Origin of the sequence: Actinoplanes sp. DH11 (assembly GCF_020873875.1) — a bacterium.
GTDB lineage: Bacteria > Actinomycetota > Actinomycetes > Mycobacteriales > Micromonosporaceae > Actinoplanes.
On record NZ_JAHWGU010000019.1, the window covers coordinates 56,019 to 109,849 of the forward strand.

Consider the following 53,831-nt stretch of genomic DNA (forward strand, 5'->3'; position numbering starts at 1 on the left):
GCCGCTGATGCCGGCCGTCGACCCGGTCGCGTTCCCGGCCAACGCCGCGGCGGCCCTGGTGCAGAGCGCCAGCGCGATGGTCACCGCCCGGCAGTTGCCGGCCGAGCCGCCGCTGCGCTGCTACGCCGACCGGGCCTGCGTGCGCGACCGGTGACCGCGGCGGCGGGCTGCACGGTCAGGGTTCCGGCTGCGGCGTCCAGGCAGGCGGGGACGCCGAGGCCGACGGCGACCTGCCGGCGGCCGTGACCGATCGGCAGACCCCGGAGCAGCGGTACGCCTGACGCGCCCAGATGTTCGTCGATCACCCGCCGCGGTTCGGCAGGGGAGAACTGGCCCACCGCGAACCCGGCGACACCGTCCAGCACCCCCGAACGCCGCAGCTGCACGAGCATCCGGTCGACCTTGTAGGCCGGCTCGCCGACGTCCTCGACCAGCAGGATCGCGCCGCGCAGGTCCAGCGCGCCCGGGGTGCCGGCGTCGGCGGCCAGCATGGTCAGGTTGCCGCCCAGCAGGACACCGGTGGCGCGGCCCCGGCCCGGTCTGCCGCGCACCACGACCGGGTCGGTGGTCATCAGGGCGGTCCGGGCCGCGGCCTCGGAGAGCGGCAGGCTCGCGCCGGTCGGGCCGTGCACGGTCGCCAGCCCGGTCCGGCGCCACAGCGCGGCGTGCAGGGCGGTGATGTCGGAGAACCCCATGACCAGCTTTGGATCCCGGCGGACCGCGTCGTAGTCGACGGCGTCCACGATGCGCTGCACCCCGTACCCGCCGCGCAGGCAGATTATCCCGCGCACGTCCCGGTCGGCGAACGCGGCGTTCAGGTCGGCGAGCCGCTCCTCGTCGGTGCCGGCCAGATAGCCGTCGCGACGCAGCGCGTGCGCACCCACCCGGACCGTGAGACCCCAGCGCCGGGTGAGGACCCGGGCGGCCGCGGCGACCCGGTGGCCGCGGACCGGCCCGGCCGGCGCCACCAATGCGACGACGTCGCCGTGGCGCAGCGGTTCCGGTCTCATCCAGCCCTTCCTTACCCCATGTCGCGCTTCGTACCCGGTGTCGCCGAGGCGGCGCTCCGGGGGATTAGTGAGGTACTTATCATGGCCATCGTCCGCTGAACGCCTTATAGGGTGTGTGGATCACAAGCGCGTACCCACACTGTTAACAGGGAGATGCTCATGGCCGAGCCGATCAACGTAACCGTCACTGGGGCCGCAGGCCAGATCGGGTACGCGTTGCTGTTCCGGATCGCCTCCGGCCAGCTGCTCGGAGCGGACAAAAAGGTCAAGCTGCGTCTCCTGGAGATCCCGGCCGCCACCAAAGCCGCCGAGGGCACCGCTCTGGAGCTCGAGGACGGCGCGTTCCCCGCCCTCGCCGGTGTGGACGTCTTCGACAACCCGAAGCAGGCGTTCGAGGGCACCAACGTGGCCCTGCTCGTCGGCGCCCGTCCCCGCACCAAGGGCATGGAGCGCGGCGACCTGCTCGAGGCCAACGGCGGCATCTTCAAGCCGCAGGGTGAGGCCATCAACGCCGGTGCCGCCGCCGACATCAAGGTGCTCGTCGTGGGCAACCCGGCCAACACCAACGCCCTGATCGCGCAGCAGCACGCGCCCGACGTGCCGGCCGACCGCTTCACCGCGATGACCCGGCTCGACCACAACCGCGCGCTGGCCCAACTGGCCCGCAAGCTCGGCGTCTCGGTCGCGGACCTGACGAAGGTCACCATCTGGGGCAACCACTCCGCCACGCAGTACCCGGACGTCTCGCACGCCCTGGTCAACGGCAACAGCGTCCGCGACGCCATCAACGACCAGGCCTGGCTCGCCGACGAGTTCATCCCGCGGGTCGCCAAGCGCGGCGCCGAGATCATCGAGGTCCGGGGCGCGTCCTCGGCCGCGTCGGCCGCGTCCGCCGCGATCGACCACGTCTACACCTGGGTCAACGGCACCCGCGAGAACGACTGGACGTCGGCGGCGGTCGTGTCCGACGGCTCCTACGGCGTACCGGCGGGCCTGATCTCCTCGTTCCCGGTCACGGCGAAGGACGGCAAGTTCGAGATCGTCCAGGGCTTGGAGATCGACGAGTTCTCCCGCGGCCGGATCGACGCCTCGGTGAACGAGCTCGTCGAGGAGCGCGAGGCCGTCCGCAAGCTCGGCCTGATCTGACCTGATCACTGAGAAGGGCGACCCGGCCGGGTCGCCCTTTGCGGTCTCCGGGCCTGGTCGCCGGTCACCCGTACCTGCACCGTCACGGTTCCGTTCGAGGAGGCCGTAGCCCCGGACACCGCCCTGACCTGCCGGACCGGCTGACGGGTTTGTCGCGCACCGCCCGCCGTGCCAGCATCGGCTCGTGCGCAACGAGCAACGCCTACGGACCCGGACACCCGAGTCACGAGCCTTCGCGGACCGCGTCCAGCTCGCCATGACCTTGAGCGCCCGCCTCAACGCGCTGCCGTTCGACGACCTCGACGCCCGCCGGGCCCTGCTCACCGAGATCTTCGGCGGCCCGATCCCCGGCTCGCTGACCGTCCTGCCGCCGTTCCACTGCGACTACGGGCTCGGCGCCTCCTTCGGCGACCGCGTCTTCATCAACCAGGGCTGCTTCTTCCTCGACTACGGCGGCATCACCATCGGCGACCGCGTCCTGATCGGCCCCCGGGTCACACTGAGCACGTCCGGCCACCCGGTCGAGGTCGGCGAACGGTTCGACTACATCACGCACGCCCCGATCGTCATCGAGGACGACGTGTGGCTCGGCGCCGCCGTCACCGTCACACCGGGCGTGACCATCGGCCACGGCTCCGTCGTCGGCGCGGGCGCCGTCGTGGCCAAGGACGTGCCGCCGCTGAGCGTGGTGACGGCAACCAGCCACGTCGAACGCAAACGCCTCACACCCGGCCCGGCCTGATGCCGCGCGCGCAGGAGCATGTCGACGCTCCCGGCTGCACCGATGATTTCCGGGGGGATCCGTGGTCCATACCTTGACCGCGGGCGCAGATGATCTCGCCCGACCGCAGAGGGGATCCCAGGCATGACGAGACCGCTTCGCTTCGGGGTCGTGGCCCCGCTCAACACTGACCTGCCGACGTGGCTGGCCCAGGTGCGCCGCATCGACGACAGCGGCTACTCGACGTTGCTGATGCCGGATTTCCCGTTGCTGCAACCGGCGCCGGGTCCCACGTTGGCCACCGCCGCGGCCCTGACCGGCCTGCGAGTGGGCACCTGGGTGTACGCCTCCCCGCTACGCCCGGCCTGGCTGACGGCGTGGGAGGCGCACTCGCTGTCTCAGCTCACCGACGGACGCTTCGAGCTGGGCATCGGCACCGGCCGGCCAGGAATCGACGACGAGCTCCGCGACAAGGGAATGCCTGCCGTCCCGCCGCACGAGCGGCTGGCCCGGATACGCGAGACCGTGCGGAGGCTACGAGATTTCGACGGCCCCGAGCGGCACACGCCGGTGGCGATGGCCGTCCGCGGCCCGAAGGCTCGGGCGCTGGCGGCCGAGGCCGCCGACACGGTCACCTTCGTGCAAGCGCCGGACGAGTCCCGGACCGAGGTCACGCGACTGGCACGCGACCTGCGCGCCGCCCGCGACGTAGAGCTCGCGAATGCCGTGTCGGTCATCGGCGACCGGGTGGCGTCGCACATGGCGCCTCCCGGCACCGACACTGCCGCAGCTCGCGCGGCGGACTCGCTGGTCACGCTCCCGGAGGATCCGGCGGCCGCCGCCGAGGAGATCCAGCGGCGACGGGAAGAGATCGGCTTCTCCTACTTCGTCATCGGCGCCGACTTCGCCGACACGTTCGCTCCGGTCGTGGCCAAGCTGGGCGGACGGTAGTTCGCCGCCGAGCAATGGTGGCGGCGAATACGCCGGCCGCCCTCGTCAGTCCTTCCGCCCGTCAGTCCGGCTGCTGCTCCGTGCGAGGTCGTGGCGTCGCGGCGGGCTCGGGCGGCGCTGGACGGGACGTGTGCGCCGGTCCGGCGTACGGGTGCAGTTTGAGCTTCTCGTGGATGGCGGCCGGCGGTTTGCGGGTGGTACGGTACGCCAGATCCTCCAGATAGATCCACAGGTTGCTGTTGCGCTTGTCGCGTTCGGCGCGCACGAACGGCTCGATCGCCTCCCAGATGCGTCGGGCCTGTGAGCCGTTCGAGCCGATGATCAGTTCCTCCTTGACGATGCCGTGCGCGACGAGTTTGCCGAGGTCGTCGTAGAGACCGCCCACCATGCGCAATTGGGCCCGGACCTCCAGCGGCAGGTCCGTGTACGGCTGGACCGGTTGCCGGGGAAGTTTGTCGAAGATGAACTGCTGAGCGTCGAAGAACTCCTGGGTTCGGAACCGGCTGAAGACCTGGAGCACGACCGGCAGGGCGTAGCCGTCCATCGTGGTCCGCGTCTGCCGGAGCGCGAGCGTCCCGGAGACGATCAGCGAGACGACGGAGATGGCGATGGAGATGAGGGTTATCGCTGTCCTGGCGTCCACGCATCCAACGTAATCGATCCGCAGCTCGTAGTCGGGCTGTTCACCACCGGTTGCTCGGTGCCGGCTGCTCGGCGCCGGCTGTTTCGTTGTCGCGGGCCAGCCGGTACGCCGTGACCACCAGCATCAGCGCCACCACCCCGACCGTCACATCACTGGCGACCGCCATCGCCGCCGACATCGGCTGATAGGCGGGGCTCAACCCGGCCCCGGCCGCCGCCGCGAGAAGCCCCGCCGACCAGCCGGCGACCACGTGACGCTGCGTCCACCCGGACCGCCGCGACCAGACACCCACCACCGCCACCACGGCGACGACGGCCAGCACCCGCGCGCCGACGCCGGGCCAGCCGGCGACGAACCAGAGGCCTAAATGGACGGCGAGTGCGAGAGACCCGAACACCAGCGGATGCGGTACGCGGCCCGCGCGCCCGCGGTGCACCCCCCGCCACCGTGGCAGCAGGGCGGTGGCCACAAGCACGACCACCACCAGGACCGCGAGTCCGGCCTGGGCGGGGGAGAGCAGGAAACCCTTCCGCCCGTCCTCGCCGTCCGCGAAAATCATCAAACTGCCGAGCACGTACAGCACACCGATGCCGACAGCCCGCGCCGCCGCAGCCACGGCCGCCGCCGCTCCGCCGGCCGCAGAGCCGACTCCACCAGCATGATCGGTGCGCAGATGCTCAGCAGGACGTGGTTGCCGATGAAGGTGACGGCCTGGTCGGCACTGAACCCGAACACCGGCACCAGGGTCGCGGCCGCGGCCTGCGCCTGATCGGCGAATTCGGTGTCGTCGAGGAACCCGGGGTTGAACAACGACTGGTCGACCAGGGCGGCCTGCACGATGCCGAACGCGCCGGCCAGCAGCACCATCGCCGGCCAGCCACCGCCGGTGCGCCGGGCGACCTCGCGGACGAGGACGGCGGCACCGCCGTACAGCGGCGCCAGGAACAGGATCACCACCGGGAAATCGGTGACGGCGAAACCACCCCAGGAGCACTCGGCCGCCCACGGGGCGAGCACCAGCAGCGCCACCACCGGCTTCCAGGGCCGCAGCCGTCCCCGTTCTGGTCCTGCCACGTCCGCACTCTTCACCCGATCGCCTCCCCGCCGGCACCGCCTCTGTCGGGTTCCACCCTCGCGCCCCCGGCAGCCGGCCGCTGCGGCCATCGGTCGGTCCCGCGCCGACGAAGGTCGATGACGAAAGTCGGTCAGCGCGGCCAGGCACGCCGCAGGTCGCGCGCACTGTCCACCACGAGACACGACGGGTCACCCCGGCATCGAGCGCGGCCGTCGGCGGTGGGCCGCGTGGCGTGTTGATCTGCTAGCGCTACGAAATCGCGGTTTCAGCCCCTTGATCACAGCGATTTCGTAGCGCTAGCAGATCAACATCTCGCCATGGACGGCGTGGCACGTCGGCTGCGGCTGAAACGGCGATCGGGGACGATGGAAGCACGCTGACCGACGCTGACGGAGGACGCGTGAGCCCCGAACGGCCTCGACGCTCGCCCCGGCCGATGCTGTGGACGGCCATCTCCGCACTGTGCGTCTTCGGGGCGCGCCTTCTCAGCGGCCCGGACGACAGCTTCGGCGGGCCGGTCCTGCACTACGTGGTGCTGGGTGCTTCCGGCGCGGTCCTGGCAACGTCGATCGTGCTGCTGGTGCGCCAAGGCAGACGCGGCCGCGAGGAGCGATAGGCCCGGCCCGGTGGCGTGCGCGTAGCAGGCGGGACTTGACCTTGCGCCTTCCGGACGGGAACCGTAGGGGCCATGGCTGACCACGTTGTCGCGCGTGTTCTGCTCCGGGCCGGCCGGTGGGACGAGGCGCTTGCCGCGCTGCCGCCGGATGCCCTCGCCGCGCGGGCCGAGATCCTGGTGGACCGTCACTGGTGGCGGCTGGACGCCGCGGGGGCCGCCGCGGAGGCGGTCGCGGCGCTGCGGCCCGGCGACCCGGAGTCCTATGCGGTACGGCACATCGGCGACCACCTGCTGCAGCGTTCCCGGGAGGAGGGGATCGACCTGTTGCGCCGGTCGTACCATCTCCGCGCCTGCCTGGGTGCCCGGCCGCAGACCGCGGCGGCGGCGGCCACTCTCGCCGCCGGGCTCGGCGCCGGAGCGCAAGCCGACCAGCTCCGCGAGGCCGCCGGGCTCACCGCTCGCGAGCTGGGGCTCACCTGGCTGCTGCCGGCCGTGCGGGCCGGCTGACGCGTCACGGGCGGCGGCCGACCTCGTCGACGACCGCCTGCACGGTGGTCTCCGACTGCATGCCGAGGTAGGCGTACTCCTTCTCGTCGAAGATCCACATGTTCGTGTGGCCGCTGAACGTCCACGCCACCCCGGTGCCCGCCCGGCCCGCCGCGTCGACGGCGTCCTCCAGCACGGTGACGCCGGGGATGCGGGCCGCCGCCCGGTACAGCGCCGCCCGCTGCGCCGGCCGCAGGTAGTGCGTCCCCGCCAGGTCCATCACGGTCTTCGCCTGGCCGTTCGTCATGTTCTGCGCCGGGTCGTCGGTGTGTTGGCGGTTGGCGTCGGCCAGGTGGCGGGCCATGGCGACCGAGTCGGTGGGCAGGTCCGGCTGGTACGCGGGGTCCGGCGTACAGGAATCGCCCTGCCGGGTCCCGGAGACGTATTCGCCGTTGCGGCAGCCGGGCAGCAACGAGCGCACCAGGCCGGCGGACTCCCGGTTGAAGATCAGGCCGTCGCGGGTGCCGTCGATGGAGTGCCAGGCCTCGTTCAGGATGAGCCCGTCGCGGTTCACCGACCGCACGTAGAAAAACTGGTCGCCGCGCGGCAGCACGTCGGGTTGCCGCGCGGCTTGCGCGGCGGCCGCGCCGAGGACCTGCGCGGCGGGCCGGATCGACAGCCGGGTGCCGGGCCCGTACCCGGGTGTCGCGGACAGCGTTCCCGGTGCCCGCACCGGTCCCGCCGGTGGGCTTGCCACCTGCGGGAACGGGTTCGGGTCCGGCTGCGCGGGTGTCGCCCACCACCCGGCGGCGACCAGGGTCAGCGCCGCCAGGCCGCCGGTGAGCGCGAACCGCCGCCTGCGGCGCGTCCGCTGCTTGGCGCGCAGCCGCGACAGCACGGCGTCCGGGTCGGCGGAATGCTGCAGGAGAGCGTCGCGCAGGCTTGCGGGATTCATCGGATCAGCCTCGTTCGGTGAGGGCGGGCGCCAGGCGCAGGGCAGCCCGGGCATGGGAGAGATGCGACCGTACGGTGGCCGGCGAGCAATCCAGCGCCACGGCGATGTCGTCGTCGCTCTGGTCGAAGAGGTACCGCAGCACCACGGCCGCGCGTTGCCGGTCCGGCAACCGGGCGAGCAGCCGCTCGACCAGGTCACGGTCGTCGACGGCACCGTGCGGGTCGTGACGCTGCCGATCGAAGACTTCGGGGTCGGCGCTGACCTCGGTACGGCGGCGTCGAGCCGTGCGCTGCTCGGACAGGAACGTGGAGGTCACCACCCGGCGGACGTACGCGAGCGGGTGCGCCATCCGGCCGATCCGCCACCACCGCGTCGACACGATCAGCAGCGCGTCGGACAGCACATCCTCGGCCTGATGATGGTTTCCGGTCAGGGCGCCCGCGTACCGCGCCAATCCCGCCATCTCGGCGTGAAGGAACTCCTCGAACGTCACGACAACCCCAACTCGTCCGGGCGCCGCTGCGGCAATGAGCGGCTCTGCGGTTAGGGAACGTCACGACCCCGCCCCATTGTGGAGCGCTCCCGTGCTACGCGCGGGTGAACCGGTTCTGACCGTGTGATGGAACTCAGAACAAGGGGGTCGTCAGAAGAGCCACCGGTCGAGCACTCCGGGCCAGAATTGTTCCTCGTGATCGCCGTTGTCGGCGGCGGCCGGGTCGATGACCGCGATCCGGCGTACCAGGTCGGCGAGTTCGGCGAGTGCCTGCGCCTCCGCGTCGGCGCTCGTGTCCCAGTTCTCGAGGGCGGCCGACGAGGCGAAGCAGCTGCCGACCAGGTGCAGTGAGCACAACCATTGGCTGATCGAGGAGTTCACGAAGGCACTGTCCCCACGCCCGCCCGCCGGCCACAGCCGGACCTCGCCGGTTTCCGGTACGGCACCGTACTCCCAGGCGGGTTCGTCGGCGGACTCGAATGCCAGCCGGTACATCGTCGGTGCGGCGCGGAAAGAAACGTTCTCGACCAGTCCGTCGAGCAAGGGCACGCCGCTGGACATCAGCGCGGCCTTCCCGGGTTGCGGGATTCGCCAGGCCGCCACCTCAGTCTCGGTCGCGCGCCGGACACGCCCTCGGCCGGCCCAGGACTTCAGCTGTTCCGACGACGGAGGCATCGGCGGTTGGTCAGACACTGTTCCGCGCCGCGTCAGCGGTCTGTCAAGACGTCTGACCCGAGCCGCACGTCGTAGTCGGCACGCGCCGCACCGATGGCGTCCTGGTGGGCCTCGGTCCAGTCGACCAGGGCCTGAATGGTCTTGTGCAGGGTCACCCCCATCGGGGTCAGCTCGTAGTCGACCCGCGGCGGCACGACGGGATGGACCGTGCGTTTGACGATCCCGTCGCGTTCCAGGTGGCGCAGCGTCACCGTCAGCATCCGCTGGCTGATCCCGCCGATCGCGCGGCTCAGCTCCGAGAACCTCAGAACCCGGTGCTCGAGCAGAGCGATCACCAGCAGGGACCACTTGTCCGCGACGCGGTCCAGGATCTGCCGCACCTCGCAGCCGGCCCTGCTGTCCCACTGCCGGATCCCGTAGTCCTCGGTTACTTCGCAGTGACTCGGTGACTTCACAGTGCCTTCTTCCATGGACTTCGATGGTGACTGATCATTCGGTTACTCACAAGAAGTAACCGACGCAGCAGAAGTAACCATCGGCTTCGGCCCCCATCGCAAGGAGTGATCCGTCGTGTCGACGACACCGCTGAGCCGGCCGGACATCGGTGGCCTCCACCGCATGGACGGCCGGGCGCGCGCCCTGCTCTTCGTGCTCTGTGGCTCGATCTTCCTGGAGGGCGTCGACATCTCGATGCTCGGCGTCGCTCTGCCGTCCATCAAGGCGGACCTGGGACTGTCCACCGGCGAACTGCAATGGGTCGTCAGCGCCTACGTGCTCGCGTACGGCGGCTTCATGCTGCTCGGTGGCCGCGCGGCCGACCTGCTCGGACGCCGCCGGATGTTCATCCTCTGGCTCACCGTCTTCGTGCTCTTCTCGGGCCTGGGCGGGTTCGCCACCGAGGGCTGGATGCTGATCACCGCTCGAGCGATCACCGGTCTGGCCGCGGCGTTCATGACTCCGGCCGGCTTGTCGCTGATCACGACCAGCTTTCCGGAAGGCCCGCTGCGCAACCGCGCTCTGCTCTGGTACGCGGGCACGGCAGCGGGCGGCTTCTCCCTCGGCCTGGTGGTCGGTGGTCTGCTGACCGCGATCGGCTGGCGGTGGGTGTTCTTCGCCCCGGTCATCCTCGCCGCGATCATCCTGGTGATGGCCGTCAAGCTGATCGAGGATCGGGAGGTTCCCGACCGTACCGGTGGAAGGTTCGACGTCGTCGGCGCCCTCACCGTCACGCTCGGCGCGGCGGGCGTCGTTCTCACGGTCGTCCGCTCGCCGGAGGTGCCCGCCGGTGAGACGGTCCTGACGGCGTTCCTGAGTGCCGGGCTGCTCATCGCCTTCGTGCTCACCGAACGCAGGTCCGCCGTACCGTTGATCCGGCTCGGAATCTTCCGGAGCGCCAACCTGGTACGCGCCAACATCGCCACCGTGCTGTTCGCGGGTTCCTTCTTCGGCTTCCAGTTCATCGCCGTGCTCTACCTGCAGGACCTCCGGGGCTGGTCACCGCTGCAGACCGGTGTCGCGCTTCTGGTGGTCGGCATCGACGCGGTACTCGCGCCGACGCTGACACCGAAACTGGTGGAACGCTTCGGCAACTACCGGGTGATGGTCGTCGGCGTCGCCTTCTCCGCCGTCGGCTACGCGCTGTTCCTCGACATCCCGGCCACCGCCGGCTACTGGACCGGCATGTTCCCGACCATGATCCTGCTCGGACTGTCGTTCACCCTGGTCTACGGACCCTTGACGATCGTCGCGGTGCAGGGCGTCGCCGACGAGGAACAGGGCTTGGCCGGCGGGATCTGGAACACCTCGTTCCAGTTCGGTGCGGCCCTGGGCCTGGCGGCGGCCACGTCCCTGAGCGGGGTGGACACCGCGGACGACGGCGCCATGCTGGCGGGCTTCCACACCGCCTTCATCCTGCCCGTGGCAGGCAGCCTTCTCGGTCTTCTGGTCATCGCCACCGGTCTCACGAGACCGTCCACCATGGCCGGAGCCGGAGCCGGAGCCGGAGCCGGAGCCGCCAAAGACTGAGTGAGGGCTAGGTTGGGGCCATGCGAGAGACCGTCAGCACGGCCGGCGCCCCCAGCTCACCGTTGTACAGCCAGGCAGTGAAAGCCGGTGGCTTCGTCTACGTCTCGGGCCTGGTCGGCATCGACGTGACCACCGGCGACCTGGCCGGACCGACGATCCAGGAACAGACCCGGCAGGCGCTCGCCAACTGCCGAACCGTCCTGCGGGCGGCGGGCGCGGCCTGGGAGGACCTCGTCGAGGTGGGCGTGCTCCTGGCCGATCCGGCCGACTTCGCAGGCCTGAACGAGGAGTACGCGACCTGGTTCCCGAGCACGCCACCCACGCGTTACGTCGCCAAACTCGGCGTCGAACTACCCGGCGTTCTCGTGTCGATCCGGGTGACGGCCTTCTCCGGCTGAGGTTCATGCGCCCGGTCTTCTCGCGTTCGGCGATCCGGGATCAACCCGGGCCACGATCCCCGGCACCTGAGAGGGCGGTAAGAAAGGTTAGGTCCGTTTCTCGGCGAGGGTGAATATGCCGGGCTGCGTCTCGGTCAGGATGTTGCGGCTGACCAGGCGTTTCAGCTTTGCTCGGGCGCCCTCGACGTGTTTGGGCAGGGGTTCGATGTCGAGGGCGAGGCAGATGTCCTTGGCGCGCATGCCGGTGGTCGCGGCGCCGAGAACGGCGAGGATTTGCTGGTAGGCGGAGCTGATCACGGTCGGCTCGTCGGTGGTGAACTCGGCCGCGGCGAGGGCGCGCAGGGTGTGACGCGTGGTCGCCAGATCAGCCAGCTCGGCGTCGATGCGGGTGGCTTCTTCGGTCAACGCGGCGATCTGTTGCCGCAGCTCGCCGCGGGTGTGCTGGGCGGTGGCTTCGCGTTCGGCGATCAGGCCGAGGATCGTGTCGAGGTGCACCAGCGGGCCCTATCCGTGTCGCCAGGTCGGGGTGCTGTTGCCGGTCAGCCGGCGGACCATGTTGGCCATCGATGCCCAGAGTGTGCGGGACACGCTCGATTCCGGCCGGCTCTCGTACTCGCGCACGAGGCGGCGGTGCAGCATCAACGTGCCGTAGACCTGCTCGACCATCCACCGTTTCTTGACCGGCACGAACCCGGGCAGGGTGTCGGAGCGTTTGACGACCTCGACGTCGATGCCCAGGACCGCGCCGTGCAGGGCGAAGTCCTGCTTGAACCCGGCGTCGACCCAGGCGTGCGTCACTGTCGGGGTGTGTTCGGCGACCTTGTCGAGCAGCCGGATCCCGACGGCGTTGTCGGTGACGCTGGCGGCGGTCACGATCACCGCGATGATCAGGCCGAGCGCGTCCACGGCCAGGCCCCGTTTGCGGCCAGGCACCCGTTTGCCGGCGTCCTTGCCGGTGGTGGCCGCGGGCACGTGGTTCGCGGCCCTAATCGACTGGGTGTCGACCGCGACCGCGCTGGGGTCCTCGGCCCGGCCGGCCTTCTCCCGGGCATGGCAGCGCAGCAGGTCATGAATGGCCTGGTCGGTGCCGTCATCGCGCCACAACGCGAAGTAGTAGTACGTGACCGGCTTCTGCGGCAGGTCGTGCGGCAGATACGCCCACTGGCAGCCGGTCCGGCCCTGATACAGGATCGCGTTCACGATCTCCCGCAGATCCTGCCCGCCGAGCCGGCCCGCGACCGAGACACGCGTGGACCGCCACGCGTCCAGGAAAGGCCCGATCAACGCCCACTGAGCGTCGGTCACGTCGCTGGGGTACCGCTTTCGAGCAGCCATGACCAGCGCAACTCCGCCGGTGATCAGCAGGTCGTGACCATCACTCACCTTTCACCATATCGAGTGATCACTATCTACACCGAACCCGCAGAACGATCTCCAAACGGACGCAACGCATAGATCACCTCGATGGGTGTCGAACCGCCTTCTGATAGCAGGCGGTCTCTACCTGTTGCTGGCGCTGGCGTTACCGAGCCAGATCGGGCTGGGCGACGTGCGCCTCGCCGCGGTGCTCGGTGCCGCGCTGGGCATCGGCGGATGGAGCCCGATAGTCCTAGGCGTGATCCTGCCCTACGTGGTGGTTTTCCCGTTCGCCGTCGCGTACCTCCTGCGTGGTGCGTCCAGGAAGGCTCAACTGCCCTTCGGTCCGTTCCTGGTCGCCGGCGCGGTGCTCGCCCGAGTGCTGACCGGCTGATCGGCTGCGGCTCCGACGTAGGTCACGCGGCACCACCCGCCGGATGCCTGGCACTGGTCGGACCTGGCAGCCGTGCGGCCTTCGGCTCGTTCAGCCCACGCTGCGGCTCTCGGCAGGTGCCTGCCCGGCTCGGCGCGGGCGCGCCGCCGGCTCGGCTGGGGCGTTGGTTCGCCGCGTCGGCCACGAGTTCCGGCTTGGTGCGGGTCGGATGCGTGGCCTGGGCCCGGCGTTCGCCGGTCTGCCCGGCGGCCCGCAGGATCCGGTACATCGTGGACTCCGAGCACCACCAGCGGCCCTCGTCGAGCTCGCGGGCCCACACCTGCGCGGGCGCCAGATCGGCGTACTCGGGCCGGTTCAGTAGCTGCAGCACCTGCTCACGTTCGGCCTCCGACAGCGCCGACGGCGGCGGTTTACGCGGCGTGCGCGGCTTCGGCGGCGCGGGCGGGGTGCGGCGTCGATACAGCGTCGCCCGCGACAGGCCGGTCAGCCGGCACGCGGGCGCGACGCCCCAGACCGCGGTCAGCGCCTGCTGCGCCTCGGCGAGGACGGCTTCGGCATCGGCACGGCCTCCGCGCTCTCGGAGAGCAACTCCAAGAGCGCGTGCGCTTTTCCCATGATCGAAAGCGCGGTCTCGGTCTTGGCCAGCTTGGCCTGCAGACGGGCGTTCTCCCGCTGAAGGCGGGCAAGTTCGGCGTTCTCGGCCTTCTTCGCCGCCCGCGCGGCCGATTGCCGCCGGTCCGTCAGGCCGGCCCCGGCTCCCGCGTCCCGGGCCTTGCGCCAGTCCAGAATGTGTGACCCATAAAGCCGTTCCCGGCGCAGAATCGCCCCGCGAGCCGCCGCATCCGGCGCCGACTCGTACTCGTCCAGGATCCGCGCCTTGAACTCTGCGGTGAATGTCCGCCGCTGGGGCCGGGCGTCCGGATCCAGACTCTCGTGGGGCTTCGACGTCATGCTGATGTGCTCTCCTCAGGGCCGCCTAGGAAGAGCATCCCCTGGTAGACGGGCTGTCTCACATCAGCGTGACAGGGAGGGTTCGGGCGGTCGGCGGCGGCCAACCCAGCCGCAGATTAAGTCTGGAAGCCAAACTTTGTCACCGAGCTGAGTCGATGTGTCCGTCCCTGCACCGTCTACCGGTAGGCCCGCGGCCAGTTGTCATCCACGGCGAACGAGAGCCCGGATACTGATTGCGAGCCCCAGTGCGCACCACGCGAACAGTACGACCAGATCCCGCCCGCTCGCGCTGAAGTCGTCCGACAGCAGTCCCGCGCGGAGCAGGTCGGCGGCCGGCCGGAAGGGGAGCACGTCGTGGACCGCCTGGAACCATCCGGGCAGGTGGCTTTCCGGGAAGGTGATCGGTGAGAACAGCATCACGAAGAACACCAACACCTGGGAGATGAGCTGGGCCAACATCGGGGGCAGGAGCACCGCGATCGCGTAGCCGACCGAGGTCGCCATGATCGCCGAAAGGATGGCCGCCCCCAGCAGCAACGGCCAGTCGATGGAGTAGCTGAAACCGTAACGTAGCTGGGCAATGAGTATCGTGACGGGGATCCCTGGCAGGGCGATGACCAGCCACACGATCAGGTCTGACACCAGCAGCAGCACGCGTGGCACCGGGAGGGCGCGTTGATACGTGAACGTACCGCTGGTGCGCGCCTGGGCCACGCCCTGGGGGCAGATGACCAGGCCGATCACCATCAGTAGGACGGTGGGGGCGCCGGTGGAGAGGAACTGGGCGGTGCGGGTGTCGATGTCGGGGATGAGGAACCCGAACCCGAGGATGAGGGCGGCGGCGATCAGCGCCTGAACGACAAGGAACAACGGCAGCAGCGCGCCGGTCTGAGCCATCGTCCAGCGCAGTAGGGTTCCGTTGATCGTCCACAGGCTGGCGCGGGGCGGAACTCCGACGGGCACCCGCGCCGGGGGCGCCAAGGTGGTCGACTCAGGCATCGGCGAGCTCCTCGGTGGCGGTGGCGGTGGCGGTGGCGTCCACGGCCGCATCATCGGCGGCCGTGGCGGCGAGGTAGGCATCCTCGAGGGTGACGGGGGCGAGAGCGTAGCCCTCGATGCGCTCGTTCGAGCGGAGCATGGTGGCCCAGGCGACGGCAGCTGCCGCGTCCTCCGCCCGGATGGCGAGCAGCACCCGCCGGCCGACGTGGACCCGCCGGGCGATCGGGAACGGCACCTCTTCGTTCCTGGACGGGTCGGAACCATCCGGATGCAGCGAGAGCTCGAGTCGTAGGTCCTGGTTGCTGGAACCGCGGAGCTGACTCGGCGACCCGGTGGCGACGACCCGGCCACGGTTGAGCACGACGAGCTCGTCCACCACCTGCTCGGCCTCCGCGACGTTGTGGGTTACCAGCAGTACCCCAGCTCCCTCGTCACCCAGTCGACGGACCATCTGCCACAGCCGCCGTCGACGGCCCGCGTCCACGTCGTTGGTCGGCTCGTCGAGGATCACCAGCGGCACCGGTGCTACGGCCGCCATCGCGAACGCGGTCAGCCGGCGCACCCCACCCGACAGCCCGCCGCCGTCCGGCCTGGCTCGCCGGCCGAACCACTCGCGGATGTCCAGCTCGTCGGCGAGGGCTTCCGCGGCGGACCGTGCGTCCGCCCGGGACATGCCGCGCAGCCGCGCGGCGATCTCGATCGCAGACCGGGGCGTCAGGCCGTCCAGTGGCGCCTGCGCCTGGGCTTGGAGCGCCACGCAACGGCGCGCCGTCGCCGGATCTACGGTCGCGTCCACGCCCGCGACCCGGATCGACCCGGCGTGGGGCCGAAGTAGCCCCACGACCTGCGAAACCAGTGTCGTCTTGCCTGCGCCGTTGTGGCCCAGCAGGCCGACAACCTCCCCCGCCCTGACCCGTAGATCGACCCCGTCGTTTGCGACGGTCGAACCGAACCGTCTTGTGAGGCCTTCGACCTCCAGCACCGCGGTACTCAACGTTGTCTCCTTGTCGCCCGGTGTGACCCAGCACTCGTCTGTGACCTCAGCGCTCGTGTGACTTCAGTGCTCGTCGGATACCTCCAGGGCACCCATCGGATACCTTTAGTTTTCTAATACCGACGGTATTTATATTCCAAGAGTATGAAGATGACACCGGTACGTCAATTACGATGGCGAGATGGACCGGCTGCCCTCGACGACCGCCCCCCGGGTACGACGAAGCCGTGCCGAGCAGAAGCAGAAAACGCGAGATTCGCTCGTCGCGGCAGGGCTCATGGCGTTCACCCGCGACGGCTATCACGGCGCGACCCTGGACGGGATCGCCAACGAGGCCGGCTTCTCCAAGGGCGCCGTCTACTCGAACTTCGGCGGCAAGGCGGAGCTTTTCCTGGCGGTGATGGACTACAACCTCAGCGTGCTGCGCAGTGACGGCTGGGATCCCTTCGCGCTCCCGAGTACGAATGACGCCGACACCCCCGGGGCGACCGCAGGTACCCCCGACGAGGACGTCGCGGAGATCGTCCGCGGGTTCGGGCTCGCGACACTGGAGTTCATCACGACCGCCGCACGCGACGAGACGCTCATCCATGCGCTACGCGCACGGGTTCAGGTGTTACTCGACGCCTACGGGCGCGTCGCGGCAACCCACCGCTCGGCGGGTGAATGCCTCGCGGCCGAGGATGTCGCACAGCTCATGGCGGCGCTCGACCAGGGCGCATCTCTGCTGGCGCTCAGTGGCGTGGCCACCATCGACGGGGCGCTGATGCGTTCGGGCCTGCGCCGGCTCCTCCTCGATGCCACCAACGCCGCGAACGAGCGGTCACCGTCACCGGACGGCCATGCCTCGCCGCTACCGGACGTCGAGCAGGTGCGGCGCCTGATCCGCGACATGCCCGGCGACTGACGCGGTTAGGCAGATCTGCGGGCCGTCGGCGGGGAACAGTCCGACCAGGACGATCAGGTGAGCAGGAAGGTGGTCCGCGCGCCGGCGGCCGGGCCGGTGGTCAGCCGGCCCCGCGCGTGGCGCAGATAGCGCGTCGGGTCGCCGGCCAGCTCGTCTTTCTGCCGACCTACAGTTCCTGGCTGAACTGGATCGAAGCCGAGTTCGCCGCGCTGCGCTACTTCGCGCTCAACGGCACTGACCACCAGTCACACGCCGAGCAGGACGCCGCGATCGGCGACTACATCCGCTGGCACAACCAGCGAGCCCGACCGAAAACCGGATACGGGACTAACTCCAAGATCCGCCACCCGGATTACCCCTTCTGGCTGATCTGGCGACCACGCGTCACACCCTGCGCGCCCTCGCCGCGGCCGAGTTCACCACCGACGAGCCGACCGTGATCAGCTCCGCCTACCAGCAAATCCTCGCCGTTCTCGGCGCCGCGACCACCGGCATGCGCGCCAAGGACATCTGCCTCGCCCTCGACATCGAACCCCTGCCCAAACACGTCGAGGGCGCCCGAGCAAAGCTGAAACACCTGGTCAGCCGCAACATCCTGACCGAGACGCAGCCCGGCATATTCACCCTCGCCGAGAAACGGACCTAACCCTTCTTACCGCCCTCTGAGGTGTGCGCCCTGACATCTTCGGCCGGTGCCCGCCGCCGGTAGGCCCACGTGGCCAAGCCCAGCGTCACTCCCCATGGCAGCCACACCAGGTTTCCCGCCCAGGCCGCCCAGTTGGCCGGGTCGAACTGCCCGAGTCCCCGCCACATCGTGACGCCCGCCGCGGTGAGCATCACCGCTACGGCCGTGGCCGGCACGACCGCCAGCAGCGGCGGCACCGGCCGGCGGAGCATGCGCGTGCCCCAGCGTTGCGTGAGTCCCAGTGTGAGCAGGCCGCCGCCGGTCGCGGCGCAGGCGAAGACCAGCTCGCGCGTGCGTCCCGCGGGGGAGGACACCATGGCGGTGGTCGCCGCGTCGAGCCCGAACGGATGGCCGGCGGCCCACACGGCCCGGGGCACCGCGTAGACGAGCGGAAGCGCCGCGGCAAGCAGGGTCACCGGCCGGCCCCAGCTCGGTGCGTCGGCGGATCTGCCACGGTGTGCCACCGCCGCCCAGCACACGCCACCCGCCGCGAACCACGCCTGTGCCATCGCGGCCGCTTCCACCCGGTCCCCCCGCAGCATCAGCAGTTCCCCGGCCGCGAGCAGCAGGCGACCGTCCGGCAGCACCAGGAGAAGAGCGACGGCGACGGGCCAACCGGCGATCCGTAACCGCGGGTGGCGGGGCAGCAGTGCCGTCAGCACCGCGCCGGCCACGCCGAGCGCGGCGATGACGAGGCCGGTGGGCAGCGGGTCCAGGCCGGTGAGGACCGCGCCCATGCGGACGGCCCGCTCGTGGTCGTCGAAGGGGAAGCCGGGCCCGCCGGCCGCCCAGGTCAGGCCGGCGGCCGCGGTCGCGGCCGACCATCCGCCGGTCGCGGTTCGCACAAGTCTTTCGTCCATGATGACCAGCGTCGGCGCGGCACCGTCGCCGGCGTACCTGCCGGACGGCCGCAACCGGGCTGTCCCACGCCGCGATCCCCGGCCGTTCGGCAGGTGTGGCCCGGGTGGACGGCTCACTATGGTTGGCAACCGTGATGACGGTCGCCTCGGCAGTGTTGACGGTCGTCGCTGCCGTGGTGGTCATCCGGGGCAGGGACGCGGTCACGGGCGCGGCCGCGGTGGTCGCGGCCGCGGGTTCGATCGCGGTCACGATCGTCGAAAGGACCCCGGGTGGGTCGCCTCCGGTGTGGGGACTGTCGCTGCTGCCGTTGCTCGCCGAGTTCTCGGCGCTGACCATGATCGTCGTCCGGGTGACCCACCGGGCCCGACCGCGCGTGGCGGTGCTCGGGGCCGGTTCGGCCGGGCTGGCGGTCGCGCTGCTCGTCCTGCGGCTCACCGGGCCGCCGTCGTGGCTCGCCGCGGTGGGAGCGTGCGGCTTGTGGGGGCTGACGGCCGTGGGAGCGGCCACCGTGGGACTTCACCTGCGTCGTCAGGACCGGCGGCGGGAACAGGTCGCGGTGGGGGCGCGCGTTGTTCGGGCGCATCGAGCAGGCCGGTCAGCACGCGCTGGCCGCGCTCGACCGGACCGTCCACATGCTGGTGGAGCAGTCACCGGGCCTGGACGACCTGCCCGCGCTGGTGGCCCGCTTCGACGCCGCCGGCCCGGTCCGCGCGGGCTTGAGCCTGGATCCGCTGCCCGCGGAACCGATTCCGGACGACGTCTCGGTTCTTGCCTACCGCACCGTGGCCGAGGCGCTCACCAACGTCCGCCGGCACGCACCCGCCGCCACCGCGGTGCACGTCGCGGTGACCCGCACCGTCCCCGGCACGCTCACCGTCACCGTCACCAACGACCTGCCCCCGGCACCGGCGGCACCGGCGCGGAGCACACCCGGTGGGCGCGGGCTGCCGGGACTCGCCGCAGCCGCGGCAGCGGTCGGCGGACGGGTCGACGCCGGGCCGTACGGCGACCGCTGGCGGCTGCACGCCGTCCTGCCCCTGGCGCCCGGAAAGGGCCGGCCGTGACGCCGATCAGGATCCTGCTCGCCGACGACCAGGAGGGCATCCGGGTCGCCTTCCGCCTGATCCTCGACGCCCAGCCCGACATGACCGTGATCGCCGAAGCGGCCGACGGTGCCACCGCCCTCGAACTCGCCTGCCACCTGCGCCCCGACGTCGTCCTCGCCGACGTGCGCATGCCCGGTCTGGACGGCCTTCACCTCACCCGCGAACTGGCCGGCCCGGCCGTCGCCGACCCCATCCGGGTCATCGTGGTCACCACCTTCGACCTCGACGAGTACGTGCACACCGCGCTGCGCCACGGCGCGTCCGGGTTCCTGCTCAAGCGGTCCGGCCCAACCCTCATGATCGAGGCGATCCGGGCAGCCATGGCCGGCGACACCCTGATCAGTCCTCAGGTGACGGTGCGCTTGCTGAGGCGCCTCAGCGCCCGGACATCTGCCACGGCGGGCCGACCTAGCCCGGAGGTGCTCACCGAACGGGAACGCGACGTCGCCCGGCTGGTCGCCACCGGCCGATCCAACGCCGAGATCGCCGCCGACCTGCACATCTCGGTCGGCACGGTGAAGGGCCACCTCGCCGGCATCCACGCCAGGCTGGCGACCCGCAACCGGGTACAGATCGCAGTCTGGGCCCATGAGATGGGCATGACCGGCCACGAACCTCTCTAGCCGAGGCGACGGCACGCCTGCGGTGAGCTCCGCAGCAGGATCGTCCTGAAGCCGGCCCGGGACGTCGGGGCTGTCATGCGCGGACGATGCGAGGCGTGCTGAGAGCTCGGTTGTCGATGAGAATGCCGGCCCGCTCATGTGGGGAGCAAGCGGCGAAATACATCCGTTGAGCGTCCATGTAGCGGCGGTTGCCCGGATGGTCGGGGTCGGGGTCGGTGCCGTCGCGGGCCGCCATGCGCCTCGCCGTCTCCGTGAAGTCCGCGTCCAGGAACACGGACAGGTCCCAGGCCCCGACGAGTTCGTTGCGATGAAGGAAGAGCCCATCGACGATGAGTACGGTGCCGGCGGCAGCGGTCCGCGTCGCCGGCCTGCGTTCGGTGTCGGTGGCGAGGTCGTGCGCGGCCGGCCGGTAGCGACGATTTCCGCCGGGACCGAACGGCTCCAGCACGTCGCTGTGGAAACGGGCGTAGTTGAAGGCATGCCGCCAGAAGCCTTCGGGTGAGTCGCGCCCCCACTGGTACCGGACCGCTCGGGGGTGATGAAAGTCGTCGAGGGAGACTCGGGCGACAGGGCGACCGAGCGCGCGAACTTCCGCGGCCAGCTCATCGGCGAAGGTGGTCTTGCCCGCCGCGTCCGGCCCGTCGATCCCGACACGGACGCAGGCGCCGTTTCCCGGCACGGGCACGAGACACGCCACCCGCTTGACGACCCGGCACCGCTCGGCTGAACTCGGCACCCGCCGAGCATCGCAGACCGGCTGCGGGTGCGGTGGCACCCGCAGCCGGCCAGGCCTACAGGTTGGCCACGGCGGCGGCCGGGTCCTCCATGGCGTCGGCCACGACGCGCATGAAGCCGGCGGCCGCGCCACCGTCGCAGACCCGGTGGTCGAAGACGAAGGACAACTGCGTGATCTTGCGTACGGTCAACGCGCCGCCCACCGCCCACGGACGATCCATGATCCGTCCCAGGCCCAGCATGGCGACCTGGGGATGGTTGATGATGGCGGCGCTGCCGTCGACGCGGAAGGCGCCGTAGTTGTTGAGGGTGAACGTTCCGGCCGTCAACTCCGCCGGGGTGGACTCGTTGCGGCGGGCCCGGGCCGTCACGTCCCGGATCGCGGCGTCGAGTGCGGTGGTCGTCAGGTTCTGCGCCCCGGTCACCGCCGGCACCACCAGGCCCCGGTCGGTCTGCACCGCCAGGCCCAGGTTGATCTGGTCGAGTTCGACGATCTCCTGGCGTTCGGTGTCGACGCGGGCGTTCAGCATCGGGTAGGCGCGCAGCCCGGCCACCACGAACCGTGCCACGTAGGCCAGCAGGCCCGGCGCCGACGGATCGTGGCGGGTGCGTTCGCGCAGCTCCCAGAGCGCTGTGGCATCGACGTCCACCCAGACGGTCGCCTCGGGGATCTCGGCGCGGCTGCGGGTCAGGACCGCCGACACGGTCTTGCGGAAGCCGGTGAGCGGGATGCGCCGTTCACCGGTGGGAGCCGCTGGGGCAGTGGGGGTGACGGGGGTGGTCGCTGATTCGACGTCGCGGCGGGTGATGACGCCGCCCGGGCCGGTGCCGCGCAGCGTGGACAGGTCGACGCCGGAGTCCCGGGCCAGCCGGCGGACCAGCGGCGACACGACCCGGGGCGCCACTACAGCCGGTGCGACGGGGGGCGGCGGGGTGCGGGGCGCCGGGATCTGCGGCGGGCCGGCGGCCGGCCGGCGATCCCGGGGACGGCGGTGACGGGCGGCGCCACCGGAACCGGGCGTCGTCCCGTACCCGATCAGGACGTTTCCGGACCCGGCCCGCTCCTCCTCCCGATAGGCCTCGGTGGCGGAACCGGCAGCACTCTCCACGGCCGCCACCGTGATCAGCGGCGCTCCCACGTCCAGGGTGGTGCCCTCGGCGGCGTGCCGGGTGGCGACCCGGCCGGCGTACGGGGACGGCACCTCGACCATCGCCTTCGCCGTCTCCACCTCGACGACCGGCTGGTCGACCTCGATCACGTCGCCCTCGGCAACGAGCCAGCGCACGATCTCCGCCTCGGTCAGGCCCTCACCGAGATCGGGCAGGACGAAGGCGCGGGCGGCAGTCATGCGTACTCCCACTGCAGTTCGTCGACCGCGTCCAGGATGCGGTCCACCGACGGCAGGTGGACGTGTTCCAGTTTCGGCGGCGGGTACGGGATGTCGAAGCCGGTGACGCGGCGGATCGGCGCGTGCAGCGAGTGGAAGCAGCGCTCGGTGACCCGGGCCACGACCTCGGAGGACACGCTGGCGAACCCGGCCGCCTCGGCCACCACCACGGCCCGGCCGGTGGACCGGACGGCGGCGCACACGGTCTCGTCGTCGAACGGGACGATCGAGCGCAGGTCCACCACCTGCAGGCTGCGGCCCTCCTGCGCGGCCGCCTCGGCGGCCTCGAGGGCGACCGGGACGGCCGGGCCGTACGCGATGAGCGTCGCGTCCGTGCCGTCCCGGCGCACCACGGCCTGGCCGATCGGCGGCACCGGTGTGGACAGGTCCGCCTCCGCGCGCGAGAAGTAGAGCTTCTTCGGTTCCAGGAAGATGACCGGGTCGGGGGATTCGACGGCGGCGCGCAGCAGGCCGTAGGCGTCGGCCGGGTCGGACGGCGCCACCACGTGCAGGCCGGGGGTGTGCGCGTAGTACGCCTCCGACGAGTCGCAGTGGTGTTCCACCCCGCCGATGCCGCCGGCGTACGGCACCCGCACCACGATCGGCACACCGACCCGGCCGCGGGTCCGGTTGCGCATCTTCGCGGCGTGGCTGACCAGCTGCTCGAACGCCGGGTAGGCGAACGCGTCGAACTGCATCTCCACGACCGGCCGCATGCCGTTCATCGCCATCCCGATCGCCATGCCCAGGATGCCGGACTCGGCGAGCGGGGTGTCGAAGCAGCGCTGCTCACCGAACTCGGCGGTCAGCCCGTCGGTGATCCGGAAGACGCCGCCGAGCGGGCCGACGTCCTCCCCGAAGACGACCACCGAGTCGTCGGCGCGCAGGGCGTCGCGCAGCGCCCGGTTCAGGGCGTTCGCCATGGTCAGTTTCTCCGGCATCAGCGGGCCTCCTCACGGGACAGTTCGTCGGCGACGACGGCCATCTGCTCGCGGAGCTGCGGTGTCGGTTCGGCGTAGACGTACGCGAACAGCTCCCGGTAGTCGGCGACGGGTTCGTCACCGAGTCCGGCGCGCATCCCGGCGGCCAGACTGTCAGCCGCGGCCCCGTACTCTCTGATCTTGTCCGCGCCGATCAGGCCGCGCCCGCGCAGATAGGTCTCCATCCGGGTGATCGGGTCGCGGGCCAGCCACGGCGTCACCTCGCCGGACTCGCGGTAGCGGCTGGGGTCGTCGGCGTTGGTGTGCGCCTGCACGCGGTAGGTGTGCGCCTCCACCAGCTGCGGTCCCTCGCCGGCGCGGGCCCGGTCCACCGCGGTGCCGAGCACGTCCAGCAGCGCCGCCACGTCGTTGCCGTCGACCCGTTCGCCGGGGATGCCGTAGCCGATGCCCTTGTGCGCCAGCGAGGGCGCCGCCGTCTGACGGGCCAGCGGCACGGAGATCGCATACTCGTTGTTCTGGACGAAGAAGACCACGGGGGTACGGAAGACCGCCGCGAAGTTGAGCGCCTCATGGAAGTCGCCCTCGCTCGTCGCGCCGTCACCGCAGACCGCCATGACCACGGTGTCGTCGCCTCGCAGCCGGGCCGCGTGCGCCACCCCGACCGCGTGCAGCAGGTGCGTCGCCAGCGGCGTGGCCTGCGGCGCCACCCGGGTGGCCTGCGGGTCGTAACCGCTGTGCCAGTCACCGCGCAGCAGCGTCAGCGCCTGCACCGGGTCGACGCCGCGCGCCACGATCGCCGCGGTGTCCCGGTAGGTGGGGAACAGCCAGTCGCCGTCGCCGAGCACCTGCACGCAGGCGACCTGGCAGGCCTCCTGCCCGTGCGACGAGGGGTAGACCGCGAGCCGGCCCTGACGGACCAGGGCGTTGGCCTGGTCGTTGAACCGGCGGGCAGTGATCAGTGCAGCGTACGCGCGGACAAGCGCCTGAGGGTCGGGCATCTCGTGGCCGTCGCACGGAACGGGGTGGCCGTCCGGGTCGATGAGCGTCACCGGCTCCGTGGACGGCAGCAGGTGTGCTGCGTCACGTGTCATGAACGGATTCTGATTCCCGCGCCAAATGAACACCAGATGTGCTCCAAGAACGAGATATTGTTTCGCTCCGCCTGCTGTACGGGGGCCGAACGTCTCATATTCACAGTCGTGGGTGCGCCCCGCGAGACAGGTGGCCCCGTGCTCGACGACACCGACCGGCGGATCCTGCGCGAACTCGCTCGCGACGGACGCATGTCCATGCGAACCCTCGCCGAGACGTTGCACATCTCGCGCGCCAACGCGTACGCCCGCGTCGCCCGCCTCCAGCAGAACGGCGTCATCCGCGGCTTCCACGCCGACGTCGACCCGGTCGCGGCCGGGCTGACCACGGCGGCCTACGTGACCGTCAACCTCCAGCAGGCCAACTGGCGCGAAGTGCTGACCCGCCTGCGCGCCCTGCCCGGTGTCGTGCACATCGGCCTGGTCGGCGGCGACTTCGACGTGATCCTGCTGGTCCGCGTCGCCGACAACACCGAGCTACGGCACCTGGTGCTGGACGAGATCCAGGGCATGCAGGGCGTGGTGAGCACCCGAACCCTGCTCCTCTTCGAGGAGTCCACCCCGTCCCGCGAAGGTCCCACCCCGCCCTGACCGGCGTCCCGGCGCTCTGTCCGGTTCGCTACTGACCGGCCCGCGCATGTCCCTGGCGGACGAGAATTCCGATGCACGACATCCGTGGGAAGCGGTGGGCGACATGGGCGGCAACGACGACCGGGCCGGGGCGGACAGAGCGGCGTCCAGCCGGCGAAGTCCGCGGTTCAAGCGGCTTATCTGGGCAACGGATCGGCGTCGCCTCGACACCTATCTCGAAGCGTACGAGGATGAGCTGGAAAAGCTCATTCGCATGGCTGACCCACCGGTGGCTGAGAACGGTGCGAAATCCTCGGCGTTGAGGGTGGTCCGGCGCGCTAAACGCGAAGTCCAGAACGGCAGCACGAACACCGGATGGTCCTGCTACAACGCCGCCAAGCGCATCGAGGCCCTGGGGTTCGACCAGAAAGAACTCGAGCGTCTGCGGGACGCTGTGCTGGCGGAGACCCAGGAGAAGGTGCGGTCCTCGTGGCGGCAGCACGGCCTCATCGTGTGACAGTGGAGAAAAACGCGGGAATTCTGGCCATCGCGTTTGTTGCCGCCTTCAGCGATCGGCTGGTACTGCATGTTGTCGAAACGGTCGAAGGCGGCAGCCGGAAATGAGCCCGCCCCGCGACCTCCCGCTATTAAGTCGTCAGTAGCGGAACACCTGGTCGGACACCCGGAAACGGTGGTCGCACTCCGTGCAGGTGGTGCGGCCGAAGAGGTAGGTCAGCGCGGTGGCCACCGACGGCTGGCCGGCTTCCAAGCTCGCCTCGTGCAGCCGGCGACCCGCGCCGTCCAGGTCGGCCGGGGCCGCCGGCCGCAGCGGCGGCCCGAGGACCAGTGCCAACGTCGTCCCGCAGTGCGGGCACTCCAGCTCGATCTCGTTCTCGTCGATGCGATGAAGTTCGGCGCCCCACAGTTCGTCGCCTTCCAACGCCACCGCCGCCTGCAGGCGATGGATGAACAGCCCCGCGTCGGCCGGCGAGGCCAGCCAGTCGCCGGCCAGCGACCGCAGGGCCGTCAAGGCTTCGGCGTGCCGGGGCCAGGCCGCCTCGTCGACATCGGCCGCGAGGTGCCCGGCCAGCAGGAGGACGTTGTCCCGGTCGGCCGGTGCGAATCGGGCGGTGATCGCCGGGAGGCGCTCGATCAGCAGCGCGCGTTCGTCGTCGTGGATCCCGACATGGCGGACCTCTTCCAGCAAAGAGTCCCAGGCGTACGAGTACGCGTCCGCCTCAGCCGCCGCCAGCATTTCCTCGACCGTTGTCACGATGCGCATCGAACCACAGGGCGGATCCCCGGCCTGTCCCGCATGTGTGTCGGGGGTCACAGCGGAATCGCCAACCTTTTCTGGTCCTGCGCGTCCTCCCGGGTGACAGTGCACCGACTGACAACGCTGGAGTTCGACATGCGCAGATCCACCCGGTCCCTCGCGATCGCCGCCGGAGCCGTGGCCGTCATCGCCGTCGGCGGGGTGTCCGCCGCGGCAGCCTTCGCCGACGACGCGACGCCCGTGCCGGCCCCGACCACGTCACCGGCGGCCACTGCCTCACCGGCGGCCACTGCCTCACCGGCGGCCACTGGGTCACCGGCTGTCACCGCGGAACCGGCGTCCCCGGGCGCGACCGAGCCGCCCGCGGCTGTCGAGCCGACCGTGACCGGTGAAGCGACCGCCACCGCCGAACCGGCTTCCCCGGGCGCGACCGTCGCGCCCACCCGGACCGCCGCCACGCGCAACCCGACCGCCGAGGCCGCTGAGCCCACCCCGGCTGGCGAGGCGACTCCCGAGCCCGGTCCGACCCGGATGACCACCGCGGCCCCGTCGCCGGAATCGACGGTCGTGGCCGGTTCCTGAGGTCGCGCGCGCCGGCCGCCCGCGCCACCACCCGCACGGCCGGCCGCGCGCCGGGGCGCACGGCTGGGTCAGCCGGACCAGCGGCCGGCGCCCCGCCGTACCATCTCGAGTCCGACCCACCCCGCGAGGCCCTTTGTGATCTTCGTCTTGCCGATGCCCAGGTCGCTGCTGCGCTGGTGGCGAGGACCCGCCTCGGCCACCGCGGTGACGACAGCAACCGGAACGCCCGCGATCGACGAGCTCTACCGGGCGCGCCGTCTGCCACTGGTCCGGCTGGCCGTACTCATGGTCGACGACCTGCCCACCGCGGAGGACATCGTCCAGGACGTGTTCACCCGGCTCTGGCGCCGGCACGGTACGGGCCTGGACGCCCTCGACGATCCGCACGCGTACCTGGTGTCCGCCGTCATGAACGCGGCCAGGTCGGTGCTGCGCCGGCGCCGGATCGCCCGGGCCTATCTGCCGCAGCGCCCGGATCCGGCACCGGCCGCCGAGGACGAGGCGCTGCTCGGGGCGGGCGACCGGGAGGTGATCGGCGCGCTGAGCCGGCTCACCACCCGGCAGCGGCAGGTGATCGTCCTGCGCTACTGGTCGGGTCTCTCGGAGCGGGAGATCGCCGGCACGCTGCGGATCACCACCGGAACCGTCAAGTCGACCGCGCACCGAGCCCTGACACTGCTACGCGCCGAACTGGGGGAGAGATGACCGAAACCGATCTGGAACGGCGCCTGCGCGGAGCCCTGGCCGCTCGAGCCACCGCCGTCACGAGCCGCGACCTGCGCCACGAACCGGCGCCCTCCCAGGCCGCCAGGCTGAGCGGGACGGGAGCACCGTCGCCGTCCCGGCGTGGCACCCGGGCCCGGTGGTGGCTCCCGCTGGCCGCCGGCATCGCCGCCGCGACGGTGTCGATCACGGCGTTCGCTCTGCTCCGGCCCGCCGACCCGGCGCCGGCCCCACCGGCCGCACCGGCCTCGCCGTCCCAGCCCACCGTGCCGGCCTCGCCGTCCCAGCCCACCGTGCCGGCCTCACCGTCCCGGGCGCCCGGGCAGCCCTCGCCGGCTCTGTCGGCCTCGCCGACCTCAGCGGCGTCCCCGACAGCGACAACGACATCCACAACGACACCGGCGTCACCGGCAGCGACCACACCAGCTTCAATCCCGGCGGCCACGCCGACCGTCGCACCGCCCACGCCGTCGCGTTCCTGGTCCACGGCCGAGCCGAATCCGCCCGCGTCCGATTCGAGGGCCACCCTCGCGCCGACCCGTGCGGGAAGCACCGCTGACCAGAGGAACTGAGGTCACCGCCGGCGTGCGGGATTGGGATCAGCGTCCGGCCCGGCCGGGATAGCCGGCACGGAGGCCGAGATCGCGGTGCCGCCGCCCGGCTCCGACTCGATGTCGAGCCGGCCGGCGAGCCGCTGCACCCGCTGACGCATGCCGGCGAGCCCGAACCCACCGTCACCGGATCCACCGGCACGCCTGACGGCAGGTTCGAAGCCGATGCCGTCGTCCCGGACGTCGAGTGTCACCAGGTCCTCCATGTACGACAGGGTGAGCCCGACGCGGCTGGCCCTCGCATGTTTGGCCACGTTGGCGAGCGCCTCCTGCGCGGCTCGCAGCAGCGTCACCTCGACGTCGGCGTGCATCGGCCGGGGGTCGCCGGCAGTGGTCAGGACCGCGTCGATGCGGTGCAGCTCCGACCAGCGCCGGACCACGTCCCCGACCGCCTCCGGGAGCTGAGCCTCGGCGAGCAGTTCGGGCTCGACGGCGTGGACGGTGCGGCGGGCCTCGGTGAGGCTTTCCCGGGCCAGGTTCACCGCGTTCGTCAGGTGCCGGTCCAGGGCCGGCGGCTCGTCCATCCGCTGCTGGGCGGCCTGGAGCTGGGTGACGATGCCGGTGAGGCCCTGCGCCAGGGTGTCGTGGATCTCGCGCGCCATCCGTTGCCGCTCGTCGAGCACCCCGGCCTGCCGCGCCCGGACCAGCAGCTGGGCGTGCAGTGCCGCGTTCTCCGCCAGCGCCGCCTCGATCGTGAGATTCGCCTCGTGCAGTTCGGCGACGGCCTGCCTCTGCCGGCGCTCGCGCTCGTCGGAGATCTCGATGAGGTGGAAGGACCCCGAGGCCAGCACCGTACTGATGACGCTGATCGCCAGCCACGCCCACCAGAAGCCGCCGGTGAGGGTGGCGAGGCCACCGAGGTACGCCACCGCCATGGTCATGGAGGTGACGGCGGCGCCGGCGTACCTCCGGCGGCCTCTGAGGTGGTGGAACGCGTGCGGATAGCCGAGGAAGGCGAAGAGGGCGTACCAGGGCGCGACCGCGACCAGGCCGGCGGCGAGGACCATGAGCCCTGCGGAGTACAGGCCCATCAGCGAGGCGTACGCGTACCGCCGCGCATGCCCGACGTGGAACCAGAGCAGCCAGACCGTGGCCGCGAACGAGAGCCCGAGCGCCGCCGGAAGGTTCGGTGACACTCCCCAGAGCGGCAGCAGCAACGTGATGAGCGTGCACGCGGCAAGCAGGACGTACGGCAGGAGCCGCAGGACCGCCGTCTCGGTGCGCTCCCCGCGATCCAACTCGGCGCGCAGCTCGGCCTCGATGCTCACGGACAACTCCCAGCGGCGGCGTGCTGCCATGATGGCACGCCGCCGCCCGTGTCACCGGGGCCGGTGTCACCAGGGGATCTCGCCGGCATCTTCGAAGAAGCCGCCCGTCGGGCCGTCGTCGGGCAGGGTGGCCAGGCGTACGGCTGTCGCCGCGCCCTGCGCCGGGGTGCGCACGCCACGGAAGCCGTTCAGGTCGGTCGCCACGAAGCCGGGACAGGCCATGTTGATCAGGATGCCGGTGCCGGCGAACTCCCGGGCGTACTGGAGGGTCACGGCGTTGAGGAACGTCTTCGACGGCGCGTACGCCACCGCCACCGGCCCGGTCGTGGTTGTGCCACCGGGCCCGGACTGCCTGGTCAGCGAGCCGACGCTGCTGGACATGTTGACGATCCGCGGCGACGGCGAGCGGCGCAGCAGGGGCAACATGGCGTTGGTGACGCGTACGACGCCTATCACGTTGGTTTCCACCACCGCCCGGATCGTGGCCGGGTCGACGAGGCTGGGTTCCTGCGGGACGCCGCCGGTGATGCCGGCGTTGTTCACCAGCACGTCGAGGCGGCCGAAGCGCTGCTCGATCAGGCTCGCGGCGGCGGTTGCGCTGGCGTCGTCGGTGACATCCAGGGGTACGCCGAACGCGTCCACACCTGCCGCCCGCAACTTCTCCACGGCGTCCGTCCGCCGCTGCTCGTCGCGGGCGCCCACGCCGACCCGGTGACCCAGCGTGCCGAGGCCGGCCGCGATCTCGTACCCGATGCCCTTGTTCGCGCCGGTGACAAGCGCAATCTTCATGTCGGTCATGCCATCGATCGTGGCTACCGAGGGTGAGAGCGGACAACACCGTCTCGGTCCGGCACGATACCGTACGGGTATCGCCACGTGGTCCGGCCGGGCATACGATCGCCGGGTGGAAACGCGGGAACTACGGTTTTTCGTCGCCGTCGCGGAGGAACTGCACTTCGGGCGGGCCGCGCAACGGCTCGGCATGGCGCAGCCGCCACTGTCCCGCGCCATCCGGCAGCTGGAGCGCCGCCTCGGCACGACACTGTTCGACCGCGACAGCCACCGCGTCGCCCTCACCGCCGCCGGCGCCGTCCTGCTCGACGAGGGGCGGGCGGCCCTGGACGCGGTGGAGGCGGCCGAACGCCGTACCCGTCGCGCCGGTTCCGCCGAGCCCGGCCGCCCAGGCCTGGTCCTCGCGGTCAAGGCCGGTGCCTCCACCGACCTGCTGGCGAAGCTGCTCGACGCCTACGCCGCCGAGCCCGGTGCGGTGGCCGTCGAGGTGATCCTGTGCGGCCCCGGCCAGCAGGAGACCATCCTGCGCGACGGCCGCGCCGACGTGGCGCTGCTGCACCGCCCGTTCGACGCCGCCGCCGGCTTCGACACCGAGGAACTGCTGACCGAGGACCAGGTAGCGGTCCTGCCCGCCGGGCACCCCCTGACCGCGAACGATCAACTGTCGCTAGCCGACCTGGACGACCTGCCGGACCTGCCACGACCCCGCTGGCCGCACCCGGACGGCAGCTACCCCGAAGGTCCGGGCCCAGAGGTACGCGACCACACCCAGTTGCTGCAACTCATCGGCCTCGGCCGCACCCTGACCATCGCCCCCGACTCGTGCCGCTCCCAGCTGCGCGAGGACACCGTGGCCGTACCCCTGCGCGACGCCCCCCGAGTGACCACCGTGATCGCCTGGCCCCCGCACAGCCGCTCCCGCCCGGTAGCCGACCTGATCCGCACCGCCACCCGCCTGTGACCGCCGGGTCGCCGACCTGGCCGACGCCGCTACCCGCTTGTGACCGCCGGGTCGCCGACCTGGCCGACGCCGCTACCCGCTTGTGACCGCCGGGTCGCCGACCTGGCCGACGCCGCTACCCGCTTGTGACCGCCGGGTCGCCGACCTGGCCGACGTCGCCACCCGCCTGCGGCCGCCGGGTCGCCTCGGCCGGGCTGCCTCGGCCGGCGTGCTTCGACCGGGCTGCCTCAGTGGTCTCGGCGCGCAGGGCGGCCACCGGCACGACCGATCAGTGACAGCAACGCGGACAAATTAGGCACACCGCAGAGGCCGCACCCTGACTGCCGTCTGTCCGCGCATTAAGCCCGTGTCCCCGGTTCCGACCCCAATCGTGCTGCTCGCACGCCATCCTGTCGACATGTTGATCTGCTAGCGGTGCGAAATCGCTGTGATCATGGGGTTGAAACCGCGATTTCGCATCGCTAGCAGATCAACACCGCCGCGCCGACCCAACGCAGCCGATCGCGGTTACCTGTTCAAGGACTGCGCCCGGCCGAGGGAAGCAACACCACGCCGCTGCGGTCGACATCCTGTGCACCATGCTTCGGATCCGAACCTTCTACTGGCGCAAACCGGCAGAAAAGCCCGCACGAGCTGCTTGGCAGAGCATCCGGCCTCCGGGGTGGACGAATCCCTTGGCACCCGCGTCCTGCAGCGGGGATCGGCGCGGACGACCGGGTGCTCCGGGTCGGTTTCGGTCATCTGCCGGCGGCGAAGTTCCGGTCGGCGCCGGAGTGTCTGGCGATGCCGTTGGAGGCGTAACTGTCGATCAGCTCCTGACCGATTCTGGACAGCTCCGCCCGTACCTCTGGGGGCTCTGTCACCTCCACCGCCGCACCCCACCCGGAGAGCGTGCGCGCGATGTCGCGTGGCGTCGGCGCGCCGACGAGGACCCGGACCCGGCCGTCGGGCAGCGTCTCGCCGGGGTGGCAGTGCCGGCCGAAGTGGTCGCGCAGCACCCAGACGAACCGTTCCGGGATCAGCACGGTGGCCCAGATGCGCGACCGGCGTTCCTCGATCGTGGCGACCACGTCGTCCCACGCGGCCCGCAGGGTGAAGTCGTCCGGCCGTTCGAAGGTCTCGCCGGTCAGGGTGAGTCCGGTGAGCCGGTCCAGCCGGAAGGTGCGCCGGCCGCGGTCGGTGCCGGCGAGCAGGTACCACCGGCCGTCCTTGTCGATCAGGCCCCACGGGTCGGCAGCGCGCGCGGTGCCGGAGCCCGCGGTGTCGGAGCCCGCGGTGCCGGAGCCCGCGGTGCCGGAGTAGGTGAACCGCACCCGCGCCTGCCGGACCACCGCCTCCTGCAACCGGCGCACCTCGTCCGGCCGCTCCCGGGTGTGCTCGCCCCACCGCGCCGGGTCGACGTGGGTGGCTTCGGCGGCGGCCTGCGCCTCGTTCCGGTACGGCTCCGGCAGCGCCCGCAGCAGCTTGCGCAACGCCGCCCGCAGCTCCTCGGAGTGCGCCGCCGCCGGCCCGGCCAGCAGGAACAACGCGTGCGCCTCGGACGAGGAGAGGCCGGTCAGGTCGGTACGCGCACCGCCCACCAGTTGCCAGCCCCCGTGCCGGCCGGGCTGCGGGTAGACCGGGATCCCGGCGGCCGACAGCGCCTCCAGGTCGCGGCGCGCGGTGGCCACCGAGACCTCCAGCTCGGCCGCCAGCTCGGCGGCGGTGACCCGGCCGCGCGCCTGCATCAGCAGCAGGGCGGCGACGAGGCGATCGGCACGCATGGCCGCGATTCTGCCCGGAAAAGTGCTCAGAAGGTGAGCACTTTCAGCGGCAGCCTGGGGTCATGACGACTTCAGCGGCCCTCCGCGGACTCACCACCGTCACCTTCTTCGCCGACGACCTGGCGGCGGCCCGGCACTGGTACACCGAGGTCTTCGGCCTCGAGCCGTACTTCGTGCGCGACGGCGCCTACCTGGAATGGCGGGTCGGTGACCACCAGCACGAGTTCGGGGTGCTCAACAGCCGGTTCGCCCCGCACCCGCACGGCGGCACGGCCACCGGCGCCATCGTCTACTGGGCGGTGGACGACGTCGAGGCGGCGTACGCCCGGCTGCTCGGCCTCGGCGCGGCACCGCACGACAAACCGACCGAACGCGGCGTCGGGTACGTGACCGCGTCGGTGCTGGACCCGTTCGGCAACGTGCTCGGCGTCATGCTCAACCAGCACTACCAGGACATGCTGGCGGCGCGTCCGGGCACGGTCAGCGGCCGCCCAGGCTGAGGGCCAGCGCGGCCGTGCAGGTCAGCAGGAAGACCGCCGGGCCGATCAGGTTGCGGGACCTCACCCGCAGGTGCGCGGCGAACGCGCCGACGAAGTAGAGGACCAGGCCGGCGGCGGCGAGCGTGCCGAGCAGTGGTACGGCGAACCCGGCCAGCAGTCCGAGCGTACCCGCCGCCAGCAGCAGACCCAGGACCGGCACGAAGGAGCGCGGGATCCCTTTCACGTCGGCCTGAGATCTCGGGTATTCGTGGCCGCTCAGGTAGAACGTGGCGGCGCTGCCGGTGAGGAACGCGGCGACGATCGTGACGGTGACGTAGGCGGCGGACATGCGCCCTCCTCTGTGGTCGGTGACCACAGGGACGATCCGCGCGGCACGGATGTGACAGAAACAGTCCGCGACTCACAGGCTCCGGCGGTAACGGATCTCGGGCAGCGGGAAGCCGTCGAGCCGGTCCACCTTCGTCGCGCCGTCCGGCCGCCAGCCGCCGGCCTCGTAGAACCGGCGGGCCCGCTCGTTGGCCGTCAGCACCCAGAGTGTCGCCTCGGTGAACCCGGCGGCGCGCAGCGTGTCCACGGCCGCGGCCATCAGCGCCTGCCCGCCGCCGCGTCCCCACGTGCCCGGCCGCACGTAGATCGCCTTGACCGCGCCGTCCGGCGGATCGTCACCGGCGTCCACGGTGACGAAGCCGGCCACCGCGGGTTCCAGGACCAGCACCGCCCGGGGCGGTTCCAGCCGGGTGAGCCGCTGCCGCCATATCGCGGTGCGGCCGGCGACGGAGAGCCCGTCCAGGTAGCGCTGCGGCATCATCCCGCGGTACGCCTGCTGCCAGCCGCGCACCAGCACCTCGGCGAGCCCGCCGGCGTCCTCGGGTCGTGCCGGTCGGACGTCCATGCCCCCACCATTCCCGAGCCCGGGCCGCCGGGGCCACACATTTAAGGCACAGCGAACATCCAGCTCAAGCTCGACATCGCGACGTACCGTTGATGGTCCCCGCACGGGCGGGCAGCAAGCACGTCCCCGCACGGGCGGGCAGCAAGCAGAGGAGACGGTGCAAATGGGCTTCCTGAAGCGGATGGTGCTGTCGATGGTGGCGTCGAAACTCCACCGGGCCTCCCAGAAACGGCACAACCCGGCCGTCGACGGGCTGCTGCGCGAGGTGAACCACCGGATCGCCCGCAGCCAGGGCCACGGTTACCACCCCGGCGGCTACGGACAGCCCGGTGGTTACGGTCATCCCGGCGCCTACGGACCTCCCGGCGCCTACGGGCACCCGGGTGCCTACGGGCATCACGGCCACTACCGGCACCACGGGCACTACCGCCGGCACCACGGGCATTACCGGCGCAAGTTCTGGTGAGAGCGGCGCGGCAGCGGGACCATCGGGGCGTGCCGGTCACCGCCGGCCGCCGCCGGTGCCGGCGTGGCGTCCAGGCCGCATGACGTCAGCGTGTGCTGGCGCATCAGCATCGACGTCGGCACGGGGGCGATCTCCCGCCAGGCGAAACAGGACCGGATGATCGCGGCGTTCGCCCCGCGGGTGAGCACCCGGTCCGCGTCCAGCAGCGCGCGCAGCACACCGTGATACGTCAAGAAGTCCGGTGACAGCGCCGCCCAGGTGGTGGCGAGCAGCCGGCCCAGATAGTCGCGGGCCCGCAGCAGCGACTCCTTGAAAGCTTCCTCGTTGCCGCGGTAGGCGTCGGCGAAGTCGGCCTGGATCCGGTCCAGGTCGTGCGCGGTGCCGGGCAGGTTCGTCGAGCGGAGCCGCAGATCCTCGGGGATCAGCTTCTTCGTGACGAGGTCGTGCTGGAAGACCTCGACCATGGTGTCGAAGAGGGCCCCGGTCAGCGGCAGCGACCGGTTGTGCGGTTCGGGGCCGACGTCCGACATGCGCAGCGCGTTGAAGGCGATCCGGATCTGCCGGCTGTCCGAGAGTTCACCGACCCGGTCCAGCCCGTTGATGGTGAGCAGGTTGCCCTGGGTGTTGGTCAGCAGCATGTCGACGACCGAGTGGAAGTGCAGCGACGCCACGATCGCCACCAGGTCACCTGCCGACTCGTGCATGCCGCCGTAATCGACGCCCTCGTCGAACGGACCGGCCGGGATGCCGACCTCGGCGAAGACGATGCTGTGCCCCAGCTCGTGGGAGAGCACGTCGAAGTTCTCGCAGAACGGCCGGGTGTGGTCGATGGTGCCGGTCTCGGTGCGGCCGAACCCGAACTCGAGGAACCCGTACCCCGACTGCGCGTTGTTCCACTCGATCAGCGGGATCAGTTCGAGGCGGGCGAAGTCCGACTCGAAATGCCACTGGACCTGCCGCCCGAAGTAGTCCTCCCAGATGTCCAGGACCCGGCGGACCGTGGCGTACATGGTGGCGGCCGAGAACTCCCGGCTGTCCGGGTCGAGGTGGTCGAAGTGCCCGTCCGGCCCGGGCTGCACCGGCGGGCGCCGGTCGCCGGTGAACGGCGGGCGGAAGAACTGGCTGTACGGCAACTTGCCGACCGCGTCGACGACGAACATCCGGTCGTCGGCGGGCCCGCTCCCGACGGCGCCGGGCGGCGGGGCCACCACCACCGTCTCCGGTTCGCCGAACAGCGGGGAGCCGTCGGCCGCGGTCAGGAACCGGGGCTGCGGGAAGATCCGGAACCGGGTGCCGGTGTCGGCGAGCCTGCGGTCGAGGGCGAGTGACATGAGAACCTCCCAGAGGTGTTGCCTCCAGCGGATGCCTGGTCAGGTGGGAAGTCAACGGAGGTGTCCTTGAACCATCCCAAGGAGCGACCGGACGGCCGATACTGAACCGGTGAACGGGGTGCAGCGGGAAACGGACCGGCTCGCCGCACTGCACGAGTACCGCCTGCTCGACGCACCGGCCGGTGACGAACTGGAGGCGGTGGTCCGGGTCGCGGCGGCCGTCGCCCGGGTGCCCACCGCCACCCTGAACCTGATCGACGAGAACCGGCAGTGCCAGCTCACCACCGTCGGTTTCACCGGCGGCGACTCGGCCCGCACCGACTCGATGTGCGCGGTCCGGTTCGAGCGCGGCGACTTCATGTACGCCCCGGACGCCAGCAAGGACCCGCTCTACCGGGACAACCCGTGGGTGACCGGGGTCCTCGCCGGGGTGCGCCTCTACGGCTCGGCGCCGCTGGTCACCCCGGACGGGCACGCGCTGGGCTCACTGTGCGTCTTCGACGACCAGCCCGGCACCCTCGACGCCGGCCAGATCGAACGCCTCAAGGACTTGGCCGGCATCATCCTGGGGCTCTTCGAACGCCGCCGGCAGGCCCGGCTCAACCGGGAACTGGCGCTGGAGTCCGAGGCCCGCCAGCGCTGGACCGACACCCTGCTGGAGACGATCGACGTGGCAGTGGTCGCCGTCGACGAAACCGGCCGGCTGACCGTTTTCAACCGGGCGGCGCGGGAATGGCACGGCCTGGACGCCGACCCCACCCTCGACCCGTCCTGGTTCGCCGGCCACTACCGGCTCTACCACACCGACGGCGTGACGCTGCTGCCGCCGGAGCGGATCCCGCTGCTGCGGGCGCTGCGCGAAGGAACCGTGGCGAACGCCGAACTCATCATCAGACGCCGCACCGGCCCGCCGGTCCACGTCTCCACCAGCGGCCGCGCCCTCATCGCGGCGGACGGCACGCCGATGGGCGCGGTGGTCGCGATGACCGACGTGACCACCGACCGGGCCCAGCAGCGCGCCATCGAATCGGCCCGCCGGGAACTGGCCGCCGCCAACGAGGAGCTGCGCCGCTCCAACGCCGACCTGACGAACTTCGCCGGCGCCGTCAGCCACGATCTGATGGCCCCGCTCGCCTCGGTCAACGGCTACCTCGAACTGCTCGAGGACTCGGTGACCGGCATCGAGGCGAACTGGGTGGCCGCCTGCCGCCGCGCGGTGACCCGGATGCGCGAACTGATCGGCTCGCTGCTGCAGTACGCCCAGGCCGGCAGCGCACCCGTCCATCCCGTCCCGGTCGACCTCGGTGACATCGTCGGCCAGGTCCTCGCCGACCTCGGCACCCTCATCAACTCGGCCGCGGCGTCGGTCACCGTGCCGGCCCCGCTGCCCGCTATCGCCGGCGACCCCGTCCTGGTCCGCCAGCTGCTGCAGAACCTGATCGGCAACGCCGTCAAATACCGCCACCCCGACCGCCCGTGCCAGGTCACCGTCGTCGCCGCGCGCGCCCCGTCGAGCTGGGCGATAACGGTCGCCGACAACGGCGTCGGCATCCCCGCCGAACAGCGCCGCCGCGTCTTCGACATGTTCACCCGCCTCGACACCGGCGAGGTGGCCGGGCACGGCATCGGCCTCTCCAGCTGCCTGCGCATCGTCGACCGGCACGGCGGCGACATCCACGTCGACGAAAACCCCGGCGGCGGCACCCGCGTGACCTTCTCCATCCCAGACTGATCGAGTACGGCCAAACCGGCCCCAACCGCAACCATCCCTGCCACGCGGGCCCGAGCCACCTGACGGTCCATGCCCCGGCGCGACCCGCCGCCGCCCCCGGCGCGGGGCCCGGCGCCGGCTGTTCCGTCGGTCGTAAGCGGCTTCTACCGAGCCGGCGTCGGGGTGCGTCCGGCCACGATCCGGGCGACAGTGGAGCCGTGGACCGTATCCCACCCCGGCAGCCCACCCCGCCGCCTGCCCGCGCCGACCCTTCCTGCGCCGACCCTGCCTGCGCCAACCCTTCCTATGCCGGTCCTTCCTGCGCCGGTCCTTCCTGCGCCGACCTGATGAACGTCCTCGTGGTCGGCGGTACTCCGTCATATCGGGGCAATCTCCGCCTGCTCCTGTCCGGCTTCGCCGACGTGGCAGGCGCCGCCGACGGCGCCGAAGCGATTGCCTACGTGGCCCGCCACGAGGTAGACGTAGTACTGATTGACCCACATTGTCCCGGCACCCCCGGCACCCCCGGCACCCCCGGCACCCCCGGCGCCCCGGACCCGCACCGTCTGGGTGCCCCGGACCCGCACCGTCTGGGTGCCCCAGACCCGCATCGTCCCGGCGCCCCCGACGTGCCGGACCCGCGCCCGTCCGGCGCCCCGGGCGGGATGGCCGCGATCCGGCGGCTCGCCCGCGAGGTCCCCGTCGTGGTCCTGACCGGCCCCGGCGACGACGACCCGGCACTGCCGGCAACAGCATCCGGCCACCTGCGAAGGGACGCGTCCCGCCCCGAGTTCGTCGACGGCATCACGGCTGCGGCAGCAAGGCCGGCGCACCACCACGACAACGGCCGCCGCCGCACGGCCCGGCAGTGACGGACAATCCATGACAGTGACGGACAATCCACTGCCTGCAACCCGTGTCGTCTGACCTTGGTGCGCTGCAGTCACCGCCCCCGCCGAGATGTTGATCTGCTAGCGATGCGAAATCGCGGTTTCACCCCCTTGATCACCGCGATTTCGTAGCGCTAGCAGATCAACACCGCGCGCCGCACCATCGCGCTGACCGCGAGGGAGCCGTGGACGCGCCGACCATCGCACCGACCGTGGGGAGCCGTGGGCACCCCGACCATCGCACTGACCGTGGGGGAGTGGCGGGGCGCGGAACACCTGCCGCCACCGCGCGCGTCAGGACACGTACCAGTCGAAGATCTGCCAACCGGGTGGGCTGATCATCACGATCAGCATGACCAGGTCGGCGGCGGTGGTGGCGGCGAGTACGCGCCACCAGCGGTTGTGGGTGCGGTAGGAGCGCCGCGCCAGCAACGGCACCGATGTCAGCACGCAGACGAAGCCGATCAGGAAGCCGAGTGCGGTCGCCACCACGGCGGGCCAGGCCCACAGCGGTGGCGCGTGTTCCGGGAAGGAGCGCTCGTCGGTGACGGCGAAAGCGAGGACGCCGGAGAAGTACGCGGCAGCGACGACGCCCTGCAGCACGATGAGGATCCAGGTGCCGACGTCTTTGATCATTTGCCGCATCAGGGCACGATAACCGGCGTGTCCGGGCCGGTGCCGAATCCGGGGCGTCCGCGCGCCCACTGCGGCTGGACCCGGACCGCCCGCCGGGACCATCCGCGCTGCTCGACGAAGTGCCGTTGCAAGAGCCGGCACGTCTCGGTCTCGCCGGCCACATAGGCGGCGCCGGAGCCGGCCGGCAACTCCAGTTCCTGGACGGCCCGCAACAGCACCCGCGACCCGACCGCCGAGGCCGCCCCGCGGTGCACCCACGGGAGGCCCGCGACGCCGTCGAACCCAGGCACCTCATCGTCCGCCCCGGCCGATTCGAAGATCCCGAGCGCGACGGCGGTACGCGGCAGGGCCGCGCGCATGGCCAGCAACGGTACGGCCCCGGTGTCGTCGCCCACGAACACATGAAACGCCGCCGTGGCGTCCAGAGTGATCTTGACCCGTGGCGGTTCCACAGTGATCCGGTCGCCGGCCGTGACGTGCCCGGCCCACGCGCACCCGGGCCCACCCTTGTCGTGCAGGGCGACCCGGATCGTCCACGACGAGTCCCCGCACCTCCAGAGCGAGTAGACCCGCCGGGCCACCGACCCGTCCGCGTCCGGGACATGCACCACCACATGCGCCCCGGTCCGTGCCCGGGGCAGCCCCGGCCCGGCCAGTGCGATCTCCCGCATCCGCCCGGTCACCTCGACCACCGACCGGACCCGGGTGGCCAGCAGCCCACCAGCTCTCCAACGCCCCACCCCGCGACCCTAATCGCACGGGCCCGCAGGTTTCTGACGCCCCCGCCGGGCATGAGCACACCGCGGCGCACCAAAACCAGAGTAGGATCCTAGGATGCTTTAGGCGTGGTGAGGGCGGCCGGTTGGCTGGCGAACAGCCGGTGCCATGCTCGCGTGGTTGAACGGTCAGCAATGCTTACGTGCTTTGAGCGGTCAGTGGGTCGACGTCGTGCCGGCGGCATCAGAATGCAGGGAAGCCGGCGCCAGACATGGAAGACGGCGCCGCCCGCGGCGATCACGTCCGCTGGGGTGGTGCATCAGAGTCGACCATCGCCGATCCGTTTCGCGGCCCGCCGAGCCCGGCTGTCACTCACGGTCGTTGGGAGACGTTTGCGGCGACCGCCAGTGACAGCCGACCCTGTCCGGCTGTCACCCATGGTTGTCAGGAGGCGTTTGCGGCGACCGCCAGTGACAGCCGACCCCAGCCCGGCTGTCACCCACGGCCTCCGGACGACGCCTCCGACAACGACCGGCGACCGGCGACCGGCGACCGGAAATGCGCACCCGCGTGTGCCGATCCGCGTCTACCGGTGGACCTCGAGCCGCCGGGGCCTGGACGGGCGGGATACGGGCGACGAGGCGGACGGGCTTCGCGACCGCTCAGGATCCGCTGTGCGTGTTCCGTCGCCCGATGAAGACGGTGCCGGCGACCACGCCCAGGCTCGTACCCAGCGCGATACAGAGAGCGAGGTTGTCGAAAAGAATCCCGGCGACGACGCCGAAAAGGGAGCCGAACGCGATCCAGATCCCGAGATTTCCCCAAATGCCGAGACCCGCGGCGTCAGGGGGCGTGTTCTTGTCCGTCATCGCATCTCTCCCGGACCGCGCGCGGAAAGGCTGACAATCTGGCGGCCCACCCCGCGGATGGGCAGCCATCCTTCCCCGAAGGTATCACCGGGCATCAATGATCTCGGGCCGCTCAGAAGAGTGGCGACCGCCCCTTGTACCCGCCCGCGATCTTGACGCCGGCGCGCAGGGACTTCCCGGTGCCGCGGAAGAGCAGCAGGTTGCCGGTCGAGGAGTGGACCGCCAGCACGTCCGGGTAGCCGTCACGGTCGAAGTCGCCGGCGCCCAGCAGGTCGCGGAACCCGTTCGCCTTGCCGACCTTCACGCGGGCCTTGAAACCGTTGCCCTTGCCCGGGTAGAGGTACAGCGTTCCGGTCTTCGTCTCCCGGACCAGCAGGTCCGCGTACCCGTCCCGGTTGAGGTCGCCGACGCCGGTGAACTCGCCGCGGTTCGCCCAGTTGCCGTAGGCGAGAGCTTTGCGCGCACCGAACGTGGCACCTTTGCGCCCGGGGTAGAGGTAGACGTTCCCGTTGCTGGTCTGGGTGGCCAGCAGGTCGGGGTACCCGTCCCGGTTGAAGTCGCCGATCGCGGTCAGCTCGCGCATGTGACCGAACTTCGCGTAGAGCTTCTTGCGGGCGCCGAGCCGGCCGTCGCTGCGGCCCGGGTAGAAGTAGACCGCACCGGCCTTGGTGCGGGCCACGATGTCCTGGCGGCCGTCCCGGTTCAGGTCCATGCGCAGGATCGCGTTCATCCCGCCGAAGCCGCCGCTGACCTTGGTGCGGTTCGCCTCGGAGAGGTAGGCGCCGTTGCCGGGGTAGGCGTACAGGGTGCCGCCGGAGCGGGCCAGCACGTCGGACCAGCCGTTGCGGTTCCAGTCGCCGAGCCCGGCGGAGGGCGGCAGCCGGAAGTCCAGGTAGTCGTTGTCGATGTTGATGGTGACGCCGCCCCAGGTCTCCCGGTGGTCGCCGCGGTACTGCTTCATCCGGCGGCCGGGCGTCCAGTACGACGCGGGGATGACCTTGTCGGCGGTGGTGACGACCTGGTCCCAGCGGGCGAAGTCCACGTAGTCGGGTCGCACGTAGCCGGCCTTGTGGTAGACGGCGACCTGGTCGGCGATGCCGGAGCTGACGCTGCTGTAGAAGCCGGAAAGGTAGCCGTGGTCGTGCAGCCGGGCCGTCCAGCCCTTCATGAAGGCGAGCACGCCGGCACGGCAGGCGGCGTCGTTCGTCCGGTACGCCTCCATGTCGTAGATCAGCACGCTCTCGCGGGACAGGCCGAGGTTCCGGGCCTGGGTCGCCGCGTCGTCGGCGGTGGCGCGGCCCTGCGCCTCGGCGTTGCGGTTGTCGATGCGGTGCTTTTTCGTCGTCGTGGTGCAGGTGGCCTGCGGGCCGACGTAGAGCGGGATCAGCCGCCAGCCGCGGCCGATCTGCTCGCGCACCCAGGAGGCGGTGAGGTTGGCCTGCGTACAGCCCCGGTTGTTGCCGCCGAAGTAGATGCCTGCCGCGCGGTACGGCGACGTCAGCCAGGCCTTCATCGCGCTGCTGGACGGGGCGGTGCACGCGTCGAACCCGTACCCCTTGAAGTTGCCCGGCTGCGGCGGCAGCGTGGCGGCGGCCGCGGCGTTGCCGTTGATCAGGGCGAGCGGCGCGACGCAGATCGCGACGACCAGGGCGCCGAGGAGGCGCTTCCGGTGCTTCAGCAGCATGTGAGCACTTTCGCGTGGGCGGTGAACTGGACCACTCGTCGGGCGGGGCGCGGGGGGTGGCCGTTAGCGTACGGCAGTGGATCAGCTCAGCCCTCGCCAGCGATGGACCGCCCTGCTCGCCCTCGCGCTCGGCGGGGTGGCGATCGGCCTCACCGAGTTCGTGGCGATGGGGTTGCTGCCGGACATGGCGCAGGCCCTGTTGCCGGGTTCGTGGGCCCGCTCCAGCGAGGATGCCGTGGCGCAGGCGGGGTGGGTCATCACCGCGTACGCCCTCGGGGTCGTCGTCGGCGCCCCCACGATCGCCGCCCTCTCCGCCCGGATGCCGCGCAAGCGGCTGGTCCTGATGCTCCTGGTGCTGTTCGCGGTGGGCACGTTCGCGTCGGCGGTGGCGCCCACCTTCGAGCTGGTGCTGGTGGCGAGGTTCGTGGCGGCGCTGCCGCACGGCGCCTACTTCGGTGCGGCCGGTCTGCTCGCGGCGTCGCTGATGGGCCCGGGTAACGAGGCACGCGGGTACTCGATCGTGCTGGGCGGGCTGACGATCTCGAACGTGGTCGGGGTCCCGCTGATCACGCATCTGGGGCAGACGGCGGGGTGGCGGATCGCGTACATTTCGATCGCGGTGGTCTTCGTGCTCACCCTGTTCGCGGTGCTCGCGACGGTGCCCGGCTCGCCGGCGCGGGCGGACGGCTCGCCGGCGGCGGAGTTGCGGGCGCTGCGCCGGCCGCAGGTGTGGCTGGTGGCGGTGACCGCGGCGATCGGCTTCGCCGCGTTCTTCGCGGTGAACAGCTACATCGCGCCGGTGACCACCGAGGTGACCGGGTTGTCCGCATCGGCGGTGCCGTGGGTGCTTGCCGTCTTCGGCCTGGGCATGACCGCCGGCAACTTCCTCGGTGGGGCGTTCGCCGACCGGAACCTGCGGGTGGCGACGCTTGCCGGGTTCATCGGGGTGATCGTGTCGACGGTGTTCTTCGCGGTCGCCGCGCCGACCACGATCGGCCTGTTCGCGGGCGCGTTCCTGACCGGCGCGACGTGCATCTTCCTCGGGCCGACCCTGCAGGCCCGGCTGATCACGGTCGCCCCGGAGGCGCAGCTGATGGGCGCCGCGGTCAACCAGAGCGCGATGAACCTGGCGAACAGTGTGGGTGCCGCGGTGGGCGGTCTGGTCATCGCGCGGGGGTACGGGTACCTCGCGCCCGCCTGGGCCGGTGTCGGCCTGGCCGCCGTAGGACTAGTGCTGGCGGTCTCCGGTTTCGCCCTGGACCGGCGTCGCGACCGCCACGCGGTGACCACCGGCTGACATCGCCCGGGATTGATGACAACCGGCCGGACGCCCGAACCCGTCGAAGGGGTGACGGAGCCGACGGAAGGTAGGGACGATGCGCGATGGCGCGCAGGAGGAATACGTCGAGTACGTGGCGGCGCGGGTGCCCGCGCTGCGGCGGCTGGCCTATGTCCTGACCGGTGACGGCTACCGCGCCGACGACCTGGTGCAACAGACCATCACCACGCTGTATCTGAAATGGCACCGGGCCCGCGCCGCCGACAACCTGGACGCGTACGTCCGCACCATGCTCGTCCGCGGCTACGTCGACGAGCGCCGTCTCGCCTGGTCCCGGGTGCGCCTGTTCCGGCAGATCCCGGAACCCGAGCCGGTGGAGGACACCGGTGCCGAGGAACGGCACGTGGTCCGGGCCGCGCTGCGGCGGGTGCCTCGGCAGCAGCGGGCCGTGCTGGTGCTGCGGTTCTTCTACGACCTGCCCGTCGACGAGGTCGCCGGGCTTCTGGGCTGCACCACCGGGACCGTCAAGAGCCACACCTCCCGCGGGCTGGCCGCCCTGCGCCGCCTGTTACCTCCACGAATCGAGGTGCCGAACCGATGAACCCGCTGAAGTCGCTCGACGACGAACCCGACACGCCGTCCACGGTGGACATCGACCGGGCGATAAGCACCGCGCGCCGTCGCCGGCGGTTGCGCCGCGGTGCGGTCGTTACCGGTGTCGCCGTGGTAACGGTGGCCGCCTCGGCCACCGCGAGCCTGCTGCCCGGGTCCGGGTTGCCGCAGGTCACCGCGACGAACACCGCCGTGCCCGCGGACAAGGCGAGCCCGGTCCCCGCGCCCACCACGGCGGTGCCCGGCCCGGCCGCCTGCAAGCTGACGCGTCTGCCGGTCCCGGACGGCGAGCCGATGGCTCTGGTCACCGGCGCCGACCCGACCGGCCGGTGGATCGCCGGGCGCACCTACCCGACGTCCGGCGGGTACCAGGCCGTCATCTGGCGCGACGGCAAGGTCAGCAAGGTGGAGATGCCGGGCGACCTGGAGGAGGCGCTGCGCGACGTCAACACGAGCGGACTGGCGGTGGGCTGGAGTTACTCCGAGGCCGGGCCGGTGCCGTACGCGTACCGGGACGGCCGGACCACGAAACTCGCCGCGGCCGGCTCGGCGAACGCGGTGAACGACGCCGGCCAGATCGTCGGTGACGACAACGCCGGGCACGGCCTGTTCTGGCCGTCGGCGGACGCGAAACCGAAGCGGCTGCCCACGCCGGCCGGCGCCAAGCAGGCGCAGGCCCGGGCCATCGACGAGGACGGCACCGTGGCGGGCAGTCTGGACCTGGCCCGGCCGTACCTCTGGCTGCCCGACGGCACCCACCGGGAACTGCCGATGCCGGAGATCGACGGCAAGCCTGCGAAGATCGCGCAGGCGTTCGACATCCGCAACGGCTGGGTGACCGGCATGGCGAGCGCGGCGGGACACAAGGACAGGGAAAACCGGAGCAGCGAACCGGTGTACGCGGCCCGGTGGGACCTGCGCACCGGGAAGGCCGAGCTGGTGGGGGAGCTGCAGTACCCCGCGGACGCGGTGAACGCGCACGGCTGGCAGGTCGGCAACGACGCCAAGGGGTACGCGGTGCTGGTCACCGGCGACGACGTGGTCCGCCTGCCGGGCCTGGGGCGCAACCGTCCCGACGGCACGGCCACGATCGCGAGCACGCTCAGCGACGACGGCCGGATCATCGCGGGGCAGTCCGACGACAAGTCGGGCACCATCCAGGCGGTGATCTGGAACTGCCGCTGACGAGGCGCGCCGCGCCGGCCTGTCACGGGGACGGGCCGGCGCGGTGGCGGTTCCGTGCCGGGGCCTCGGGTCGATGGTCCACAATGTCGACCATGACTGACGACGGATCGGCCCGGATGGACACGCTGCGCAGTTGGTGGCGGCTGCCGGACGAGACCCGCAAAGAGGTGCGGGACCTGGCCCGGGCCGGCCGCCGTCACCCCGACCCCGAGGTGGCGTGGGTGGCCTGGCGGTGGGCCGAGGTGGTGCTGCCGGTGGGCGCGCCCGAGCCGGGCCGGCTGCGCAACATCCTCAGCGCGATCGGGTTCTGGGTGCACATCCTCGTCGACCTGGCGTCGGCCAGTCACCCGGACGACCCGGCGGAGCCGCGCTGGCTGGACCGGCGCCGCGCGCGGCGGATCATGCGACTGGGCCCGCCGCTCAGCTGATCACCCGATCCCGGCGTCTCCCGCCCCGCCGCTCAGCTGATCACCCGATCCCGGCGTCTCCCGCCCCGCCGCTCAGCTGATCACCCGGTCCGGCGTCTCCTTCTGCCGGTCGGCGAAGATCAGCAGCTGGTTGTCGCGGCGCCGCACCGTCGGATCCGTCCACCTCTCGTCCGGGCCCGGCTCGAACACCCGCGTAGTGCCCGACCCGGCGTCGTGGACCAGCACGGACTGGATCGTGGAGACCAGGGACCCCATCGTGTACTCCTGGGCGGGGTGATCCTGCGGCCCCTCACACCCGACCACGAAGAACCTGTCGTCCAGCCACCGGCCGTACGTGTCGAGGGTCTGATCCGCCCCCGCCGCCGTCCCGTCCACCCAGAGCCGCACCCCTTCCTGCCGCTCGTACCAGAGGATCGCGCGGTGCCGGTCGTCGGCGGTGAAATACACGGTGACGGTCCGCGCGTCGGTGCTCCACCAGTAGGAGTCGCAGCCACCCGGTGCCGGCCCCCGCGCCGTGAGCGGGCCGGCCGGGTCGGCCGCGCAGACCTCCGGCGCCTGGCAGGACCGGTCGAGCCGGCGGGAGCAGCCGAGCCCGGCGGCCGCGCAGTCACGCCGCCGCGCGCGGGACAGCAGGGCCAGCGCCTGCGCGCGGTACGCCTCCTCGCCCAGTAACTCCAGGTAGTCGCGCGCCTCATGGCTGCGGGTGAACAGTTCGACGCCCACCGGCGACCGGCGCAGCCAGTCCCGCCACGGCTCGGCGTGGTGCCAGCGCCGCGTCCCCTCGTTCCGTTTCCGCATCCCGGTCCTCCCCAGCCACCTGCTGCAATCCTGCTCCGCGGCGTCAACCTCACGGGTGGACACACGTCAATACCCGCAGCTCGCGCGCTCGTTAACCCGATGGTCATGTTGCGTTGGCCTGCGCGTGGCTCGACGGTCCCGGACACCGACCGTATGGTGGTCAAGCAGCTGAACGCTCGGTAACGAGAGGTGATCCGATGCGTAGCTCGGTTCTTGAGGTAAGCACCAGCGCGGACGGCAGTGTGGTCATCCAGCCGCACGGCTCGGTGGGCCCGGACACGGCCGTCGAGCTGCGGCAACTGCTGGTGCACACGGTCCGGCGGGTGCGCCCGCTGCGCCTCATCGTGGATCTCGCCGACGTGCCCGACCTGGACCCGATCAACCTCGGTTCGGTCGTCGCGGCGTGCGACCTCGGCGACGACCACCAGGTGGCCGTCTTCGTCGACAACCCGAACCACCGGCTCGCCCGCCAGCTCACCGCGGCCGGGGTGCCGCGGCAGCGGGTGCGGGGCGCCCGACGGGATTCAGGCAGCTGCCATCACTCGTTCGTCTGCCGTTAACCGAATCGGACCTACTATTCGGCGATGGCGGCACCGATCATCACCACCCGCGCCGAAGCCGCGCGGACCCTCGCGGAAACCCTGCTCGGGGGCATGGGTGACAGGTGGCGGCACACCGCCGGCGTCGCAGCACGCGCGTCCGACCTGGCGCTGGCGCTGGGCCTCGACCACGACCTGCTGGTCGCGGCGGCCTGGCTGCACGACATCGGGTACGCCGCCCCGCTCGTCGACACCGGCTTCCACCCGATCGACGGCGCCCGCCACCTGACCGCCGAAGGCTGGCCGGCGCGCGTGGCGGGCCTGGTCGCGTACCACTCCGGCGCCCGCTTCGTCGCCGAGGTCCGCGGCCTCTCCGCCGCCCTCGCCGAATTCCCCGACGAGCGCAGCGTGGTCAGCGACGCCCTCACCTACGCCGACCAGACCGTCGGCCCGCGCGGCGACCGCGTCGACCCCGCCGCCCGCTACGCCGAGATGCTGCACCGCCACGGCCCCTGCTCGGTGAACGCCCAGGTCGACCCGGTGCGGGGCCCGCACCTGCGAGCCATCGCCGCCCGCATCGAACACCTGCTGCACAGCTGACCCACCCCTCCCTGCCCGCGCCGGCCCCGACCGCCGCACCCACCCCGCGCAGCCCACCTGGGCCGCCGCACGCGCCTTCGCGCCCTGCCCGGGGCTGCTGTGCGCGCCTTCGCGGCCTTGCCCCCGGGCTGCCGCATGCGCCCTCACGCCCGCCCGTTGCCCGTGGTCAGGGCCGCAGCGGTCGCCGGGCTGCCTCGGCCGGTCTGGCCTCGATGATCCAGCGCTCGGCGGCCGGCATCCACGGCGAGCACCCGCCCGAGGACGGCGATAAGCAGCCCGGATGCGCCCTGTTCCGGTCCGCCTTCCCGGCCCTGCCAGACCCGGCCCGGTGGTGCCGGACGGGCCGTCCTGTCGAGATGTTGATCTGCTAGCGATGCGAAATCGCTGTGATCATGGGCCTGAAACCGCGATTTTGCATCGCTAGCAGATCAACACCGCCACGCGGGCCCAACGCGGCGAACCATTGACCGGAGGAGCCGAAGAAGAGGACCATGTCGCTTTCGTGTCCTTTGCCTGCCGCGCGTCGACGCTCTGCACGCCGCAGCCCGGCCCAAACGGTACAAATCGCGCGTGGACGCCACCGATCTTGGACGTGACGTTGCCGGCGGCCGCGCTCAACAGCTACGGATGCCGCGCTGAACAGCTACCGGTGCCGCGCTCAACAGGTACCGGTGATCGGTGCCGCGCTCAACAGGTACCGGTGACCGGTGGGAAGCGCCGGCGCGCTGAAGCCGGTCACGGACACCCGTGCCGGCTGCCCGGGCTGGAGGGCGCCCGGGCCGCCCGGGCTGGAGGGCGCCCGAGCCGCCCGGGCTGGAGTACGCCCGAGCGCCCAGGCTGGAGGGCGCCCGGCCAGATCGTCGTCGGCGAACCCGAGCGCGGGCACATCGCCGAGGGGGTTCCGCACCACGGCCGGTAGCACGTTGACCGGCGCCTTCCCTGCTGGTCGCCCCCGGTGGTGGCGCTCTCGTGATCTGCGTCGCCGGCGTTCAGCGGGTGAGCGTGCGGGGAGGGGCGGCCGGTCAGGCCATCGCGTGCAGGAACGTGGTCAGGGCAGCCCGGTACGGCTCGAGGGTGCGCAGGTCCACGTACTCCTCGGGGCCGTGCTGGCCGTCCCCGCCGGGACCGAAGATGACCGCGTCCACGCCGTGCGCCGAGTAGAACCGGCCGTCCGCCGCTCCGTGTTTGCGCAACAGCGTTCCCGCGTACCCCTGCTCCCGCGCCGCCGCCCGCAGCAACCGGACCGCCTCGCCGGACGCGTCGGCGTGGTGCGGGGCGCCGAGCGCCTCGACGGTGACCCGCACGCCGGGCCCGGCCACCGAGGTCAGGAACGCGGCGATCTCCTCGGCGGTGTGCCCGGCCAGGTCGGGGTCGGACGGCGGGAACCGGATGTCGAGCAGCGCCGACGCGTCGGACGGGACGATGTTGGCGGCCTCGTTCGACGTCTCGATCCGGGCCACGTTGATCGTCGTGGCCCAGGCCTCCGTCTCCGGGGTGGGATGCCGCGCCAGCAGCCGGTCGATCGCGCGCATCAGCGTGACGAGCGCGTTCGAGCCCAGCCACGGGTAGGCGGCGTGCGCCGGACGGCCGCCGGCGGTGAGCCGGGCCCGCAGGATGCCCTTGGACTCGGTGACGATGCGCAGGCCGCTCTGCTCGCCGACGACCACGAACCCGGCGCGCACGCCCTGTGCCACCTGGTGCCCGGTGCCGTCGAAACCGCCCACCTCCTCGTCGGTGACCAGCTGCAACCCGACCGGGTACGGCAGCGCGCCGGCGGTGTCCCGGAAGACCGTGGCCAGCACGACCGCTGCCGCTTTCATGTCCTGCGCGCCGCGCCCGAACAGCAGGTCGCCGTCGCGGCGCGCGGTGAACTGCGCGTCGGCGCCCGGCACCACGTCGAGGTGCGCGTTGAGGATCACCCGCGGGGTGCCGGCGCCCGCGGTGACGAGCGCGCTGGGCCGGCCCCGGGAGGTGAAGCGGCGCACTTCGAAGCCCGGCCCGACCAGGTCGAGCACGAAGCCGAGCGCGCGGTGCAGCTCGTCGGGGCGGTCCGCGGTGGAGCGGATCCCGATCAGCCGCACCACGGCGTCGACAAGCTCAGCCATGGGGACAGGGTGTCATCCGCGGGGGTAGATCTGCTCGCCCGCCTGGACCGCGACCGGCAGCCGGTTGCCGGCCGGCGGCAGCGGGCAGGTGGCGAAGTCGGTGTACGCGCACGGCAGGTTCGCGGCCCGGTTGAAGTCCAGCACCACCGAGCCGTCCGCCGCCGGCGGTGCCACGGCCAGGCTGCGGTTCGCGGCGCCGGTCCGGTGCTCCACTCGCCTAATCCCTACTTGTTGCATGGGAAATTTGCATCTGCTACCTTCCTGGTCAGGTCATGAGTGCCAGCGCACAGCCCCGGCTTGCTGGCCGGCAACCCTTGCGTTCGCGATGGGGTGCCCCGGGTGAGGACCGGGCCGGTCATCGCCCGATGCCGGCAAGCTGCGGACCCCGTGGAGGCTCGGTCATGCCCGCACTCGACATCATCGGTGACGATCTCAAGGTCGCTCTGCCCTCCGGGGAGGCCGTCCGCTTCGTCCACCTCGACTACGCGGCGTCAGCGCCCTGCGTGGCCGCCGCGGCCGACGCGGTGCGCGATCTGCTGCCGCGTTACGGCAGCGTGCACCGCGGCACAGGGGTACGGTCCCAGGCGTCCACCCTCGCCTACGAGCTGGCCCGGGATGTGGTCGCCGAGTTCGTCGGCGCCGGCCCGGAGCACGAGGTCGTCTTCACCCGGAACACCACCGACGCGCTGAACCTGCTCGCCCGCGCCCTGCCCGCCGGCACCACGACCGTGCTGTTCGACGCCGAGCACCACGCCAACCTGCTGCCCTGGCCGAACCAGCTGCGGCTGCCGGCGCCCGCGTCCCCGGCCGCGGCGGTCGCCGACCTGGACGCGGCCCTGACGGACCTGTCCGGCCCGGTGCTGGTCGCGGTCACCGGCGCCGGAAACGTCACCGGCGAACTCTGGCCGGTCCGGCAGCTCGCCGACGTGGCGCACCGGCACGGCGCACGGATCGTCGTCGACGCCGCCCAGCTCGCCCCGCACCGGCCGGTGGATCTGACCGGCCTCGGCGCCGACTATCTGGCGTTCTCCGGCCACAAGCTGTACGCGCCGTTCGGCGCCGGGGTACTGGCCGGCCGGTCCGACTGGCTGGACGCCGCCGAGCCGTACCTGGCCGGTGGCGGTGCCAGCGCCGCCGTGGGTGACCGGCCGGCGGACCTGTCCTGGGCGACCGGCCCGGCCCGGCACGAGGGCGGCACCCCCAACCTGTTCGGCGCGGTCGCGATCGCCGCGGTCTGCGAGGCCTTGACCGCCGCCGGCCCGGACGCGCTGCACGACCGGGAGCAGGCCCTGCTGGACCGGTTGCGGGCCGGCCTGCGCGAGCTGCCCGGCGTCACCGAGGTCAGCCTGTTCGGCCCGGACCACCCGCGGGTCGGCATCGTCTCGCTCGCCTTCGACGGGCGCGACCCGGCCGACGTGGCGCTGGTGCTCGGCCGCGACCACGGCATCGGGGTCCGCGCCGGCCAGTTCTGCGCGCACCCGCTGGTGCGGCGGCTGACCGGCGGCACCACCGCCGGCGCGTGCGGTGACGGCACGACTCCCGGCCTGCTGCGCGCCAGCCTCGGGCTGGGCAGCACCGCCGAGGACGTGGACCGGTTGCTGGCCGCGCTGCGGGACGTCGTGCGAAACACCTGATCCGCTACCGGGATGTTCCCGTCCCGCCCACGGCCGGCGCCGATCATCGGTGTGTGGCGACCTGGATGAAGTGGCTGCGCGACCGGCTCCCGGCCGGTGGCGGGCTGCGTGACGAGGACTGGGCGGGCCGGCACCGGCTGCTGACGGTGCTGCTCGCCGTCATCATGGCGGCGCTGATCGTGTTCGGCGTGCTGCAGGGCGACGAGCACACGCCGGCCCTGCTGCTCACCGTGGGCCTGACCCTGCCGTGCCTGGTGGCGGCGAGCCTGCTGCGGTCGCGCCGGGTGCGCGCGGTCTTCGTGGCGCTCGGCTACACCGTGGCCTGCGCCGGGTTCGTCTCGCTCGCGCACGGCCTCACCGAGGCGCACTTCACGTTCTTCATCGCGGTCGCCGCCCTGGCCCTCTACCGGGACTGGGCGCCGTTCGGGGCGTTCCTGATCGCCACGGTCCTGCACCACGGCGTCTTCGGGACCCTGGTCAGCGACCACACCTACGACCACGACGAGGCGATGGCTCACCCGCTGGTGTGGGCGCTGCTGCACGGCGCGGCGGTGCTGCTCGCCGCCGGCTTCCAGATCGTCTCCTGGCGGCTCACCGAGGTCGAGGAGGACCGGGCCCGGGACAACCTGGACGAGAGCCAGGCGCAGCTCAGTGTGGCGTTCGACCAGACGCCCGTACCCATGGCGATGTTCTCCCCGGAGGGCGTGGTGCTGCGGACCAACGCCGCCTACCGCGAGTGGCTTCGTCTGCCCGACGAACTGCCCGCCGGGTTCGCCCTGGCGGACCTGCCGCTGACCCCGGTGGAGGCCGGCGAGGAGTCGATGCTGGGCCTGCTCACCGCCAGCCGGGAGCCGATGACGATCACCCGGCAGTACCGCCGGGACACCGGTGAGCTGATCTGGGTGCAGGTGCACGGCACCAGCCTGCACGACCGCAACGACGAACTTCGGCTGATCTTCGTGCACTGCTTCGACGTGACCGCCACCCGCGACCACGAGGCCGAGCTGCGTTACCAGGTGCGTCACGACGCGCTCACCGGGCTGCTGTCCCGCAAGGCGTTCGAGCACGACCTGGCCATCCTGCTCACCGAGAGCCCCGAGCCGGTCAGCGTCGTCTACCTCGACGTCGACCGCTTCAAGTCGATCAACGACGGCTCCGGGCACCACACCGGTGACGACGTGCTGCGGGCGCTCGCCGCCCGGCTCACCCAGGTCGTCCCGGCCGGTGCCCTGATCGCCCGGCTCGGCGGCGACGAGTTCATCGTCGCGCTGCCCGGCCCGGCCGGCATCGGCCTGCGGGTCGGCAACAGCATCCTCGCCTGCCTGGCCGAGCCGCTCGCCCTCGGCACCGCCGAGCGGATCGGGCTGCCCGTCTCGCTCAGCATCGGCGTCACCACGGCGTTCGGCCCGTCCACCGCCGACGAGGTGGTGCTGGCCGCCGACACCGCGATGTACGCGGCGAAGCGGGCCGGCGGCAACCGCCTGCACGTCTACACCGACGACCTGCGGGTGCCGGTGCAGGAGCGGATCGCCGCCGAGGCCCGGCTGCGCCGCGCGCTGGCGGCCGACCCGCGCTGGACGCTGCCGCTGTGGTTCCAGCCGATGGTCTCCACCGTCACCGGCCGGGTCATCGGCGCCGAGGCGCTGGTCCGGATGCGCACCGAGGAGGGCACCGTGCTCGGCCCCGGCCAGTTCATCGGCGCCGCCGAGGAGACCGGCCTGATCGTGCCGCTCGGCGCGCACGTGCTGCGGTCCGCGGTCGAGCACCTGGTGCACTGGTCCGACCGGCTCGGCTACGTCTCGGTGAACGTCAGTCCCCGCCAGCTCGCCGAACCCGACTTCGTGCCGATGGTGGCCGCGCTGCTCGCCGAGTACCCGTACCTCGACCCGTCCCGCCTCGTTCTGGAGATCACCGAGACCGCGCTGATCTCCTCGACCGTCGACGTCAGCGAGCGGCTCACCATGCTCAAGCAGCTCGGTGTCCGGGTCGCGCTCGACGACTTCGGCACCGGGTACAGCTCGCTGACCTGGCTCGAGTCGCTGCCCGCCGACGTGGTGAAGCTGGACCGCTCGTTCGTGGCCGGCCTGGCCGAGGACGACCGCAAGTCGTCGATCATCTCGGCGGTGCTGTGGCTGGCCCGGTCGCTGGGCATGTCCACGGTCGCCGAGGGCGTCGAGGAGATCG

Annotated in this window: 66 protein-coding genes and 1 riboswitch (2 of these 67 cut by a window edge); of the genes, 32 read left to right on the plus strand and 34 right to left on the minus strand. The window is 71.6% G+C overall.

The genetic code is table 11. The features are described 5' to 3' along the window. Window positions 1-154 carry the 3' end of a triacylglycerol lipase gene (locus LPA41_RS25805; RefSeq protein ID WP_229073364.1) on the plus strand. Its footprint begins 857 nt before the window's first position, so 154 of the gene's 1,011 nt are visible here — the last part of the coding sequence; the start codon falls outside the window, past its left edge; its stop codon occupies window positions 152-154. Here the strand turns inward: LPA41_RS25805 and LPA41_RS25810 are convergent. Beyond that, window positions 81-1,010 (minus strand): LD-carboxypeptidase, encoded by a 930-nt coding sequence (locus LPA41_RS25810; RefSeq protein ID WP_229073365.1) that lies wholly within the window; start codon window positions 1,008-1,010, stop codon window positions 81-83. The two genes, LPA41_RS25805 and LPA41_RS25810, sit on opposite strands and share 74 nt — an antisense overlap. Window positions 1,011-1,169: 159 nt before the next feature. On the opposite strand from LPA41_RS25810, the gene LPA41_RS25815 reads away from it, so the two are divergent. The 3 genes from LPA41_RS25815 (at window position 1,170) to LPA41_RS25825 (ending at window position 3,828) form a co-directional block, all read left to right on the plus strand. Continuing rightward, window positions 1,170-2,156: a malate dehydrogenase gene (locus tag LPA41_RS25815; protein ID WP_229073366.1), complete on the plus strand. Its 987-nt coding sequence runs from the start codon at window positions 1,170-1,172 to the stop codon at window positions 2,154-2,156. A gap of 184 nt (window positions 2,157-2,340) precedes the next feature. Further along, window positions 2,341-2,898, plus strand: a complete 558-nt coding sequence (locus LPA41_RS25820) for a sugar O-acetyltransferase (protein ID WP_229073367.1) — start codon at window positions 2,341-2,343, stop codon at window positions 2,896-2,898. 123 nt (window positions 2,899-3,021) lie between these two features. Beyond that, a complete protein-coding gene (locus tag LPA41_RS25825; protein ID WP_229073368.1) occupies window positions 3,022-3,828 on the plus strand; it encodes an LLM class flavin-dependent oxidoreductase in 807 nt (268 codons plus the stop codon). A gap of 61 nt (window positions 3,829-3,889) precedes the next feature. Here the strand turns inward: LPA41_RS25825 and LPA41_RS25830 are convergent, their stop codons facing one another. From LPA41_RS25830 to LPA41_RS25840, 3 genes are read right to left on the minus strand one after another with little or no spacing between them, the layout of a single operon-like run. Continuing rightward, complete coding sequence (locus LPA41_RS25830; protein WP_229073369.1) at window positions 3,890-4,471, minus strand: hypothetical protein; 582 nt, start codon at window positions 4,469-4,471, stop codon at window positions 3,890-3,892. Between the two features lie 40 nt (window positions 4,472-4,511). After that, entirely contained in the window at window positions 4,512-5,045 is a 534-nt protein-coding gene (locus LPA41_RS25835; protein ID WP_229073370.1) for a hypothetical protein, read from the minus strand. Then, complete coding sequence (locus LPA41_RS25840) at window positions 5,030-5,545, minus strand: hypothetical protein (protein WP_229073371.1); 516 nt, start codon at window positions 5,543-5,545, stop codon at window positions 5,030-5,032. Before LPA41_RS25840 ends, LPA41_RS25835 begins: the two co-directional genes overlap by 16 nt. A 401-nt stretch (window positions 5,546-5,946) precedes the next feature. Between LPA41_RS25840 and LPA41_RS25845 the strand changes: the two genes are divergently transcribed. Beyond that, window positions 5,947-6,162, plus strand: coding sequence for a hypothetical protein (locus LPA41_RS25845; RefSeq protein ID WP_229073372.1), 216 nt, complete (start codon window positions 5,947-5,949; stop codon window positions 6,160-6,162). Between the two features lie 72 nt (window positions 6,163-6,234). Beyond that, complete coding sequence (locus LPA41_RS25850; protein ID WP_229073373.1) at window positions 6,235-6,669, plus strand: hypothetical protein; 435 nt, start codon at window positions 6,235-6,237, stop codon at window positions 6,667-6,669. Window positions 6,670-6,673: 4 nt separating this feature from the next. Here LPA41_RS25850 and LPA41_RS25855 read toward each other — a convergent pair whose 3' ends face one another. From LPA41_RS25855 to LPA41_RS25870, 4 genes are all read right to left on the minus strand, one after another. Then, complete coding sequence (locus LPA41_RS25855; protein WP_229073374.1) at window positions 6,674-7,603, minus strand: CU044_5270 family protein; 930 nt, start codon at window positions 7,601-7,603, stop codon at window positions 6,674-6,676. Between the two features lie 4 nt (window positions 7,604-7,607). Then, complete coding sequence (locus tag LPA41_RS25860) at window positions 7,608-8,096, minus strand: sigma-70 family RNA polymerase sigma factor (protein ID WP_229073375.1); 489 nt, start codon at window positions 8,094-8,096, stop codon at window positions 7,608-7,610. Window positions 8,097-8,246: 150 nt separating this feature from the next. Further along, window positions 8,247-8,771 (minus strand): SUKH-4 family immunity protein, encoded by a 525-nt coding sequence (locus tag LPA41_RS25865; protein WP_255690274.1) that lies wholly within the window; start codon window positions 8,769-8,771, stop codon window positions 8,247-8,249. A gap of 32 nt (window positions 8,772-8,803) precedes the next feature. Beyond that, complete coding sequence (locus LPA41_RS25870; RefSeq protein WP_229073377.1) at window positions 8,804-9,241, minus strand: helix-turn-helix domain-containing protein; 438 nt, start codon at window positions 9,239-9,241, stop codon at window positions 8,804-8,806. 100 nt (window positions 9,242-9,341) lie between these two features. Here LPA41_RS25870 and LPA41_RS25875 point away from each other — a divergent pair, with 100 nt between their 5' ends. Next, window positions 9,342-10,796 carry an MFS transporter gene (locus LPA41_RS25875; protein WP_229073378.1) on the plus strand — a complete coding sequence of 485 codons (1,455 nt, stop codon included), beginning with the start codon at window positions 9,342-9,344 and terminating at the stop codon, window positions 10,794-10,796. A 20-nt stretch (window positions 10,797-10,816) separates the two neighbouring features. Beyond that, on the plus strand, window positions 10,817-11,194 hold the full coding sequence (locus tag LPA41_RS25880) for a RidA family protein (protein ID WP_229073379.1): 378 nt from the start codon (window positions 10,817-10,819) through the stop codon (window positions 11,192-11,194). 87 nt (window positions 11,195-11,281) lie between these two features. Here LPA41_RS25880 and LPA41_RS25885 read toward each other — a convergent pair whose 3' ends face one another. Together LPA41_RS25885 and LPA41_RS25890 are read right to left on the minus strand one after the other, a co-directional pair. Then, complete coding sequence (locus tag LPA41_RS25885; protein ID WP_229073380.1) at window positions 11,282-11,689, minus strand: hypothetical protein; 408 nt, start codon at window positions 11,687-11,689, stop codon at window positions 11,282-11,284. Between the two features lie 9 nt (window positions 11,690-11,698). After that, window positions 11,699-12,529 (minus strand): IS5 family transposase, encoded by an 831-nt coding sequence (locus LPA41_RS25890; protein ID WP_255690288.1) that lies wholly within the window; start codon window positions 12,527-12,529, stop codon window positions 11,699-11,701. A 133-nt stretch (window positions 12,530-12,662) separates the two neighbouring features. Between LPA41_RS25890 and LPA41_RS25895 the strand changes: the two genes are divergently transcribed. Beyond that, entirely contained in the window at window positions 12,663-12,944 is a 282-nt protein-coding gene (locus LPA41_RS25895; protein WP_229073382.1) for a hypothetical protein, read from the plus strand. A 22-nt stretch (window positions 12,945-12,966) separates the two neighbouring features. On the opposite strand, the gene LPA41_RS25900 is transcribed toward LPA41_RS25895, so the two are convergent. The 4 genes from LPA41_RS25900 to LPA41_RS25915 form a co-directional block, all read right to left on the minus strand. Next, a complete protein-coding gene (locus LPA41_RS25900) occupies window positions 12,967-13,314 on the minus strand; it encodes a hypothetical protein (protein ID WP_229073383.1) in 348 nt (115 codons plus the stop codon). A gap of 149 nt (window positions 13,315-13,463) precedes the next feature. Then, on the minus strand, window positions 13,464-13,895 hold the full coding sequence (locus LPA41_RS25905) for a hypothetical protein (protein ID WP_229073384.1): 432 nt from the start codon (window positions 13,893-13,895) through the stop codon (window positions 13,464-13,466). A 201-nt stretch (window positions 13,896-14,096) separates the two neighbouring features. After that, window positions 14,097-14,894 (minus strand): ABC transporter permease, encoded by a 798-nt coding sequence (locus tag LPA41_RS25910; protein ID WP_229073385.1) that lies wholly within the window; start codon window positions 14,892-14,894, stop codon window positions 14,097-14,099. Next, window positions 14,887-15,876: an ABC transporter ATP-binding protein gene (locus LPA41_RS25915; RefSeq protein ID WP_229073530.1), complete on the minus strand. Its 990-nt coding sequence runs from the start codon at window positions 15,874-15,876 to the stop codon at window positions 14,887-14,889. The genes LPA41_RS25910 and LPA41_RS25915 overlap by 8 nt, the downstream gene beginning before the upstream one ends. 193 nt (window positions 15,877-16,069) lie before the next feature. On the opposite strand from LPA41_RS25915, the gene LPA41_RS25920 reads away from it, so the two are divergent. From LPA41_RS25920 to LPA41_RS25930, 3 genes are all read left to right on the plus strand, one after another. Continuing rightward, complete coding sequence (locus tag LPA41_RS25920) at window positions 16,070-16,795, plus strand: TetR/AcrR family transcriptional regulator (RefSeq protein WP_229073386.1); 726 nt, start codon at window positions 16,070-16,072, stop codon at window positions 16,793-16,795. A 116-nt stretch (window positions 16,796-16,911) separates the two neighbouring features. Next, the gene (locus LPA41_RS25925; protein WP_229073387.1) at window positions 16,912-17,235 is read left to right on the plus strand and encodes a hypothetical protein; all 324 of its coding nucleotides are present in this window, start codon (window positions 16,912-16,914) and stop codon (window positions 17,233-17,235) included. Continuing rightward, window positions 17,232-17,441 (plus strand): hypothetical protein, encoded by a 210-nt coding sequence (locus tag LPA41_RS25930; RefSeq protein WP_229073388.1) that lies wholly within the window; start codon window positions 17,232-17,234, stop codon window positions 17,439-17,441. The genes LPA41_RS25925 and LPA41_RS25930 overlap by 4 nt, the downstream gene beginning before the upstream one ends. Here the strand turns inward: LPA41_RS25930 and LPA41_RS25935 are convergent. Then, complete coding sequence (locus tag LPA41_RS25935) at window positions 17,438-18,340, minus strand: hypothetical protein (protein WP_229073389.1); 903 nt, start codon at window positions 18,338-18,340, stop codon at window positions 17,438-17,440. The genes LPA41_RS25930 and LPA41_RS25935 overlap by 4 nt on opposite strands. A gap of 570 nt (window positions 18,341-18,910) precedes the next feature. Between LPA41_RS25935 and LPA41_RS25940 the strand changes: the two genes are divergently transcribed. Both LPA41_RS25940 and LPA41_RS25945 read left to right on the plus strand, forming a co-directional pair. Then, window positions 18,911-19,405 carry a sensor histidine kinase gene (locus LPA41_RS25940; RefSeq protein WP_229073390.1) on the plus strand — a complete coding sequence of 165 codons (495 nt, stop codon included), beginning with the start codon at window positions 18,911-18,913 and terminating at the stop codon, window positions 19,403-19,405. Then, complete coding sequence (locus LPA41_RS25945; protein ID WP_229073391.1) at window positions 19,402-20,070, plus strand: response regulator transcription factor; 669 nt, start codon at window positions 19,402-19,404, stop codon at window positions 20,068-20,070. The genes LPA41_RS25940 and LPA41_RS25945 overlap by 4 nt, the downstream gene beginning before the upstream one ends. A 73-nt stretch (window positions 20,071-20,143) precedes the next feature. Here LPA41_RS25945 and LPA41_RS25950 read toward each other — a convergent pair whose 3' ends face one another. The 4 genes from LPA41_RS25950 to LPA41_RS25965 all read right to left on the minus strand — a co-directional run bounded on the left by LPA41_RS25950 (window position 20,144) and on the right by LPA41_RS25965 (window position 24,225). After that, on the minus strand, window positions 20,144-20,755 hold the full coding sequence (locus LPA41_RS25950; RefSeq protein ID WP_229073392.1) for an AAA family ATPase: 612 nt from the start codon (window positions 20,753-20,755) through the stop codon (window positions 20,144-20,146). Window positions 20,756-20,861: 106 nt separating this feature from the next. After that, window positions 20,862-22,154: a dihydrolipoamide acetyltransferase family protein gene (locus tag LPA41_RS25955; RefSeq protein WP_229073393.1), complete on the minus strand. Its 1,293-nt coding sequence runs from the start codon at window positions 22,152-22,154 to the stop codon at window positions 20,862-20,864. Continuing rightward, complete coding sequence (locus LPA41_RS25960; RefSeq protein ID WP_229073394.1) at window positions 22,151-23,134, minus strand: alpha-ketoacid dehydrogenase subunit beta; 984 nt, start codon at window positions 23,132-23,134, stop codon at window positions 22,151-22,153. The genes LPA41_RS25955 and LPA41_RS25960 overlap by 4 nt, the downstream gene beginning before the upstream one ends. Then, window positions 23,134-24,225: a thiamine pyrophosphate-dependent dehydrogenase E1 component subunit alpha gene (locus LPA41_RS25965; protein WP_229073395.1), complete on the minus strand. Its 1,092-nt coding sequence runs from the start codon at window positions 24,223-24,225 to the stop codon at window positions 23,134-23,136. Before LPA41_RS25965 ends, LPA41_RS25960 begins: the two co-directional genes overlap by 1 nt. A gap of 138 nt (window positions 24,226-24,363) precedes the next feature. On the opposite strand from LPA41_RS25965, the gene LPA41_RS25970 reads away from it, so the two are divergent. Continuing rightward, complete coding sequence (locus LPA41_RS25970) at window positions 24,364-24,816, plus strand: Lrp/AsnC family transcriptional regulator (protein ID WP_229073396.1); 453 nt, start codon at window positions 24,364-24,366, stop codon at window positions 24,814-24,816. A 46-nt stretch (window positions 24,817-24,862) separates the two neighbouring features. Further along, window positions 24,863-25,312 carry a hypothetical protein gene (locus tag LPA41_RS25975; RefSeq protein ID WP_229073397.1) on the plus strand — a complete coding sequence of 150 codons (450 nt, stop codon included), beginning with the start codon at window positions 24,863-24,865 and terminating at the stop codon, window positions 25,310-25,312. A gap of 138 nt (window positions 25,313-25,450) precedes the next feature. On the opposite strand, the gene LPA41_RS25980 is transcribed toward LPA41_RS25975, so the two are convergent. Beyond that, window positions 25,451-26,068: a hypothetical protein gene (locus LPA41_RS25980; protein WP_229073398.1), complete on the minus strand. Its 618-nt coding sequence runs from the start codon at window positions 26,066-26,068 to the stop codon at window positions 25,451-25,453. A gap of 138 nt (window positions 26,069-26,206) precedes the next feature. Between LPA41_RS25980 and LPA41_RS25985 the strand changes: the two genes are divergently transcribed. The 3 genes from LPA41_RS25985 (at window position 26,207) to LPA41_RS25995 (ending at window position 27,935) form a co-directional block, all read left to right on the plus strand. Continuing rightward, window positions 26,207-26,653, plus strand: coding sequence for a hypothetical protein (locus LPA41_RS25985; RefSeq protein WP_229073399.1), 447 nt, complete (start codon window positions 26,207-26,209; stop codon window positions 26,651-26,653). Between the two features lie 153 nt (window positions 26,654-26,806). Continuing rightward, on the plus strand, window positions 26,807-27,358 hold the full coding sequence (locus LPA41_RS25990; RefSeq protein WP_229073400.1) for an RNA polymerase sigma factor: 552 nt from the start codon (window positions 26,807-26,809) through the stop codon (window positions 27,356-27,358). Between the two features lie 157 nt (window positions 27,359-27,515). After that, on the plus strand, window positions 27,516-27,935 hold the full coding sequence (locus LPA41_RS25995) for a hypothetical protein (protein WP_229073401.1): 420 nt from the start codon (window positions 27,516-27,518) through the stop codon (window positions 27,933-27,935). Window positions 27,936-27,950: 15 nt separating this feature from the next. Here LPA41_RS25995 and LPA41_RS26000 read toward each other — a convergent pair whose 3' ends face one another. Further along, window positions 27,951-29,255: a sensor histidine kinase gene (locus tag LPA41_RS26000; protein ID WP_229073402.1), complete on the minus strand. Its 1,305-nt coding sequence runs from the start codon at window positions 29,253-29,255 to the stop codon at window positions 27,951-27,953. Window positions 29,256-29,321: 66 nt separating this feature from the next. After that, window positions 29,322-30,053 carry an SDR family oxidoreductase gene (locus tag LPA41_RS26005; RefSeq protein WP_229073403.1) on the minus strand — a complete coding sequence of 244 codons (732 nt, stop codon included), beginning with the start codon at window positions 30,051-30,053 and terminating at the stop codon, window positions 29,322-29,324. Window positions 30,054-30,159: 106 nt separating this feature from the next. Here LPA41_RS26005 and LPA41_RS26010 point away from each other — a divergent pair, with 106 nt between their 5' ends. After that, window positions 30,160-31,008 (plus strand): LysR family transcriptional regulator, encoded by an 849-nt coding sequence (locus tag LPA41_RS26010; protein WP_229073404.1) that lies wholly within the window; start codon window positions 30,160-30,162, stop codon window positions 31,006-31,008. 115 nt (window positions 31,009-31,123) lie between these two features. Here LPA41_RS26010 and LPA41_RS26015 read toward each other — a convergent pair whose 3' ends face one another. Next, window positions 31,124-31,270, minus strand: a complete 147-nt coding sequence (locus LPA41_RS26015) for a hypothetical protein (protein WP_229073405.1) — start codon at window positions 31,268-31,270, stop codon at window positions 31,124-31,126. Window positions 31,271-31,745: 475 nt separating this feature from the next. Then, window positions 31,746-32,771 (minus strand): YafY family protein, encoded by a 1,026-nt coding sequence (locus tag LPA41_RS26020; RefSeq protein WP_229073406.1) that lies wholly within the window; start codon window positions 32,769-32,771, stop codon window positions 31,746-31,748. Window positions 32,772-32,833: 62 nt separating this feature from the next. Here LPA41_RS26020 and LPA41_RS26025 point away from each other — a divergent pair, with 62 nt between their 5' ends. Next, window positions 32,834-33,271 (plus strand): VOC family protein, encoded by a 438-nt coding sequence (locus tag LPA41_RS26025; protein ID WP_229073407.1) that lies wholly within the window; start codon window positions 32,834-32,836, stop codon window positions 33,269-33,271. Here the strand turns inward: LPA41_RS26025 and LPA41_RS26030 are convergent. Next, window positions 33,252-33,599 (minus strand): DoxX family protein, encoded by a 348-nt coding sequence (locus LPA41_RS26030; RefSeq protein WP_229073408.1) that lies wholly within the window; start codon window positions 33,597-33,599, stop codon window positions 33,252-33,254. The genes LPA41_RS26025 and LPA41_RS26030 overlap by 20 nt on opposite strands. 72 nt (window positions 33,600-33,671) lie before the next feature. Continuing rightward, window positions 33,672-34,163, minus strand: a complete 492-nt coding sequence (locus LPA41_RS26035) for a GNAT family N-acetyltransferase (RefSeq protein WP_229073409.1) — start codon at window positions 34,161-34,163, stop codon at window positions 33,672-33,674. 163 nt (window positions 34,164-34,326) lie between these two features. On the opposite strand from LPA41_RS26035, the gene LPA41_RS26040 reads away from it, so the two are divergent. Continuing rightward, on the plus strand, window positions 34,327-34,629 hold the full coding sequence (locus tag LPA41_RS26040; RefSeq protein WP_229073410.1) for a hypothetical protein: 303 nt from the start codon (window positions 34,327-34,329) through the stop codon (window positions 34,627-34,629). Here LPA41_RS26040 and LPA41_RS26045 read toward each other — a convergent pair. Continuing rightward, the gene (locus tag LPA41_RS26045) at window positions 34,608-35,960 is read right to left on the minus strand and encodes a hypothetical protein (RefSeq protein ID WP_229073411.1); all 1,353 of its coding nucleotides are present in this window, start codon (window positions 35,958-35,960) and stop codon (window positions 34,608-34,610) included. The genes LPA41_RS26040 and LPA41_RS26045 overlap by 22 nt on opposite strands. A 109-nt stretch (window positions 35,961-36,069) precedes the next feature. On the opposite strand from LPA41_RS26045, the gene LPA41_RS26050 reads away from it, so the two are divergent. Then, window positions 36,070-37,692 carry an ATP-binding protein gene (locus LPA41_RS26050; RefSeq protein ID WP_229073412.1) on the plus strand — a complete coding sequence of 541 codons (1,623 nt, stop codon included), beginning with the start codon at window positions 36,070-36,072 and terminating at the stop codon, window positions 37,690-37,692. 326 nt (window positions 37,693-38,018) lie between these two features. Continuing rightward, window positions 38,019-38,543 (plus strand): hypothetical protein, encoded by a 525-nt coding sequence (locus LPA41_RS26055; RefSeq protein ID WP_229073413.1) that lies wholly within the window; start codon window positions 38,019-38,021, stop codon window positions 38,541-38,543. Between the two features lie 312 nt (window positions 38,544-38,855). Here the strand turns inward: LPA41_RS26055 and LPA41_RS26060 are convergent, their stop codons facing one another. The 4 genes from LPA41_RS26060 to LPA41_RS26075 all read right to left on the minus strand — a co-directional run bounded on the left by LPA41_RS26060 (window position 38,856) and on the right by LPA41_RS26075 (window position 42,467). After that, window positions 38,856-39,206 (minus strand): hypothetical protein, encoded by a 351-nt coding sequence (locus LPA41_RS26060; protein ID WP_229073414.1) that lies wholly within the window; start codon window positions 39,204-39,206, stop codon window positions 38,856-38,858. Continuing rightward, complete coding sequence (locus LPA41_RS26065; protein WP_229073415.1) at window positions 39,206-39,937, minus strand: siderophore-interacting protein; 732 nt, start codon at window positions 39,935-39,937, stop codon at window positions 39,206-39,208. Before LPA41_RS26065 ends, LPA41_RS26060 begins: the two co-directional genes overlap by 1 nt. A 639-nt stretch (window positions 39,938-40,576) precedes the next feature. After that, a complete protein-coding gene (locus LPA41_RS26070) occupies window positions 40,577-40,783 on the minus strand; it encodes a hypothetical protein (protein WP_229073416.1) in 207 nt (68 codons plus the stop codon). Window positions 40,784-40,895: 112 nt separating this feature from the next. Next, window positions 40,896-42,467 carry a glycoside hydrolase domain-containing protein gene (locus tag LPA41_RS26075; protein WP_229073417.1) on the minus strand — a complete coding sequence of 524 codons (1,572 nt, stop codon included), beginning with the start codon at window positions 42,465-42,467 and terminating at the stop codon, window positions 40,896-40,898. 76 nt (window positions 42,468-42,543) lie between these two features. On the opposite strand from LPA41_RS26075, the gene LPA41_RS26080 reads away from it, so the two are divergent. The 4 genes from LPA41_RS26080 to LPA41_RS26095 all read left to right on the plus strand — a co-directional run bounded on the left by LPA41_RS26080 (window position 42,544) and on the right by LPA41_RS26095 (window position 45,971). Continuing rightward, entirely contained in the window at window positions 42,544-43,764 is a 1,221-nt protein-coding gene (locus tag LPA41_RS26080; protein ID WP_229073418.1) for an MFS transporter, read from the plus strand. A 79-nt stretch (window positions 43,765-43,843) separates the two neighbouring features. Beyond that, complete coding sequence (locus LPA41_RS26085; RefSeq protein WP_229073419.1) at window positions 43,844-44,347, plus strand: SigE family RNA polymerase sigma factor; 504 nt, start codon at window positions 43,844-43,846, stop codon at window positions 44,345-44,347. Beyond that, window positions 44,344-45,543 carry a hypothetical protein gene (locus LPA41_RS26090; protein WP_229073420.1) on the plus strand — a complete coding sequence of 400 codons (1,200 nt, stop codon included), beginning with the start codon at window positions 44,344-44,346 and terminating at the stop codon, window positions 45,541-45,543. The genes LPA41_RS26085 and LPA41_RS26090 overlap by 4 nt, the downstream gene beginning before the upstream one ends. A gap of 92 nt (window positions 45,544-45,635) precedes the next feature. Beyond that, entirely contained in the window at window positions 45,636-45,971 is a 336-nt protein-coding gene (locus tag LPA41_RS26095) for a hypothetical protein (protein ID WP_229073421.1), read from the plus strand. 72 nt (window positions 45,972-46,043) lie between these two features. Here the strand turns inward: LPA41_RS26095 and LPA41_RS26100 are convergent, their stop codons facing one another. After that, window positions 46,044-46,769, minus strand: coding sequence for a hypothetical protein (locus LPA41_RS26100; RefSeq protein ID WP_229073422.1), 726 nt, complete (start codon window positions 46,767-46,769; stop codon window positions 46,044-46,046). 197 nt (window positions 46,770-46,966) lie between these two features. Between LPA41_RS26100 and LPA41_RS26105 the strand changes: the two genes are divergently transcribed. Then, entirely contained in the window at window positions 46,967-47,329 is a 363-nt protein-coding gene (locus LPA41_RS26105) for a hypothetical protein (RefSeq protein ID WP_229073423.1), read from the plus strand. 24 nt (window positions 47,330-47,353) lie between these two features. Further along, window positions 47,354-47,908, plus strand: a complete 555-nt coding sequence (locus tag LPA41_RS26110) for an HD domain-containing protein (RefSeq protein ID WP_229073424.1) — start codon at window positions 47,354-47,356, stop codon at window positions 47,906-47,908. Window positions 47,909-48,930: 1,022 nt separating this feature from the next. Here the strand turns inward: LPA41_RS26110 and LPA41_RS26115 are convergent. After that, window positions 48,931-50,013 carry a M20 family metallopeptidase gene (locus LPA41_RS26115; RefSeq protein ID WP_229073425.1) on the minus strand — a complete coding sequence of 361 codons (1,083 nt, stop codon included), beginning with the start codon at window positions 50,011-50,013 and terminating at the stop codon, window positions 48,931-48,933. A 12-nt stretch (window positions 50,014-50,025) separates the two neighbouring features. Beyond that, complete coding sequence (locus tag LPA41_RS26120; RefSeq protein WP_229073426.1) at window positions 50,026-50,226, minus strand: DUF1684 domain-containing protein; 201 nt, start codon at window positions 50,224-50,226, stop codon at window positions 50,026-50,028. 55 nt (window positions 50,227-50,281) lie between these two features. Next, window positions 50,282-50,397: riboswitch (SAM riboswitch) on the plus strand. Between the two features lie 17 nt (window positions 50,398-50,414). Here LPA41_RS26120 and LPA41_RS26125 point away from each other — a divergent pair. Both LPA41_RS26125 and LPA41_RS26130 read left to right on the plus strand, forming a co-directional pair. Continuing rightward, on the plus strand, window positions 50,415-51,647 hold the full coding sequence (locus tag LPA41_RS26125) for an aminotransferase class V-fold PLP-dependent enzyme (RefSeq protein WP_229073427.1): 1,233 nt from the start codon (window positions 50,415-50,417) through the stop codon (window positions 51,645-51,647). Window positions 51,648-51,700: 53 nt separating this feature from the next. After that, window positions 51,701-53,831 carry the 5' portion of an EAL domain-containing protein gene (locus LPA41_RS26130; RefSeq protein ID WP_229073428.1) on the plus strand. Its footprint extends 185 nt past the window's final position, so 2,131 of the gene's 2,316 nt are visible here — the first part of the coding sequence; it begins with the start codon at window positions 51,701-51,703; its stop codon lies beyond the right edge, outside the window.

Coding starts and splice junctions, on each gene's coding strand:
- LPA41_RS25810 (WP_229073365.1), bottom strand. CDS start 1,010: ATGAGACCGGAACCGCTGCGCCACGGCGACGTCGTCGCATTGGTGGCG.
- LPA41_RS25815 (WP_229073366.1), top strand. CDS start 1,170: ATGGCCGAGCCGATCAACGTAACCGTCACTGGGGCCGCAGGCCAGATC.
- LPA41_RS25825 (WP_229073368.1), top strand. CDS start 3,022: ATGACGAGACCGCTTCGCTTCGGGGTCGTGGCCCCGCTCAACACTGAC.
- LPA41_RS25850 (WP_229073373.1), top strand. CDS start 6,235: ATGGCTGACCACGTTGTCGCGCGTGTTCTGCTCCGGGCCGGCCGGTGG.
- LPA41_RS25855 (WP_229073374.1), bottom strand. CDS start 7,603: ATGAATCCCGCAAGCCTGCGCGACGCTCTCCTGCAGCATTCCGCCGAC.
- LPA41_RS25865 (WP_255690274.1), bottom strand. CDS start 8,771: ATGCCTCCGTCGTCGGAACAGCTGAAGTCCTGGGCCGGCCGAGGGCGT.
- LPA41_RS25870 (WP_229073377.1), bottom strand. CDS start 9,241: ATGGAAGAAGGCACTGTGAAGTCACCGAGTCACTGCGAAGTAACCGAG.
- LPA41_RS25880 (WP_229073379.1), top strand. CDS start 10,817: ATGCGAGAGACCGTCAGCACGGCCGGCGCCCCCAGCTCACCGTTGTAC.
- LPA41_RS25890 (WP_255690288.1), bottom strand. CDS start 12,529: ATGGCTGCTCGAAAGCGGTACCCCAGCGACGTGACCGACGCTCAGTGG.
- LPA41_RS25905 (WP_229073384.1), bottom strand. CDS start 13,895: ATGACGTCGAAGCCCCACGAGAGTCTGGATCCGGACGCCCGGCCCCAG.
- LPA41_RS25910 (WP_229073385.1), bottom strand. CDS start 14,894: ATGCCTGAGTCGACCACCTTGGCGCCCCCGGCGCGGGTGCCCGTCGGA.
- LPA41_RS25920 (WP_229073386.1), top strand. CDS start 16,070: ATGGACCGGCTGCCCTCGACGACCGCCCCCCGGGTACGACGAAGCCGT.
- LPA41_RS25935 (WP_229073389.1), bottom strand. CDS start 18,340: ATGGACGAAAGACTTGTGCGAACCGCGACCGGCGGATGGTCGGCCGCG.
- LPA41_RS25955 (WP_229073393.1), bottom strand. CDS start 22,154: ATGACTGCCGCCCGCGCCTTCGTCCTGCCCGATCTCGGTGAGGGCCTG.
- LPA41_RS25960 (WP_229073394.1), bottom strand. CDS start 23,134: ATGCCGGAGAAACTGACCATGGCGAACGCCCTGAACCGGGCGCTGCGC.
- LPA41_RS25965 (WP_229073395.1), bottom strand. CDS start 24,225: ATGACACGTGACGCAGCACACCTGCTGCCGTCCACGGAGCCGGTGACG.
- LPA41_RS25975 (WP_229073397.1), top strand. CDS start 24,863: ATGTCCCTGGCGGACGAGAATTCCGATGCACGACATCCGTGGGAAGCG.
- LPA41_RS25985 (WP_229073399.1), top strand. CDS start 26,207: ATGCGCAGATCCACCCGGTCCCTCGCGATCGCCGCCGGAGCCGTGGCC.
- LPA41_RS25990 (WP_229073400.1), top strand. CDS start 26,807: ATGCCCAGGTCGCTGCTGCGCTGGTGGCGAGGACCCGCCTCGGCCACC.
- LPA41_RS26005 (WP_229073403.1), bottom strand. CDS start 30,053: ATGACCGACATGAAGATTGCGCTTGTCACCGGCGCGAACAAGGGCATC.
- LPA41_RS26020 (WP_229073406.1), bottom strand. CDS start 32,771: ATGCGTGCCGATCGCCTCGTCGCCGCCCTGCTGCTGATGCAGGCGCGC.
- LPA41_RS26025 (WP_229073407.1), top strand. CDS start 32,834: ATGACGACTTCAGCGGCCCTCCGCGGACTCACCACCGTCACCTTCTTC.
- LPA41_RS26030 (WP_229073408.1), bottom strand. CDS start 33,599: ATGTCCGCCGCCTACGTCACCGTCACGATCGTCGCCGCGTTCCTCACC.
- LPA41_RS26035 (WP_229073409.1), bottom strand. CDS start 34,163: ATGGACGTCCGACCGGCACGACCCGAGGACGCCGGCGGGCTCGCCGAG.
- LPA41_RS26040 (WP_229073410.1), top strand. CDS start 34,327: ATGGGCTTCCTGAAGCGGATGGTGCTGTCGATGGTGGCGTCGAAACTC.
- LPA41_RS26045 (WP_229073411.1), bottom strand. CDS start 35,960: ATGTCACTCGCCCTCGACCGCAGGCTCGCCGACACCGGCACCCGGTTC.
- LPA41_RS26055 (WP_229073413.1), top strand. CDS start 38,019: ATGAACGTCCTCGTGGTCGGCGGTACTCCGTCATATCGGGGCAATCTC.
- LPA41_RS26060 (WP_229073414.1), bottom strand. CDS start 39,206: ATGCGGCAAATGATCAAAGACGTCGGCACCTGGATCCTCATCGTGCTG.
- LPA41_RS26070 (WP_229073416.1), bottom strand. CDS start 40,783: ATGACGGACAAGAACACGCCCCCTGACGCCGCGGGTCTCGGCATTTGG.
- LPA41_RS26075 (WP_229073417.1), bottom strand. CDS start 42,467: ATGCTGCTGAAGCACCGGAAGCGCCTCCTCGGCGCCCTGGTCGTCGCG.
- LPA41_RS26085 (WP_229073419.1), top strand. CDS start 43,844: ATGCGCGATGGCGCGCAGGAGGAATACGTCGAGTACGTGGCGGCGCGG.
- LPA41_RS26090 (WP_229073420.1), top strand. CDS start 44,344: ATGAACCCGCTGAAGTCGCTCGACGACGAACCCGACACGCCGTCCACG.
- LPA41_RS26095 (WP_229073421.1), top strand. CDS start 45,636: ATGACTGACGACGGATCGGCCCGGATGGACACGCTGCGCAGTTGGTGG.
- LPA41_RS26100 (WP_229073422.1), bottom strand. CDS start 46,769: ATGCGGAAACGGAACGAGGGGACGCGGCGCTGGCACCACGCCGAGCCG.
- LPA41_RS26105 (WP_229073423.1), top strand. CDS start 46,967: ATGCGTAGCTCGGTTCTTGAGGTAAGCACCAGCGCGGACGGCAGTGTG.
- LPA41_RS26110 (WP_229073424.1), top strand. CDS start 47,354: ATGGCGGCACCGATCATCACCACCCGCGCCGAAGCCGCGCGGACCCTC.
- LPA41_RS26115 (WP_229073425.1), bottom strand. CDS start 50,013: ATGGCTGAGCTTGTCGACGCCGTGGTGCGGCTGATCGGGATCCGCTCC.
- LPA41_RS26125 (WP_229073427.1), top strand. CDS start 50,415: ATGCCCGCACTCGACATCATCGGTGACGATCTCAAGGTCGCTCTGCCC.